The following is a 55,041-nucleotide window of genomic DNA, read 5'->3' as shown; positions in this document are numbered from 1 at the left end:
TGATCGAGGCCGCCCAGGGCGCGATGGGGCCGAAAGGGTTCGGCATGGCCTCGGTCCGGTTCATCTGCGGTACGCAGGACATTCACCGTGAGTTGGAACAGAAGCTGGCGCAGTTCCTAAACAAGGACGATGCGATCCTGTTCGCCGCCTGCTTTGACGCGAACGGAGGGCTGTTTGAGCCTTTGTTAGGGCCTGAAGACGCGATTATTTCAGACAGCCTGAACCATGCCTCGATCATCGACGGGGTGCGCCTGTGCAAGGCGAAACGCTATCGCTATCTGAACAATGACATGAACGACCTCGAAGCCTGGCTGAAACAGGCGCGCACGGACGGGGCGCGGCATATCATGATCGCTACTGACGGTGTGTTTTCGATGGATGGCTATCTGGCCAACCTGCCGAAGATCCGTGAACTGGCCGATAAATACGACGCATTTGTCATGGTCGATGACTGCCACGCCACCGGCTTCATGGGGCCGAACGGGGCCGGAACACCGGACCATTTCGGCGTCGATGTGGATATTCTGACGGGAACATTGGGCAAGGCACTTGGGGGGGCAATCGGCGGTTATATCGCTGGGCCGCAGCCGGTGATCGACCTGCTGCGGCAGCGGGCGCGGCCCTATCTGTTCTCTAACTCGCTGCCGCCTTCGATCGTCGCTGCCGGGCTTGAGGCCATCCGTCTGGTCGAACAGGGCGACATGCTGCGCAAGCAACTGTTTGGCAACGCGAAATACTGGCGCGCGGGGCTGGAGAAACTGGGTTTCGATCTGCTGCCCGGCGAACACCCGATCATCCCGGTGATGCTGGGTGAGGCAACGCTGGCGCAAGAGATGGCATCGCGCCTGTTTGACCAGGGCGTCTATGTCTCGGGCTTCTTTTTCCCCGTTGTCCCGCGTGGGCAGGCGCGGATCAGGACGCAGATGAATGCGGCTCTAACCAAGGGCGATCTGGATCGCGCCTTGGCCGCCTTCGGCAAGGTCGGCAAAGAACTGGGGGTGATTTGATGCGCCCCAACACAATGAAAGCACTGGAAAAGTCCAAACCCGGGGAAGGGTTGTGGATGGTGCAGGCCCCGGTGCCTGAGATTGGCCCCGACGAGGTTCTGATCCGCGTCAACAAGACCGGCATCTGCGGCACCGATATCCATATCTGGAACTGGGACGACTGGGCCGCCGCCACGGTGCCGATCCCGATGATCACCGGCCACGAATTTGCCGGTGAGATCGTCGAGATGGGCGGCAACGTGACCGGGCTTGAGATCGGTCAGCGCTGCTCGGGCGAAGGGCACCTGATCACCACCGACAGCCGCCAAAGCCGCGCGGGCAAGTTCCACCTCGACCCCGGCACGCGGGGCATTGGGGTGAACGAACAGGGGGCCTTTGCGCAGTACCTGAAACTGCCCGCCTTCAACGTGGTCCCCCTGCCCGACGATGTACCGGACGAGATCGGGGCGATCCTCGACCCGCTCGGCAACGCCGTACACACCGCGCTCAGCTTCGATCTGCTGGGCGAGGATGTGCTGATTACTGGCGCAGGCCCCATCGGCATCATGGCCGCCGCCGTTGCCCGCCATGCGGGCGCGCGGCACGTGGTAATTACTGACATCAACCCCGACCGCCTGAAACTGGCCGAGCATGTGGTGCCAACCGTGCGCCCCGTCGATGTTTCCAAGGAGGATCTGGAGGACGTCATCACGGAGCTTGGCATGGCGCAGGGGTTTGACGTGGGTCTTGAAATGTCCGGCTCGCAAGCCGCGCTGGACCAGATGGTCGAGGCGCTGGTGATGGGCGGCAAGATCGCCCTGCTGGGCATCCCGCCCGGCAAATCCCCCGTGGACTGGTCCCGGATCGTGTTCAAGGCCATCACCATCAAGGGCGTCTACGGGCGCGAGATGTTCGAGACCTGGTACAAGATGATCGCCATGTTGCAGAACGGTCTGGATGTCAGCCGCGTCATCACGCACCAGATGAAGGTCGATGATTTTGCCGAAGGCTTTGCCGCAATGAAATCCGGCCAATCGGGCAAGGTGGTGCTGGACTGGACCTGACGCTCTGGCCTCATGCCAATTCAGACCCTAAACATAGGGAAACGCAGGTGTTGGGAGACGCATATGAGCGACAAGGACAGGTATCTGGAACGCGGGATCGAAGAGACTCTGGTCACCGATTTCGCGCAGACCCACCGCAAGAGTTACGGTGATTTCCTGCAGCTCAAGACCCTGCTGAACCTGCAAAAGACCTTTCAGGACCCTGCGCAGCCGGATGAGATGCTGTTCATCATCATCCATCAGGTCAGCGAGTTGTGGCTGAAACTGATGCATCACCAACTGGTCGAGGTGCGCGGCTTTCTGCAACAGGACGCGTTTGGCCCGGCGATGAAGAACCTCGACCGTGTCAAGGCGATCCAACGGCAACTGATCGCCGCGTGGGAGACGCTGCTGACCATGACCCCGGCCGATTACATGACCTTTCGGCAGGCGCTTGGCAGTTCGTCAGGCTTTCAAAGCTATGGCTATCGCCAGATCGAGTTCATTCTGGGCAACAAGGATGCCTCGACCCTGAAGGTTCACGCCCATGACGAAAAGGTCATGCAGGTGCTGAATGCCGCCCTGTCCAAGCCGTCGCTGTACGATGAGGTTCTGTTCATGCTGGCCCGTCAGGGGTTCGACGTGCCGCAAGACTTGCTGGACCGCGACTTTGCGCATCCCTATTCGGGCGACAGCCGTGTGGTGAAAATCTGGGTGCAGGTGTTCCGCGACACGGACCGGTATTGGGACCTGTATGCGTTGGCCGAAAAGCTGATGGATGTGGAATCCCTGTTCCAGCGCTGGCGCTTCGATCACGTCACAGCGGTCGAGCGGGTGATCGGCAACCAGCCCGGCACCGGAGGGTCCAGCGGTGTCTCTTTCCTGCGCAAGGCCTTGGATTTGCGCTTTTTCCATGATCTCTACGATGTGCGCACCGAATTGATGTACAAGGATCAGGAGTAAGAGATGCTGTATCGGGGTTTCACTCAGACCGAGTTGGATCAGGAATATTCCCCCCGGTCGATGATCGGCGGCGACCTGACGCCCTATCTGGACAGCTACGCGGCGCTGAGCGCGCAGTATCGGGCGCAGATGGAGGTGCGGGAAAACCTCGCCTATGGCGACAGCCCCACGCAGGTTCTGGATTTCTTTCCAGCAAAGGGTGCCGGGGCACCGCTGCATGTGTTCATTCACGGCGGCTATTGGCAGGCACTCAGCCAGCGCGAGTCGGCGATAATGGCCCCGGCACTGGTCGAGGCCGAACACTCCTTTGCGACGTTGAATTACACGCTCGCCCCGGATGCTCGGATCGGCGAGATGGTTGAAGAATGCCGCGACGCGTTGCTGTGGCTGGCCGCACAGGCCGAAACACTTGGGTTTGACCCCTCGCGGATCACCTTGTCAGGGCACAGCGCCGGGGCCCAGCTGGTCAGCATGGTCATGGCGGGTTCCGCCAACGATCTGGCCCGCGCCGGGCTGCGGGTACGCGATGTGATCCTGATCAGCGGGGTCTACGATCTGGAGCCGATCAGCCTGACCCCGGTAAACGACCCGCTGCAACTGACACCGGTCGAGGTCAACGACCTGTCCCCGATCCGCCACCTGCCCCGCCCTGGCCCACGCTACCACGTGACCGTGGCCGAGCGGGATACACCCGAGTTCATCCGCCAAAGCCGCGATTACGCCGAGTTACTGCGCAAGGCCGGGCATTCGGTTGGCTTTGATTTGAAGAAGGGGATGCAGCATTTCGATATCATCATGCATCCGGGGACGTTTTTGCCCGTGTCTCGATAGTCACAGGTGTTGGACGGCAGACGGATTTGGTCCTTGCGCCACAGACCAAAGCAACCACTTTGAACCCCACATGACTTGTGAAACTGGGTATTCCCGGTTCGAACACAAAGGGCTCGCTCTGTAGTTTCAAGAACGAGTGACAGGCGGTAGTCCGTTGCCTGCATTTGTTCTCGTCGCTACATTGATCGAGTTTAGTGAGTTGAAGGGGGGTATCAAATGCAAAAATTGCTGACCATGTTGGTGTTACTACCTCTGTATTTCACGGTTCCAGTGTCAGCTGACACGCCAAAGGGATTTAAGGAAGCAACGTTTCAAGGAAGCAGCCCAAAACTGAATGGTAACGAAGTTATTTTCACGCTTTTGCCAGGTCAATGTAGCTCAAAGAACTACGGCGATGGTCGAGGAGAAAGCGATTGCAAAAATGGAAACATCCGATCGCAAATTAACGCAAAAAAGTATGCAAAACTCGGCCAAACGGTGGAATACAGTTTAGATTTTTGGATAGAGCCGGGGTTTCGATATAGCAAAGGCAACGTTCCCAGAAGCAAACTTACGCTGATGGAATGGCAGCGGATTAACACGATAAAAAACCACATCTACGTCTTGCATCTTGACTCCTCGGGTGGCGCTAAATTCGAAGACAGAACGTGTTTTCCACCGTCCCGCTTCGGACGATGGGTGTCATTTAAAATGCGTGTCAAATGGTCAAAAAATAATGACGGCTTCATGGAAGTGTTTTGTGAAGGGAAACGCATCTTTGCACTGAACGGTCAGAATGCAATTCCTCCCGCCTGTGGAACCAAAGCGAAACAACAATGCCATTTAGACAAAATGGACTTGCGTCCTCCGATACAGTGGCAAGTGGGTCCAAAGCTGAATGGTTACGGGACTGCCTATAAGCAGAGCGGAAAAAAGTCGCCTTTTCGACCCTGGCCAAAGGATGGTCTGACAATGAAGGTACGTAATCTGTACTATGGTCGCCCCAAGAAGTGAGACAGTTCGAAGGCGTTGGGACATTTAAAGTGTGATCGGCAGCTTTGTTCGCAAAGCTGGCGTGTGTTTCTTATTGGCGAATGCGGATCCTCTGCGGAAAGCCCATTCCAACATCTTTTGATACAACTACGGTCAGCTTCAAAATCCCCGCTTTTCAGGCTATGACATCAGACAACTGAAACAACTCCAACGCAACGAATTGAAACCTCACCCCCCCACCATACGGCCTGCACAAGCGAAGGATGCCAGTGGATTGGCAGCCTGCATTGACGCGGCCTATGCCAAATACGCCGACAGGATCTCCGATTTACCCAAAGTTTCCGAGGGCTGCGCCGAGGACATTGCGGATAATCAGGTTTGGGTCGCCGAGCAAGGCGATGAGATCATCGCCGGCATCGTTCTTGTTGCCAGTGACAGCTTCATCAAGCTGGCAAATCTGGCGGTCCATCCCGACCATGGTGGGCAGGGATTGGGACGGAAGCTGATCGAACTTGCGGAAGCCGAGGCCAGACGGCAGGGGTTTGATGAGATGCGTTTGAACACCCATGTCGATATGCCCGAAAACGTTGGGCTGTACGAGCATCTGGGATGGGTTGAGGTGTCCCGAAGCACCAACACCGTCTCAATGACCAAGCACCTGACGCACGATCAACGCTAAAAGCTCTCAGCGATCCACAAAAAAAGCGGCCCAAAAGGGCCGCTGTTTTTGGTTTTAAGGCAGGACCGGATCAATCCAGCGTGCGGGTGACCTCTTCGCGTTCGAAGATCTCGATCACGTCGCCTGCGCGGATGTCGTCGTAGTTCTCGAACGCCATACCGCATTCCTGACCCGACTGAACCTCGGCCACTTCGTCCTTGAAGCGCTTGAGCGTCTTCAGCGTGCCTTCGTGGATCACCACGTTGTCGCGCAGCAGGCGGACGCCTGCGGAGCGGCGGGCAACGCCTTCGGTGACCAGACAGCCGGCAACTTTGCCGACGCCTGTGACCTTGAAGACTTCGCGGATCTCGGCGTAACCGATGAACTTCTCGCGGATCTCGGCGCTCAGCAGGCCCGATGCGGCGGCTTTGACGTCGTCCACGAGGTCATAGATCACCGAGTAGTAACGGATCTCGACACCCTTCTGGTTTGCGGTGTTCCGGGCCGAAGCATTGGCACGCACGTTGAAGCCAAAGATCGGAGCGCCCGAGGCTTCGGCAAGGCCGACATCCGTTTCGGTGATCGCACCAACGCCCGAGTGCAGAACGCGCACGCGCACTTCGTCGTTGCCGATCTTTTCCATCGCCTGAACGATGGCCTCGGCAGAACCCTGCACGTCCGCTTTCATCAGAATCGGCAGTTCGGTGACGTTTTCGTCTTCCTTGGCCTTCTGCATCAGCTGCTCAAGGGTGGTCGCGGCACCAGCAGCAGCGCGTTTGTCCTTGGCGGCTTGCTCACGATAGGCGGCGATTTCACGGGCCTGCGCTTCGGTCTCGGTCACGTTCAGAACGTCGCCCGCTTCGGGTGTACCGTTCAGACCCAGAACCTCGACCGGAACCGAGGGGCCAGCTTCTTTGACGCGGTCGCCCTTGTCGTTGATCAGCGCACGGACCTTACCGTACTGCTCACCCACAACGAAGATATCGCCCTGACGCAGCGTGCCGTTCTGAACCAGAACGGTGGCGACGGGGCCGCGGCCCACATCCAGCTGCGCCTCGATCACGGCACCCTGGGCGGCGCGGTCGGGGTTGGCTTTCAGTTCCAGAATCTCGGCCTGCAGCGCGATGGCTTCCAGAAGTTCATCAAGACCCTGGCCGGTGATGGCAGAGACTTCGACGTCCTGCACTTCACCCGACATTTTCTCGACGATGACTTCGTGCTGCAGCAGATCAGTGCGCACCTTGTCCGGGTTCGCATCCGGCTTGTCGACCTTGTTGATCGCCACGATCATCGGCACTTCGGCCGCTTTGGCGTGGTTGATCGCCTCGATGGTCTGCGGCATCACAGCGTCGTCCGCAGCAACAACCAGAACCACGATATCCGTCACCTGAGCCCCGCGCGAGCGCATCGAGGTAAAGGCCGCGTGGCCCGGCGTATCCAGGAAGGTCAGCGTGGTGCCGCCATCGGTTTTCACCTGATAAGCGCCGATATGCTGGGTGATGCCCCCGGCTTCGCCTGCCACAACCCGCGCATCGCGGATCGCATCCAGCAGCGAGGTTTTGCCGTGGTCGACGTGACCCATGATAGTGATGACCGGCGGACGCGGTCTCAGATCTTCGTCGCTGTCTTCGACCTCTTTGATGACGTCTTCAACGTCCGAATCCGAGACGCGGGTGACCTTGTGGCCAAACTCTTCGATGATCAGTTCTGCGGTGTCGGCGTCGATGGTCTGGTTCTGCGTGACCATCATGCCCATCTGCATCAGCGATTTGACAACGTCAGCCACACGTTCAGCCATACGGTTGGCCAGTTCCGAGACCATGATCGCCTCGGGCAGCTGCACGTCGCGGATTACCTTTTCGCGCTCGACCGTGCCACCCATGGCTTTCTGACGCGCACGCTCCTGCTTGCGCTTCATCGCCGCCATCGAACGCTGGCGGTTGCCTTCGCCACCCGTGGCCTGACCCAGAGTCAGCTTGCCCGAACGGCGGTTGTCGTCACGGCCCTTGCCGCGACCGCGCTGTTCACGCTCGCGATCCTGCTTGCGCGGGGTCGCTGCGGGGGCCGGTTTGCTTGCCGGAGCCCGGGCCGCTTTGGGTTCTTCCGGCGCCGGGGCAGCCGCCGCTCGTTTGGCGGCCTCTTCGGCCTCTTTGCGCTTGCGGTCTTCTTCCTCGGCCTTGGCGCGGGCGCGTTCTTCGGCCTCGCGCTGTTCGCGCTCCTTGGCCTCTTGCTCGGCACGGCGGCGGGCGCGTTCTTCTTCCCGCGCCTTTTCAGCAGCCTCGCGGGCGGCAGCCTCTTCGACCTCACGCGCCTTTGCGGCTTGCAATGCCTTCATCCGGCGCGCCATTTCGGCATCCGAGATTCCTGCCGGACGACGCGACGGATCACCCGAAGGCGTTGCACCGCCACTCGGCTTGCTGGCACCCGGCTTGGGGACCACCACGCGTTTGCGTTTGGTTTCCACCACGACATTCTTGGTGCGTCCGTGGCTGAAACTCTGTTTCACATTTCCGGGGCGTGCCCCGCCACGAAGACCCAATGTCTTTTTGCCGTCATTATCGCTCATAAAGCTTCTTACCCTTCCGTGCGGCCCCTGCCGCCGTCATCCGTTTCGCGCAAGCCACGCAGGCGCTGCGCTTCCTCTACAACACGTTTGGCGAGTCCGCCAGAGGCCAAGGCCGCATGAATCACGGTTTGGCGCCCAAATGCCTGCCCTAATTCATCAGCAGTCAGCCAACCGATGTATTTTCCAAAGTGCGGCGTGCTGAGTTTCGACTTGCCGCGCCCCGATCCATCAGAGGCCTGAATCAGCACCTGGGCCTCTTCCCGGTCCAGCCACGTCTTGACCTTTTCATAGCCCGCAACCGCATCACCGGATTTGCGGGCCAGACTCAACAGCTCGATCACCCGGCGCGCAACCTGCTTTTCCACCTCGGCGGTCAGGTCGGCGGGCACAGTGACCTGCGCCTTGAACCCGCGGGAAAACAGTTTCTTGCCAACGGCCTTGTCCAAAGCGGCACGATCCGCCGCCACATAGACCCCGCGCCCCGGCAGTTTCGCCGCGACATCCGGATAGACCTGACCGTCCGGGCTAGTGACAAAGCGGATCAGCCCGAATTTTGGCTGCACCTCGCCCGTGGCAATGCACTTGCGCTCAGGCCCTTCGGACCGATCCTTATGGACGCCACCGCGACCCATGTCAGCCACCCGAGGCCCTGAGATCAGGCCTCGGCCTCCTCTTCTGCAACGTCGCCATCTTCTTCGGCCTGTTCCAGTTCAGCCGGATCAACCCAGCCCAGCATGATGCGCGCTGTCATGACCAGATCCTGAGCCTCTTCCAGTGTCACACCGAAAGGCTCCAGCACGCCATCATCCTTGACACGCTCACCATCGACGGTCGTCCAGCCACCGGCCAGTTCCCAGTCAGCGCAAGTTGCAAAGTCTTCCAGAGTCTTCACGTCGTCCCTGGCCAGCGCCTCTACCATCTGGGGTGTCAGGCCTTCGAATTCAATAAGGCTGTCCTCGGCACCCAGCGCACGCGCGGCGTCCAGAGCGGCCTTGGCCTGCGCCTCAAGAAAGTCACGCGCGCGGGCTTGCAGTTCCTGCGCGGTGCCTTCATCGACACCGTCGATCACCAACAGCTCGTCGATCTCGACATAGGCGACCTCTTCAAGGTTGGTGAACCCTTCCGAGACCAGCAGTTGCGCGAAGAATTCGTCCAGATCCAGGCTTTCCATGAACAGCTGGGTGCGGGCTTCGAACTCTTTCTGACGACGCGCCGATTCCTCGGCTTCGGTCATGATGTCGATGTCCAGATTGGTCAGCTGGCTGGCCAGACGCACGTTCTGACCACGGCGACCAATGGCGAGGGACAGCTGTTCCTCGGGGACAACAACTTCGATCTTGCCGGCTTCTTCATCCAGAACCACCTTGGAGACCTCGGCAGGCTGCAGCGCGTTCACCAGGAAGGTCGGCTGATCCTCGTTCCACGGGATGATGTCGATCTTTTCGCCCTGCAGCTCGTTCACAACGGCCTGCACACGGCTGCCGCGCATACCAACGCAGGCACCGACGGGATCGATGGACCCATCATAGGAAATCACGGCAATCTTGGCGCGCGAACCGGGGTCACGGGCCACGGCCTTGACCTCGATGATACCGTCATAGATTTCGGGCACTTCCATCTTGAACAGTTCGGCCATGAATTCCGGCGCGGTGCGCGACAGGAAGATCTGGTGGCCACGCACTTCGCGGCGCACCTCTTTGATGTAGGCGCGCACGCGGTCATTCGGGCGATAGCTTTCGCGGCCGATCTTGTCATTGCGGCGCAGAACGGCCTCGGCCCCGCCCAGATCGACGATGACATTGCCGAATTCCTCGCGCTTGACCGCACCGTTGATGATGGTGCCTGCACGATCCTTGAATTCTTCGTACTGACGGTCGCGTTCCGCTTCGCGGACCTTCTGCAGAATCACCTGCTTGGCGGACTGGGCAGCGATACGGCCCATTTCAACCGGCGGAACTTCTTCGACGAAAACGTCACCAACTTCGGGCGCTTCCATATACTGGCGCGCCTGCTCGACGGTCATCTCGGCCTGATAGTTCTCAAGCTCTTCATCCTCGACCACGGTGCGGACGCGGGTAAAGGTTGCCTTGCCGGTCTTGCGGTCGATGCTGACACGGATGTCCATCTCGGCGCCGTAACGGCTCTTGGCGGCACGGGCGAGCGATTCCTCCATCGCTTCGACAACCAGACCGGGGTCGATCATCTTTTCGCGGGCCACGGCCTCGGCGGTCTGCAGCAGCTCCAGCTGGTTGGCTGAGGTGATTGCCATCAGTTCGTCTCCTCTTCGGACCCTTCGGTCTCAATCTCGTCGAAAGCGTTTTCGTTCAGGGCACCGGCGTCCTTGCGCTGGCGCAGCATTTCCTTGATCAGGTCATCGGTCAGGACCAGCTTGGCATCGCTCAGCCAGTCGAATTGCAGACCGATGGTGATGGTCTCATCGCCCTCGGGGATGTTGATCAGAACCTCATCCCCTTCGATCCCAGCCAATTCGCCCTTGAACCGGCGGCGGCCGTCGATCAGTTCGGCGGTTTCGATCTTGGCCTCGTACCCCTCGAACGTCTCGAAATCCTTGAGGCGGGTCAGAGGGCGGTCGATGCCGGGGCTGGACACCTCAAGCGTATAGGCGTCCAGAATCGGGTCCTCGACATCCAGCGTGGCGCTGACGGCGTTCGAAATCTCGGCGCAATCGTCCACTTCGATACCACCCTCAGGCTTGTCGGCCATGATCTGCATCGTGGTGGTCTTGCCGCTCATCAGGCGGATACGGACGAGTTCGTACCCCAGATCCTCGATCACGGGGGTGATGATCTCGGCCAGTCGCCGGTCGATGGCAGCTTTGGCTATCAGGTCGTTTGTCATCAGGTTCTCTACCCTTCAATCGGGCACAAAAAAACGGGCGCGCGGCCCGTCGATCTTTTCCGGTGGAGCCCCGGACCCTAGCCCGACACGCCGCTGTTGAGTGCGATATAGCTGCCAAGATAAGAGAATGCAACCCCGGTGCACCCTCTTATCCACCGCCCATGCCTAGTCTGAAAGAATCCAGTTGCCATTGGTACAGGTATAGGGTCCAACGCGATCCCCTTCTTCATGCACAACGCCATCAAAGATGCACTGAGTTGTCTGGCCGACCGCATTGGTCACGGCCATCGCCTGAAGGGCGGCGAAAACCGCAAGTACACGCAAGAAACTGTTCATTCCCATCTCCTACTGCGTTACCCCGACAAACCGTGTCGGCTGTGTATTGCGGGGATAGATCACCACCGACAGATTGCCACCACCCAGAAACTGTTCGGGCTGCGCCAAGGGCGGCGGAAACAGCTGATCAAAGGCCGCCTTGTTGAAGCCAAGCTTCAATTTCGAGCCGGACAGAACCTCGAACGGCGACGTTGCCGTGCAAGGATGGCGGAGCGGGTCTTTTCTGACGGTGAATTGTTCCATGATGTTGGATGTATTGCCCAGCGGTCGGACCAGAACAATTGTGCCCGGCGTCAGGAAACTGTCCGGGCAGGAATAGACCTGGGGAACGCCGGTCTCATCCTCGCCGCGCATCTCGGCCGTGGCCGCCACCACATGTTTGAACGGGCTGAAAATCGTCTCTTGCTGGATAAAGTTGGTATAGAGCGTCGCAAACAACTGGCTGTCATTGCTGGGTTCAGCCGTCAGCCCGTCATACAAATCCGAGATCGCCAGCCACATCCGGGAATCAGCCCCGCGCAGCGTTCCCGGCAAGGCAAACGGACCTTCGAGGTTATACAGCACGCTGCGAAGCTCTTCTGATAAAGGGTCTTCCTTGTTCAGGTCGCGGATTGCGTCACCAAGGGACCGGTCATGGATATTATAGTACCCCCGCGTTCTGAGCGCGCCCGCCAGCTTCATCTTTTCCGATGCTTTTCGGTTCAATTCTTCGTCGGTATCGCCCTCGGCAGGTTCAACCTGATCCAGACCTTCATGCAAAAGCTCGATCAAGGACTGACCGCGATTTGCTGTGAACTCCATCTTCCCGTCTTTGCTGATCAGGACATTGACGTTGTTTCCGTTCACAATCGCATAGGCAACGACCCCCGCCAGGATCAATGCCAACGCTATTATGGTAATCGTTTTCTGACTCTCTTTGGTCATGGGAAAACTCCCAACTTAACAAATAACAAAATAAAATATGTGCAGGTTATAGCACAGTTAAGCACAAATTCAAAATGCAAGAGGTGTAGCCGGGCTAGGCCATCCACCACCTTTCGGCGATTCGCCCGTCATCCATTCCCGTCCGTTGCCCGATCTGGCGCGGCATTCCGACATGGGCCGCAACGGCCAGCGACATGTCGGTTTCACTGGGGAAGAACCGCAGGCCCCGCTTTTCGCGCAGGTGATCGCGCGCGGGGATGGCTGCGATATCGACATAGCCATCGCGCAAAGCTTCGGCGCGCACGGCAGGATCCGGGATCACGATGACCTCGACCTTGTCAGCCCAACCGGCCGAGCCCGACTTGTAGTGATCCGCTACTTTGCGCCCAAGGAAGTTCCTGTCATCCTCGGCCCGGTCAACCCGGTAGCAACCTGTGCCGTTGGCCTGTTTCAGGGGCGTCACTCCTGCGCCATTGCGGGTGATCACGAACCGGTTGTCGGCCAGCAAGAACGGCAATCCGGCATTAGGGGCGGCAAGTTCCAGACGCACAACGGTTGGCGTCAAAGCTTCGGTTTGCCCGAACTCGGCCAGCACCGGCATTATATCCGCAATATCCAGTGCGGTTCCGTCATGAAAAGTTACGCCCTCACGCAGATCAAAGGTCCAGACCTGCGCCTTTGCATCCGTCTGCCAACCGGTTGCCAGTTCGGCGCGCAGGGTCCCGTCCGGCGCGATCTCGGTCAGGGTATCGAACACGGCACCGCGTGCAACCTGTTCCAGACTGTCATCCCGCGGCACTGCCAGTCGCAATGTCCCGCCCGCTTTCGGCGTATCCGCCAGCGACGCCCCCGTCGCCGCCAACAACGCGGCAGCGGCACCCGAGGCGAACAGAGCGCGGCGGTCCATCCGGGTCATGCTACACCCTCCGCCACGCGATCCATGATGCGCACCAGCTCGGCGCTGATTCCGGGCTCGGACAAGGCATGGCCCGCATGGCGCACCATCTTCAGCTCGGCATTGGGCCAGCGCTGCGACAGTTTCCAGGCCGATTCAGGCGGGCAGATCATGTCATAGCGGCCCTGCACGATATGGCCCGGAATATGGGCGATCCGGTCCATCTGATCCAGAATCTGCCCGTCCTTCTTCAGAAAGGCGTGGTTGATGAAATAGTGATTCTCAAGCCGCGCAAACGCGCGCGCATATTCACCGGGGCTTTCCCCGGTTGATCCGTTGGAATGAATGGATGCCAGCGCGTTCTCCCACGCCGACCACGCCCGCGCATACAGAATCTCGGTCGCGCGGTCGCCCGAGAACAGGCGCTTGTTATAGGCCCGGATCGCGTCCGACAGCTCATCTTCGGCCAGCAATGAGGTGAACTTGGCCCATGGCTCGGGCCAGAACTTGCCCGCGCCGCCGCCATAGAACCAATCCAGCTCGGCCTGCGTGGCCAGAAACACCCCGCGCAGAACAAGACGGCTCACCCGATCCGGATGCGTCTGCGCATAGACCAAGGCCAACGTGGCCCCCCAGCTGCCGCCAAACACCGTCCATTCATCGATATCCAGCAATGACCGCAGCCGTTCAATATCCGCCACCAGATGCCAGGTCGTGTTGTTCTCGACCGAGGCATGGGGCCGCGACTTCCCGCATCCCCGCTGATCGAACAGAATCACCCGGTACACACGCGGATCGAAATAGCGCCGCATCGCCGGGCTACAGCCACCGCCCGGCCCGCCGTGCAGCACCACCACCGGCAGCCCGTCGGGATTGCCGCTTTGCTCCATATAAATCTGATGCCCGTCGCCCACGCTGACCAACCGCTGATCGAACGGGTCGATCGGCGGGTAAAGATATTGCACTGCGCGCTTTTGGTCCGGGTACTTATCCATTACGGCCCTATATAGTCCTTAAGCGTAAAAGAGCACACGGAGACAGGAATGCAAGCGCATCCGAACACGGTCGACCCATCCGAGATCGCAAAATTCGAGGCGATGGCGGCGGAATGGTGGGATCCGAACGGAAAATTCAAGCCGTTGCATATGCTGAACCCCTGCCGGCTGGACTATATCACCCAACAAATCGCCGGGGAATTTTACAGAGATTTGAAGTCTCCGCACCCGTTTCAGGGCCTGCGCCTGCTGGATATCGGTTGCGGCGGCGGGCTGCTGAGCGAGCCGATGGCCCGTCTGGGCGCCGAGGTCGTGGGGGCCGATGCCGCCGAGGGCAACCTGCCCGTTGCCCGTATCCATGCCGAGCAATCGGGGCTGGACATCGACTACCGCCACACCACCGCTGAGGATATGGCGGCGGCAGGCGAACAATTCGACGTGGTGCTGAATATGGAGGTGGTCGAACACGTGGCCGATCCGTTGGGTTTCCTGACCGCATCGCAACAACTTTTGAAACCGGGTGGCTTACTGATCTGCTCGACCATCAACCGCAACCCGAAAGCCTATGCCATGGCCATTTTCGGTGCCGAAGTCGTCATGCGCTGGCTGCCGCGCGGCACGCATGAGTGGAACAAGTTCATCACCCCCGATGAGCTGTTCGACCTGCTGCGTCAGGCCGGGATGGAGCCGGTGGACCGCAAGGGGTTCGTCTTCAACCCGATCCTGTGGAACTGGTCGATCTCGGACCGGGATCTGAGCGTGAATTATGTGACGGCGAGTGTGAAACCGGGGTGAGGTAGGTTTTTTGATTCGATCTTTAAGTTACGCGCCGTGGCGCGCGATATTTTTTGGTGCGGCAATTTCCGCTGCTACCTTGTTAAATAACACGCTAGCCACAGCAGAAGAGAATGCGGGCGTGTTCGTGTACGAACATGAAGGCGTTCCGCTTTTTGGCTACATTAGCGATCCCAAAGTCTCTGAGGCGACTCAGGAAATAGCAGATCGGTACTTGGGTTCGAACTCGAACGACTATGATCTGGTAAGGGCGTTGTATTTTTTTGTCTTTATTGACCCCGAGATAGTTTCGGATGGCAAGTTTGTGAAACCAGTCGAATTAGAACTGACGGAGGAGACGACAGAACCATTTGCTTCACACGAACTTTCTAACGATGGATGCAACGTTGGAAAAATAAGTTCTACTAATGAAGATGTAAAAGGTGAGTATTTGGTATGGCTTATCCATGGCGGTGAATTCGAGGGCGTGGATGGAATAGAATCCTGTCTTCTATTCGCAGCGGCGGCGGCTGGAGTTGGCTTGCAAGGCAACCCAAAAATGGAGGCCAATGATTTGCGGCGGCTTCTAGATGCGTTGATCTTAGGAGTAAGGTGAATATACAAACCGGTGCCTAAAAGCAGATCAGACTCCGAAAAATTAGATCGATTCCAAACCCAAGGGTAGAAGTTGCACAGCAACTCTTTGGGTCCCAAGAAGTCCGGAAAATATGTAAGCATCACATTTGCCTGCGCCCGACCGCACCAGTCTTCGGTCTCACAGAGGGCAACGGATTTCGCGCCTACTCCCCCTCCAACTGCAACCGCAAATCACGCAGCACGGGTAGGGTGCTGCGGACGCGCTCCAGCCCCAGTTCTCCGACCACGCGGTTGATTAACGGGGCAATCGAGGAAATCGCCTGATCGCGCGCGCGGCGACCTGCGGGGCTGATGGCGACCATTTTGCGGCGGGCGTCGTCCCAGTCGGGGCGGATGTGGATGTATCCGGCCCATTCCAGCTTGGCCAAAGTGTTGGTCATCGCCCCTCGGGTCACGTGGAACGTGTTGGCCAGCTGCGCCGGGCTGCGCTCATCCCCGACGAACACCAGATGGTTCAGCACCGAGAAATGCGAGATTTCCATGCCCTTGGGCAGCACCCGGCTCAGCCGGTTGCGCAACAGTTGGTCTGCCGTCAGAATTTCACTGAACAGCGTGACCGCAAGGGCATTATGTTCGTCCGTCATGGTCCGATCTGGGTCAGGGCCCCACGAAGGGCCGCACGTGAGTCAATGAGGGCACGCGGCGGCGCGCCTCTGTCACAGAACTATCATCCAAATCGAAAAAGTGAATGCCCGGATCGGTGCCTGCGTCGATCAGCACCTCTCCCCACGGGGCGACAACCATGCTGTGGCCGTGGGTGTAGCGGGTTTTGCCTCGGGTTTTTGGATGCGCGCCGGTCTGGGCGGGGGCAAGGACCCAACATCCGGTTTCGATCGCCCGCGCGCGCAGCAGCGATTCCCAATGCGCTGCGCCGGTGACGGGTGAAAACGCCGCCGGGACGGTCAGGATATGCGCCCCGGCCTGCGCCAACGCGGCGTGCAGGTAAGGAAAGCGGATGTCATAGCAGATGGTCAGGCCAACCTTGCCGAAATCGGTCTCGGCAATGACCGCCTGTTCTCCGGGGCGGTAGTTTTTCGATTCGCGAAAGGTCTCGGTTTCCGTGACCTGCACGTCGAACATATGGATCTTGTCATATCGCGCCACGATCTGCCCCTGAGGGTCGATCATGAAACTGCGGTTGGCAAAGCGGCCATCCGGGTCGTGGGTCTTGATCCCCAGCGACCCGATCAGCAGCCAGACGCCCAGCGCGGCGGCCTGCGCCCGCAGACCGGCCAGCGTGATGTCGTCTTCCTCATGCTGCAACACCTCGCGCTGCCGCGTGGTGCTGTTGGACACGCAATTGGTGACCTCGGGGGTCAGGATGAACTGCGCGCCCTGCGCTGCGGCCTCGGCCATCATGGCGCGAACCATCACCAGGTTCGCAGCCGGGTCGTCCGACGAGGTGATTTGCAGCAGCGCGGTTTTCATCAGGCCGCTAGCAGACGGTCCAGCTTGCCCTGACGGTCCAGCTCGTACAGGTCGTCACAGCCGCCCACATGGTCGGTGCCAATGAAGATTTGCGGCACGGTGCGCTTGCCGCCCGCGCGCTTGATCATTTCGGGCTTGCGCTTGGGGTGCAGCAGCACGTCGATTTCCTTGAACTCGACACCTTTCTGTTTCAGCAGGCGTTTGGCCGCGTGGCAGAAGCCGCATAGCGGAGAGGTGTAAATCTCAACTGGTTTCATAATTCCGTCCCTTCGGGTTTCGCACGATCTTGAGCGAATTAGGCATCCTTGGCAACGCGTGCCAGAACCAACACGAAAATATGATTTGCCCCCGCGTCGCGACAGGCCCGCGTACAGGCCGCCAAGGTCGCCCCCGATGTCATCACATCATCGACCAGCAGGATGTCGCGGCCTTTCATCTGCCGCTTTGGATGTGGGGCGATCACGTCGTCCAGCGTCTCGGCCCTTTGGGCGGCGGTTTTACCGTCCAACACCGGCGTGCGCGCAGTTCGCAGCAGCAGGTCCGGGCAGGCCTCAAGCCCCGTCTCGCGCGCCAGATGCTGCGCCAGCAAGGCGGACTGGTTATACCGCCGCTTGATCAGTCGGGACCAATGCAAGGGAACCGGCGCGATCAGCATGTCCGGTTTGAACAATTCCCGCCCCGCCTGCGCCATCCAGCGCGCAGCAGGCCGGGCCAGTTCGGACCGATCCCCATGCTTCAGCGCCAGCACCAATGCCCGCGCCCGGCCTTTATACAGCAGCGCTGCCCGTCCATCCTGCCAAGGGCGCGGGGTTTTCAGGCAGTCATCACACTCGATCCGGTGCCCGTCACCATCCCCCGGCACGGGCATGCCGCAACTGTCGCAAACGGTTCCGCCGATAAAGGGCGTCTCGCGCCAGCAGGTGCCACACAGGCCAAAGTCGGATTCGGTCAGATCCCCGCAGCTAAGGCATCTGGGTGGGTAGATCAGGTGCAACGCGGTTTGAACTCGCGGCCAAATGCGATACGTGCGGGGTATGAAATTGCCAGCTTCCAATGCGCCCTCGCTGTTTGACCGCCAGACTCTGATGCGCCGCCGCGCGCGGATGCAGGAGGACGCCTTGTTCCTGCACCACGCCGCTGTGGACGAAGTGCAGCATCGGCTGAGCATGGTTAACAGAAGCTTTACGGCCCCTGCAATTGTGACCCCTTTCTCTAGGATCTGGCAGGGCTTACTGCCCGACGCGCGCATCGTGGCAGACGAGGAAACGCTTACCCTGACCCCCGGCGCGCATGATCTGGTCATCCACGCCATGGCGTTGCACTGGGCCAATGATCCGGTGGGGCAGTTGATCCAATGCCACCGTGCCCTGCGCCCCGATGGACTGCTATTGGCCGTCTGTCTGGGCGGCGAAACGCTGCACCAGCTGCGCGCCGCCCTCGGACAGGCAGAGATTGAGGTGACCGGCGGCCTCAGCCCCCGCATCGCCCCGATGGCAGAACTGCGGGATCTGGGCGCTTTACTGCAACGGGCCGGGCTTGCTTTGCCTGTGGCGGATGCGGTTCCGCTGACGGCGGAATATCGCGATCTGACCCATTTGATGCAAGACCTGCGCGCCATGGGCGAGACCAATGTTCTGACCGACCGGCTGAAATCCCCCACGCGTCGGCAGGTCTTTGTCCGCGCGCAACAGATCTATGCCGATCACTTTGCCACGCCCGAGGGTCGCCTGCCCGCAACTTTCGATCTGATTTGCCTGACCGGCTGGTCGCCGGATGCCAGCCAACCCCAACCCCTGCGCCCGGGGTCCGCCAAGATGCGCCTTGCAGACGCCTTGGGCACTGACGAGGGCAAACTGCCCGATTGACGACCCGGCATTTCCCTTTATCTCAGGCCAGAACCGGTAAACTCAGGAAGACCCAAATGTTTGACGCAACCCGACCCGCGCACGCACCTGCCGATCACCCCAAGGTAAAGATGGGGCGCGTGGGCATCCTGCTGGCCAATCTGGGCACGCCGGATCACTACACCTACTGGCCGATGCGGCGCTATCTGAACGAGTTTCTGTCGGACCGCCGCGTGATCGACTATCCGGCGTGGAAATGGCAGCCGATTCTTCAGGCGATCATCCTGACCAAACGTCCTTTCAGTTCGGGCGAGGCCTATAAGTCGATCTGGAATCACGACAAAGGCGAAAGCCCTCTGATGACGATCACCAAGGACCAAACCGCCAAGCTGCGCGACAGCATGCAGGCTCGCTTTGGCGATCAGGTTCTGGTCGATTTCTGTATGCGATATGGCAACCCTTCGACCAAATCCAAAGTCCGGCAGATGGTTGCCGAAGGTTGCGACCGCATCCTGTTCTTCCCGCTTTATCCGCACTATGCCGGGGCCACGACCGCCACGGCGAATGACCAGTTCTTCCGCGCCCTGATGGAGGAACCCTGGCAACCGGCCAGCCGCACGGTGCCCGCATATTACGACGAACCGACCTATATCGAGGCACTGGCCCAGTCCGTCGAACGCGCCTATGCGGCGATGGAGACCAAACCCGATATTCTGGTCTGCTCGTACCACGGTATGCCCGAGCGGTATTTGCAGCAGGGGGATCCCTATCACTGCCAGTGTGTGAAAACGTCCCGACTGCTGAAAGAGCGGCTTGGCTGGTCAGACGACCAGATCGTGTCGACCTTCCAGTCGCGCTTTGGCCCCGAAGAATGGCTGAAGCCCTACACCGTGGATCACGTCGCCGATCTGGCGCGGCAGGGCAAAAAGAACATCGCTGTCATCGCGCCCGCCTTCTCGGCCGATTGCATCGAGACGCTGGAAGAGATCAACGAAGAGATCAAAGAGAGTTTCGAGGACGCGGGCGGTGAACAGTTCACCTATATCCCCTGCCTCAACGACGATGATTCGCATATCGCCGCGCTGGGCAAGATCATCGAGGATAATCTGAGCGGGTGGCTAGACTAACCGACCCTGACAGCCAGACATGAAAAAAGGCGGTGGAAAATCCACCGCCTTTTCTCTGGATAACGCTCGTCGGCTTAGCCGGCTGCGACAGCTGCGGCAACAACGACCAGCAGGATCAGCGGCAGCAGGATGCCCTGCGAAGAACCCTGAGTTTCTTCAACAACAACAGGTGCTTCAACAACCGGCTCTTCCAGGTTGCCAGCATATGCGGTCGAAGCAGCAGCGGTCAGTGCAGCGGCGAGAACGAGTTTTTTCATATTAACCTCCAGAATTTGCGCGATTCCTGTCCAGGAACCGCACACCTAAGACTTACCTCGTGGTTTTTTCTAATCAGCAATGCGGTTGGAATGCAATTGCAACTTGAGCGTTAAGCGGCTTCGTGCGCGAAAATGTCGTCAAATTAGCAACACTTGCGTGCCGACCTTCGCCATTGAAAACAGCTCGGCGATGTCTTCGTTGAACAATCCGATGCAGCCATTGGACGATTTGCGACCGATTTTGCGCGTGTCATGGGTGCCGTGGATGCGGTAATACTTCCACCCAAGGTACAAAGCGTGTGTTCCCAATGGGTTATCCGGTCCGGGTGGAATGTAATCCGGCCATTCGGGGTTGCGCTTTTTCATCGATGGGGTCGGCGCCCAGCTTGGGCCTTCGACCTTGCGAATGACGCTGGTCCGTCCACGGCGCGTCATTTCTTCGGTCAGAGGCACCGATGACGGGTAGAGTTTGTATACAGATTGATCATCTGACCAATAATGCAGCGCTCGTGAAACCGTATCGACCAGAATGGCGCCATTCCGCGTGTTCGAGAAATAAGGCTGCCAGTCCTGCGCCCGAAAGCCTGAAACATTTCGGCGGACAGGGGCTTCGGGTTCGGGCGCGGGGCGCAGCGGGTCGCCCGGAATGTATTGCGCCAGCGCCGGGCTGGCCAGCGTGGCGGTCGCACCGACAAGAAATCCTCGGCGGGTCGACGAGGGAATACGTTTTTTGACCATGACAAACGGTCCTTTGCGTGGGCGGGTTCTGAAATCCGGTGTATTCTATTGCCAGAATGCTTCAGTCGCAAATCAAACCGGCAAAATCACGCGGGGTGAGACTATTGTGCGTTTGCCCCGCACCGTCTGGCAGGTTATGCCCGTTATCGACACAATAATCAGGTCGATCATGACGCGTATCGTTTCTTTACTGTTGATGTGCCTAGTCGCGCTGGCGGCATGTACAAGCACCCAGCCCACCAGCTTTGGTGCGGATGGCCGCCCCTTGCCCACGGTCTACAAAATCCGTGGCAACCCGGAAAAGCTGCAATTCCGGATGCTGGATTCAGTCAATGCCCTGCGGCAGGCGCAAGGCTTGCAGCCCGTGCAACTGAACGCACAATTGAACGCTGCCGCTGCCACCCATTCCAAGGATATGGCCCGGCAGAACCGCCCGTGGCATTTCGGCTCTGACGGATCCTCGCCCATCGATCGGGCCGCACGGGTCGGGTATTTCGGCACATTCCTGGGCGAAGCGATTTCCGAGACCTACGAGACCGAGACCGAAACCCTGGCAGCCTGGATGCAGGAATCCGGCCCAAGATCGGTCATCATGGACCCTAAAGCGACGCAGATGGGCTTTAACTGGCATCAGGAAAGCGGCGGTAAGATCTGGTGGACGCTGGAAATGGGAACCGGCGGCTAATTTGCCGGGATCTTCAAACAAAAAAAGCCCCCGAACTTCGGGGGCTTTTTTGTGATTACAACACCTTACGCAGCTTGCATCGACTGCGCTTCGGTCAAAATGGCATAGAGCTTGACCGGATCCGGATTGGCCCGCAGCTTGGCACAGACCGAGCTGTCGCGCAGCGTCCGGGACACAAGCGCCAGCGCTTTCAGGTGTTCGACACCGGCTTCTTCCGGGGCAAACAGGGAAAAGGCAATATCGACCGGCTGACGGTCCACCGAGCCGAAATCAATCGGCTTTTCCAGCATGACAAACACCCCCGAAACCTCGGCGATGTCGGGCAGGCGCGCATGTGGCAAAGCAACACCATGGCCCACGCCAGTTGGGCCAAGGCTTTCGCGTTCCAGAAGACAATCGACAATCGACTGAGCCTCAAGGTCCAGCGTCGCGGCCGCGACGTCGCCGATTTCCTGAAACAGCCGCTTCTTGCTTGAAGCGGCGGAAAGTACACGTACTGCTTCGGGCTTCAGAATGCTCGAAAGCTCCATGATCATGCTCCACGGCGGCCCTGACCTGCGCCAAGGCCCGCCTTTCTAATCTTGCCTGTTAAGGATCGATCCAGCCGATATTACCGTCATCCCGACGATAAACGACATTCAATCCATCCTTGTTTTCGTTCCTGAACACCAGCACCGGAGCACCAGCAAGTTCCATTTGCATGACGGCTTCACCGACGCTGAGCGATGGGATCTTTGTTTCCATCTCAGCCACAATCATGGGCTGCAGCGATTCGGGTTCATCTGCCGTCCCCGATTCGTCAGAGGCGAGGATATAAGAGGACGCCCCGAAGAGTTCAACAGGTTCGGCACGATCCTTGTGATGGTCCTTCAGGCGGCGCTTGTAGCGGCGCAGTTGGGTTTCCATCTTGTCGCAGCATGCCTCGAACGCTGCGTAGATTTCAGTGGCGTGGGCCCTGGCTTGGGCGGTCAGGCCCGTCGAAAGATGCACAGTGGTTTCGCATACATATTCATGCGCTGAACGGGAAAAGACGACGTTGGCGTCTGTCGGGCGCTGGGCATATTTGCCAACGACCTCGCCCAGCTCGGTCTGCACATGGGTCTGCAGGGCCGCGCCGATGTCGATCTGTTTTCCGCTGATTTGGTAACGCATGTGATCTCCTTCACAATTCACACCCATTCTGACGTTGCGTCGCGCAACATGCTTGTTTTTATCGGGTGGGGGATATCGACATTCTGATCGGTTGCCGCTGACCCGGCCCTTCACTGAAGGGACATCGAGATCCAGCCTGGAACCGAATAAATGCCATGCCCCAATTGAGACAAGAGCCGAGGGAAGAGTCAATCAAAACAGATGTGTATATACGCGATTTCCGCCATGCAACCGGCGCAAAACCGCGCAACCCTATGAAATTTTGAAGTTTTCGCCCAGATAAACCCGACGGACGTTTTCGTTTTCGACAACCTCGTCGGGCGTGCCGGACATCAGAACCTGACCGTCGTGCAGGATATAGGCGCGATCCACAATCTCCAGCGTTTCGCGGACGTTGTGATCAGTGATCAGAACCCCGATTCCGCGCTTTTTCAGATCCGCGACCAGATGCCGAATATCCCCCACGCTGATCGGGTCAACGCCCGCAAAGGGTTCATCCAGCAGCAGATATTTCGGATCCGCCGCCAGACAGCGCGCAATCTCGACCCGGCGGCGTTCACCGCCCGACAGGGCCAGCGCGGGTGCGCGGCGCAGGTGTTCGATCGAGAAATCCGACAACAGCTCTTCCAGCCGCTCTTTGCGGCGGTGGGCATGTTTGACTGTAATGTCCAGGACCGAGGCGATGTTGTCCTCGACGCTCATGCCGCGGAAGATCGACATTTCCTGCGGCAGATAGCCGATCCCCATCCGGGCACGGCGATACATCGGCAGGGTGGTCACATTCTGCCCGTCAATCGTCACCTTTCCGGCTTCGGGAAAGACCAGACCGGCCACGGAATAAAACGTCGTCGTCTTGCCCGACCCGTTCGGACCCAGCAACGCCACAACCTCGGACCGGTCCAGCGTCATCGAAACGTCGCGAATGACCGTCTTTTTCCGGTAGGATTTCCGCAGCTTTTCGATCCGCAGGCCCAAGCTGCCCTCTGCCACGGACAATTGGGGACGCACCATCAGTTGTTCCCCTGCTGCAGGATCGTCTTGACCCGACCCGTCATGGTCGCTGTACCTGTGGTCAGGTTCGCGTTCATCTGATCGCCGCTGATCACGCTGGGCCCTTGGGTCAGCAGCACATTGCCACGCATCACGATCACACCGCTGTCGATCGTGTATTCGGCCCAATCCCCTTCGGCTGCGTCGGGCGGGCTGACCAGAACCACATTCTCGGTCGCCTCCATCCGCTCAATCGCCGAGCGTTCATCATTGTAGATGACCAGAACCCGTTCAGCCGTCAGCCGCATTTCGCCCTGAATGACGATCACGTTGCCAATGAACTCGGCCGAGCCATCCTCTTGATTCACGTTCAGCGTTTCCGAGGTTACCTCGACCGGCAGGGACGGGTCCGCGCGCGTCGCGCCAAAGGCCACCTGCGCTTCTTGCGCGGTTGCAGAAACGGCACCTGTTACCAGAGCAAAACACAAAAGGACAAAACGAAAATCGAACACAGGTTATCTTTCTGCTTTTTGAGGCTCATACACCAGCTTCACGCCATCTGTAAAAAGAATATGGACCGGGCCGTCCGTTTTTTCAGTACCGAAAGTCATACCACCCGCCGAAAAATCGCCGATGGGGCCGGTTCCGTTGACCTGCCCGGGGCTGTCGCCCCGGATTTCATCAAGTGAAGTATTGAGCAGATCGGTCGTGACCTCGATCCCGTCAGCGGTGGTGATCAGCACATCGCCGACGAAGGTGGCCGTGCCCTTGTCCGGTCGGATCAGGCCTGAATTGGAGTCCAACGTGATGACCCGCCCGCTTAACAATACATAGCGACCGCTGAATTCCGTCGCAGTTGGAACCGCGCCTTCGGTCCCCTGCGTCGCTTTCGTGGCGATGATCTGCACGTCCTCGCCCTTGGTTGTGGTGCCGCGATAGTCCGGTTGGGTCACCACCTGATCGGCAAGGCGCGCATCGATATCCTGCTGGCTGAACGGGCCTGAGACCGTGGTTTCGATACTGCGGGACAAAAGGAAGACGGTAGACAGCATGATAATGGCCGCAAGCGGCAACAGAACCTTCAGGAACTGCACCATGCGGGAATAGCGGTCCACCTCAGCCTCTCCCTTACCCAAGCCCGACGCGCAGACAGTCGTGGATGTGCAACAGGCCTTGCGCCTGACCACCTGCGTCCGGATCTGCCACAAAAAGCGAGGTGATCTTGCGGTCATTCATGATCGCCACGGCTTCTTCCGCCAGAGAGCCCGGCGCGATGGTCATCGGGTCTGCGGTCATGACCTCTTCGGTGGTCTTGTCCAGCAAGCCGTCCATGTTACGACGCAAGTCACCATCCGTGACGATGCCCAGCAAGCGGCCCGCGTCATCCGTGACACCAACGACACCAAAGCTTTTCTGGCTCATGACCAGCAATGCCTCGCCCATCGGTGTCCCGACTGAGACCACCGGCATATCCGTGTGCATAAGGTCGCGCACCTTGCTGAGTTGCGCACCCAGTTTGCCGCCCGGATGGAAATCACGGAAGTTCTCGGGTTTGAAATCGCGATATTTCATCAGCGCAATCGCCAGCGCATCGCCCATCGCCAGTGTCAGCGTGGTCGAGATCGAGGGTACCATGCCAAACCCGCAAGCCTCGCCCAGCGAGGGGATCAGAAGATGCACATCGGCCTGTTTCATCAGCGTGCTTTGGGGCTTGCTGGACAGACCGATCAGAGGGATGCCGAACCGACGTGTGTAAACAAGCAAGTTCGCCAGCTCAGGCGCCTCACCCGAATTCGAGATCGCCAGAACCACATCCCCCTTCGAGACCATGCCCAGATCGCCATGGCTCGCCTCGGCGGGATGGACGAAATGGGCGGGCGTGCCAGTGCTGGCCAGAGTTGCCGCGATCTTGTGCCCGATATGGCCGGATTTCCCGATCCCGCTGACGATCAGACGGCCCGTGGCCTGCAGGATCATCTGTACGGCTTCAGCGAAATGTTCATCAAAACTGTCGGCCAGCACGTCCAGCGCGCGGGCTTCATCGGTGACAACCTGACGGGCGGTTTTCAGAAAAGATTCAGTGTCAGTCATGAGTGTGCAAAAATATCCGTTTCGGGCCAGCCAGCGAGGTCAAGCTTCGCACGCATCGGCAGAAAATCAAAACAGGCCTGCGCCATCTCGGTGCGGCCTTCGCGGGCAAGTCGCCCATCCAGCGCCTCGCGCAACTGGTGCAGATACAGAACATCGGATGCAGCATATTCCAGCTGAGCGTCGGTCAGCGTTTCCGCCCCCCAGTCGCTCATCTGCTGTTGCTTCGAGATATCGACGCCGATCAACTCCTGACACAGGTTTTTCAGCCCATGCCGGTCGGTATAAGTGCGCACAAGGCGGCTGGCGATCTTGGTGCAATAGACCGGCGCGGCCAAAGCGCCGAACGCATGATACATCGCGGCAATGTCGAAACGCCCGAAATGAAACAGCTTCAGCACATCCGGATTTTCCAACATGGCGCACAGGTTCGGGGCCTCGGTCTGGCCTTTTTCGACCTGAACGATATGGCTGTTTCCATCCCCGCCGGACATCTGAATCACGCATAGGCGATCCCGATGCGGGTTCAGCCCCATGGTTTCACAATCAATGGCCACAATAGGCCCCAGATCCAGCCCGTCCGGCAGGTCGTTCTTATACAGGTGGTTCGCCACGGAAATGTCCTTTGTGCGGTCTCGACCCCGAGATAGGCGGTTTGGCCCACAAACTCAACGCCGTCCGTTTTCCTGGGTCTGCACGTCTTGTTATCCGCCTGAATTGCTGGATAGTCTGCCCTTATGGCAAACCAAACAAAGTGGCTGTGTTCCAAGGTCACCACGAACCGTCTCTGATCCATGTTCAGTATCCTGCAAAACCGCACCTATCGCCACCTTCTGGCGGCGCAAGTTGTTGCGCTGACGGGAACCGGGCTGGCAACGATTGCCTTGGGGTTGCTGGCTTATGATCTGGCCGGAGACGCCGCCGGGCTGGTTTTGGGTACTGCCCTGACCATCAAGATGGTGGCCTATGTTGTCGTGGCCCCGCTGGCCGCCGCCATTGCCGAACAGATCGACCGACGCAAGATGCTGGTGGTTCTGGACCTGGTCCGCGCCGCCGTTGCCCTCTGCCTGCCCTTCGTCTCCGAGATCTGGCAGGTCTATGTTCTGATTTTCGTCCTGCAATCGGCCTCTGCCGGGTTCACACCCACGTTTCAGGCCACGATCCCGGATGTTCTGACGGATGAGCGGGACTATACCTGCGCTTTGTCGCTGTCGCGGCTGGCTTACGATCTGGAAAGCCTGCTCAGCCCGATGCTGGCGGCCCTTCTGCTGCTGTTCGTCAGCTTTGACACCCTGTTTCTGGGCACCGGCCTTGGGTTTGTCGCCTCGGCCCTTCTGGTGGTGTCAGTCATATTGCCTTCGCCCAAACCGTCCGGGCGCACCGGCATCTACGACCGAACCACGCGGGGCATTCGTCTGTACCTGTCCACGACACGCTTGCGCGGCCTACTGGCGCTCAGCTGGTGCGCCGCCGCGCTCAGTTCGATGGTTATTGTGAACACCGTGGTGCTGGTGCGGTCCGATCTGGGACTGTCCGAAAGCGCAGTGGCCATTGCGCTGGCTGGCTTTGGCGGCGGGTCCATGCTGGCCGCGTTTGCCTTGCCCCCGCTGTTGGACCGGTTTCCGGATCGCCGCGTCATGCTAAGCGGCTCGACCATCGCAACATCGACCATGGCAGCGGCAGCCTTTGTTTCGATGTCAGACCTTTTGTCTTTGCCTGCCCTGACCACGCTTTGGGCCATCGCGGGCTTTGGATATTCGATGACCCTGACCCCCTCGGGCCGCTTATTGACCCGGTCTGCCGGCCCCGAGGATCGACCCGCCCTCTTTGCCGCACAATTCACCCTGTCGCACGCGTGCTGGCTGGTACTGTACCCAATGGCGGGCTGGTTGATGACCCGGTACGGCGCGACCACCGCATTGACGGGCATGACTTGCGCTGCCGTGCTGGGCCTGACGACTGCACTGATGATCTGGCCCCGGTCCGGCACCGCGCCAGCGACGCATAAACCTTGAGCGTCGCCATCGATTTGCTTTAAACCTGAGCGACCGCCTGCCGGAGACCCTATGGATCAGCTTGATCGCCATATCATCGCCGCCCTGCAACATAACGCGCGTGAATCGACCACAAATATCGCCGCCAAACTGGGCGTGGCGCGCACAACTGTGCACGAGCGGATCAAACGCATGGAAGACCGCGGCGTGATCGCAGGCTATTCGGTCATTCTGAACGCGCCCGAGGATGCGCCTCGTGTGCAGGTTGTTGTGCTGCTCGAAGTGCAGCAGAAGGAAACCACCCGCATCATCAAACGGCTGGAAACCTACCCCGAGGTCAAACGCTGCCTGTCGATCAATGGCGAGTTCGACCTGCTGCTTTCCGCCGAGGCCCCAAGGATCGAGGATCTGGATATTCTGGTCGATGATCTGGCCAAAATCCCCGGCGTGCTGCGCACCAATACCAGCGTCGTGTTCGGTCGGCGGATCGACCGAAAATGAACAGGCGATAACGCGCTGTAAACCAATGCGCGGCTAGCGTGACCGGGACAGATCAGAATCCCGGACCGGCAGAATGCCCTTTCGTATAGTCGCGTTTTTTGTTTCCCTGATGCAGGTGTGGTTGGCACAGGCGGCGTTTGCCATGTCGGACGCGCGCACCGGCGATGTCTGCGATCAGGCCGCCCGCCGTGCCGCGCAGTCCGAAGATGTGCCGCTGGATGTATTGCGCGCCATAACGCGCGTTGAAACCGGGCGCACGCAGGGCGGGCATTTCATTCCCTGGCCGTGGACCATCAATGTCGAAGGGCACGGGTTCTGGTTCAACTCGGAAATCGAGGCCAAATCTTACGTGTTCGACATTTTCAAAGCGGGCAAGCGCAGCTTTGATGTCGGATGTTTCCAGATCAACTATCGCTGGCACGGCAAGGCGTTCCGATCTATCGACGCAATGTTCGACCCGGATGAAAACGCCACCTATGCGGCCCGGTTCCTGAAGGATTTGCACGCCGAGCTCGGCTCATGGTCCGCCGCCGCCGGGGCCTATCATTCCCGCACGCCCGAGCTGGCAAACGCCTATCAGGGCCGGTTCCAGACCGTCCTGGCGCAACTTGGCACCGCGCCTGAAACACAAACAGCCTTTGTGTCGCGTGACCCGTTCACCGGTTCCGCCGCCCCGCTGATCCCGCTGCAACCGACCCAGACCCCTCGGGGGTCGCTGGGCTCTCTGGTGCCTACCGGCGGGTCCGCCACCGCCTTTATCGCCTTCAATTAGGAGCGTTTCGTGCCCAAGATCGACGTCCGATCCCTGTTCTCGCCCACCGTATTGCTGGCGCTAGCACTGATGACCATCATCGTGATGATGATCTTGCCGATGCCCGCCTGGGTGCTGGATGTGGGGCTGGCCGCGTCTTTTGCGCTGGCCATTCTGATCTTTACCCTGACCCTGTTTATCGAGCGTCCGCTGGATTTCTCGTCCTTCCCGACGATCCTGCTTGCGTCGCTGATGTTGCGCCTGTCGCTGAACGTATCCTCGACCAAGCTGATCATCGGTCAGGGCCATACCGGCCCCAATGCCGCCGGGGATGTGATCGAAGGGTTCGCCAATTTTGTCATGGGCGGCAGTATCTTTCTGGGGCTGGTGGTGTTCGGCGTGCTGCTGATCGTGAACTTCATGGTCATCACCAAAGGCGCTGCCCGCATGGCCGAGGTCGGCGCGCGCTTTGCGCTGGACGGGATGCCCGGCAAGCAGCTGGCCATCGACAGCGACATGTCCGCCGGGGCCATCGACCACCAGCAGGCCAAGGAACGGCGCGAGCGGGAACAGCAGGAAACCACCTTTTTCGGCTCGCTGGATGGCGCGTCCAAATTCGTCAAGGGTGACGCGATTGCCGGGTTGCTGATCACGCTTTTGAACCTTGTTATGGGTCTGGTGATGGGCGTGATCGTGCACGGCATGCCGGTCGCCTCGGCGTTTGAGACCTATGCCATCCTGACTGTCGGAGATGGTCTGGTTTCGCAGATTCCAGCCGTGATCATTTCGATTGCCTCGGCGTTGCTATTGGCGCGGGGCGGCACGCAAGGGGCAACCGACAACGCCATCTTCTCGCAACTGGGTAAACACCCCGCCGCGCTGGCAACCGTGGCCGTTCTGATGGTCCTGTTTGCTCTGGTGCCGGGCCTGCCGTTTTTGCCTTTCATTCTGGGGGCCGGCGTTCTGGGCTATGCCGCCTATCACGTCCACCGCACCCAAAAAGCCGCCGCGCTGGAACCCGAAACCCCATCGTCCGAGGTGGATGCACCCGTGTCTCAGGCCATCGGAGACATCCTGGATCTGGACGACGTACATCTGGAGTTTGCGCCCGATCTGGTCAGCATGGTGTTGAACCAGGGCACCGGGCTGGATGCGCGGATTGCCAATATGCGGACCTATGTCGCCTCGACCTTTGGTCTGATCCTGCCCGAGATTCGCCTGACCGACCGCGCCGACCTGCCAACCGGCACATATGTGATCAAGGTTCAGGGGGTAGAACAGGCGCGCGGGGTCCTGAACCCCGATCTGGTTCTGGCGCTGGTGCAGGACGGCTTTGACCTGCTGCCCGACGGCAACGACGTGACCGAGCCTGTTTACGGCGCGCCTGCCCGCTGGATTCTGCCCAAAGATCAGGAGGATGCAGCGCTGAGCGGGGCCACCATCGTCTCACCGCCTGAGATTCTGGCGACCCATCTGCTGGAGATCATAAAACAGAACTTCCCGCGCCTGCTGACGCTGAAATCCCTGCGCCGTCTGCTGTCCGAGATGACCCGCCTTAGCGATCCGGTCCGGGCCGAGGCCAACCGCAAGCTGCTGGACGAATTGATCCCCGACAAAGTTCCTATCGACACGCTGCACGCCGTCCTGCGCCTGCTGCTGGACGAACGCGTCTCGATCAGAAACATGGCCCTGATCCTGGAAAGCGTGGCCGAGGCGCGGATGACCACCACCCAGCCCGAAGGGATTTGCGAGATCGTCCGCCAAAGGCTTGGCTTCCAACTGGTCGCCGAGATGAAACGAGAGGACGGATCGATCCCGCTGATCCAACTTGCCCCGGAATGGGAGGATACGTTCGCCACCTACCAGATCGACGCCCCCAATGCCGGGCTGGATGTCGCGCTGCCGCCCAACCTGTTCAACAAACTGGCAGATGGCGTCGTGACCAGCGTGGCGAAATCGGCAGATAGCGGGCTGTTCCCGGCCATCGTCACCTCGACCCGCCGCCGCCGGTTGCTGCGCACGATCATGCAGGCGCGGGGCGTCGCCAACCCGGTCCTGTCGTTCGAAGAGATCGGGCTTGAGGCACGGCCGTCACTGGTCGGAACGGTTCCCGCGTGATCGCCCTGCCCCCGGAACTGCTGAACCAGATCGGCGTCAGCGTTTGGCATCTATTCGCCGTGTTTCTGCGTGTCTCGGCCTTTGTGTCGCTGCTGCCCGCGTTCGGCGAGCGCAGCATCCCGGTGCGCGTCAAACTGGGTCTTTCGATGGCCTTCACCCTGATAATCGCGCCCGCAATTGGCGCAGCTGAGCTGGCCGCCGGTTTCCCGCAGATGGTCCGGCTGGTGGGGACAGAGGTGTTGATCGGGATGGCCCTCGGCATTGGGTTACGATTGTTTGTGCTGGCCCTGCAAACCGCTGGGTCCATTGCAGCACAATCGACCTCGCTGTCGCAGCTTCTGGGCGGGGCCGCAGTCGATCCGATGCCAGCAATGGGGTATTTTCTGATGCTGGCCGGTCTGACGCTGGCCGTGATCATGGGACTGCACATCCGGGCCGCGCAATTTCTGATCCACAGCTACGCGATGTTCCCGATGGGGATGCTTCCGGCACCATCGGATCTGTCCCACTGGGGGGTGCAACAGATCGCGCACAGCTTCAGCCTGGCCTTTGCGCTGGCCACCCCGTTTGTGATCGCCTCGCTGATCTACAATCTGGCCCTTGGGGTGATCAACCGTGCCATGCCGCAGCTGATGGTGGCCTTCGTCGGCGCCCCTGCCATCACCTTTGCCGGGCTGTTCCTGCTGTTTGCCGGCGCACCGCTGATCCTGTCCGTCTGGTCAGACGCCCTGAACGCCTTCCTTCTCAACCCGACCGGGGAAAGGCCATGAGCGGACCTGACGACGACAGCGACAAATCCTTTGAACCCACCCCGCAAAAGCTGCAGAAAGCGCGCGAAAAGGGTGAGGTTGCGAAGTCCAGCGATCTGTCCGTGGTCGCGGGATATACCGGTCTGGTCATCGCGCTGCTGACGGCGGGGCAGCACACAGCCCAACATCTGGGCACGCTGTTTGTTGTGCTGATTGACCAGTCGGATGCGTTGTCTCAACTGGTCGCGACCGGGCCTGCTTCTGCGCCGGTTGCCGGGTTGCTTCGGGGCGCACTAGTGCCGGTCTCGATGCTTTTTGCACTGCCCGCCGCGGCGGTTTTGCTCAGTCTGATTGCCCAGCGCGCGCTGATCTTTGCACCCACCAAGCTGAAACCCAAGCTCTCGCGTATCTCGCTTGTGTCGAATGCAAAAAACAAATTCGGACGCGGCGGCCTGTTCGAATTTGCCAAGAGTTTTGCCAAGCTGCTGATCTATGGCACTTGCTTGGCCTTGTTCCTGAAGGCCAATCTGACCGAGATCATTTCGGCCAGCGCAGCACCTGCAAAATCGTCGATTCTGTTGATGATGAACCTGCTGTTTCGCTTTCTGTTCATCGTGATCGTCATTGCGCTGGCCATCGGTGTGATCGATTACCTTTGGCAATATGCCGAGCACATGCGCAAGAACCGCATGTCGCGCAAGGAAATCCAGGATGAGACCAAGGATGCCGAGGGCGATCCGCATGTCAAACAACAGCGCCGCCAACGTGCGCAGGACATTGCAACCAACCAGATGATGTCCGATGTGCCCAAGGCGGATGTGGTGATCGTCAACCCTACCCATTTCGCGGTCGCGCTTAAATGGTCCCGCGCCGCAGGTGCCGCCCCTGTCTGCGTTGCCAAGGGCGTGGATGAGGTGGCGGCGGCCATCCGATCCGCCGCCAGCGAGGGCGGGGTCCCGATCCACTCGGATCCGCCAACTGCACGCGCGCTGCACGCGACCGTCGAGATCGGTCAGGAAATCGCCGAAGAGCACTACCGCCCGGTCGCCGCCGCAATTCGATTTGCCGAGGCGATGCGCAAACGTGCAAAAGGTCAGATCAGATGAACCGAAAAAAAATGTCCGACCTGCAACGCGCCACTGATGCCGTGTATCAGAAAAACTATCAGACCCTGCGCCCGGTGATCGAGGCCGAAGCCCGCGTACAGCAGCAGCTTGCATCGCTGAACACACAGGTTGCAGAGGTGCGGCGCGACAGTGCCTCGGCCGAAGGGTATCAGGTCACCGGGACGGATATTCTGTGGAACGGGTGGGAATCCGCAACCCGTCGCCAGTTGAACACCGACCTCGCCCGTCTGCGGGCGCAGAAACTAGCCGCGATCGAACAACTTCGGGCGGCGTTCGGACGGCAACAGGCGATCCGTTCAATCTCCGACCAGCTTCGACAAGAACATCGGCTGGCTCAGGCCAGAAAACAGTCAAATCAACAGTAGCCCCCGGGGCCCAATCGGATCGGGCCGGAGGTTCTTGGGTTCAGGTATCTTGCCGGTTCACGCTCATGATCAGAACTTGAGATACATCCGCACCAAGGTCCTTCTGTGCCACTTCCAGCAGCGCCTTGCGCAGGACGGTCAGGGTGTCCGATTCCGTGAAGATACCGTCAAAGCCGCCAGTATTGGCGTGATCGAACAGAACCTGCAAAAACCCGTCCCTCAGTTTCGGCTCGATGGCATAGAAGGTTTCGGTGATGGCAGGGTTCGCCTCAAGGCTTAGCGACATCGTCACCATGGCCGAGATCTGATCATCTTTCACCACCGGCACGACAAATTGCTTGGTCAGTTTCAGATACTCAAAACCACCCGCCTTGTCCCCTTTGTCGGATTTCTTATCGGCCTTTTGTTCTTTGGCCTCTGTCTTCTTTTCGTCCTTCGCATCAGACGCAACCTCAGGCGGTTTTTCAGGGGTCAGGAATTTCGCAGCACCAATACCGGCACCCAGACCAACCAACAGGAAAACGACTGGCAGCAACAGCTTCATCATGTGCGCACCTCAATACGGTAGAATCGAGTCGAGGATCTGCTGGCCAAGGCGCGGCTGCTGGACATCGGTGATTTGCCCGCGCCCACCGTAAGACACCCGCGCCGAGGCGATCTTGTCATACGTAATCTCATTCTTGCGCGAGATATCCTGCGGGCGGACGTAGCCGGCAACCAAAAGCTCTCGCAATTCGAAGTTCACGCGCAGTTCTTGTGAACCCGAGATCGAAAGAACCCCGTTTGGCAACACGTCCAGCACCGTGGCCGCGACCCGCAAAGTCAGCTTTTCGTTGCGCCGCACCGACCCCCGGCCCGAGCTTGAGGAATCCGACTCGATCCCGACTGCATCGTCCAGGGTCGCCCCCTCGGGCAGATGTTCTTCGGCCCGTTGCGGCAGCCCGAACAGGTTAGGGATCTCAAGGCTTTCCGAACCGGAGCGGGACCGGCTGGTGTTGTTGGAAAACTCGGCCTCTTCGTCCAGTTCGATCACAACGGTCAGAATATCGCCTTTCTTGATCGCCCGCTGATCGCCCAGCAGGGATTGCTGCCCGCCGCTCCATAGCGAGGATCTGTCGACCACCCGTTGCGTCTGTGTGTGAAGGGGCAGGCCCGGCCAAAGCATTGCCACCTGTTCCGGTGACTCCTCGTTCGGGGTGAAGCTTGGCGGTTTGCCCAGATGATCCAATCGACCGCAGGCGGAAAGCGCAAAGATCGTCAGCAGAAGGGGTTTTGACAGTCCAGTCATTATTTCACCTCGATTTGTCCGTCGGGCCGGATCAGGCCGGTGACCGTTGTGCGGGAGGACAGGTTCATGACGCGGATACGCTCACCCACCGCGCCGCGCCCCAGCGCCCGGCCTTCGGTGGAGATCGACAGGGGTTGGCGGTTGAACACCAAAACAACCAGATCATTGCGATCCACAATGGCAGGCGGGCCGACATCCACCGCGCGTACGGGGCGACCGGGATAAAGGGCGACGCGTGCCTCTAGCCCGATCAACGCGCCCGGATCACTGATGGCGCCGGGCAAATCCGTCGCTTTCAGTTCAAGGTCCGCAGCCGAGATCACCTCTTTCGCGCGGATCGTGCGGGTCGGGACCACGATATCCGCCAATGCAGCCAGGGGCGCGACCATCAAGCATATCAGAAGCACCAACCGCATCACCGCACCTGCGTTGTCGCGCCCATCATCTGATCGACGGCGGTGATAACCTTGGCATTCATCTCATAGCCACGTTGCGCCTCGATCAACTCAGTCACTTCGCGCACGGCATCGACCGAGCTGTCTTCCAGATAGCCTTGTCGCAGCGTGCCCAACCCGTCTTCGCCGGGCAGGCCCAGGATCGGCGCGCCCGAGGCTTCGGTTTCGCGGAACAGGTTGCTGCCGATTGCCTCAAGGCCCTTGGCGTTCGAGAAGCTGGCCAGCGAGAATTCACCCAGCAATTGCCCTTCGGGCGTGTCGTCAAAATAGGCATAAACCTCGCCCGAGGCGTTGATCGAGATTGACCGGGCATCATCCGGGATTGTGATCTCTGGGGCCACGGCAAAGCCGTCCGAGGTCACGATCAGACCTTCAGCCGAGCGTTTCAGGCTGCCATCGCGCGTATAGGCGGACTGACCGTTGGGTAGCGCCACCTCCAGATAACCACGGCCTTCGATGGCCACGTCCAGATCGCTGCCGGTGGCCGACAGCGCACCCTGTGCCAGTTGCACCGTGACGGCAGCGGGCCGGACGCCAAGGCCCAGTTGGATACCGGTCGGCAACACGGTTCCGTCCGATGCGTTGACCGCACCCGCGCGGGCCATCTGCTGATAGTGCAGATCGGCAAACTCCGCACGGCGGGCGTTGTAACCGGTGGTGTTCATGTTCGCGAGGTTGTTCGAGATCGTCTCAACCCGCATCTGCTGCGCCGTCATACCTGTGGCTGCGATTTTCAAAGCACGCATTTCAAAATCTCCTTGTTCAGATCAGCGCATCAGCGCGTCGAGGGCCCCGCGCACGCGCTCATCTTCGGTTTCCAGAAAGCTTTGGCCCAACTCATAGGCGCGCTGGATTTCGACCAGACGCGTGACCTGCTGGATTGCATTGACGTTCGAGCCCTCGAGGAACCGATGCACGACAACGGGTTCATCAACGGCGTCGATCCCGCCATCAGCCCGGAACCGCGTATTGCCCTCGCGGACCAGAGTCTCGGGGTCTTCCACCCGATAGACGCCGATCTGGCCCAGAAGCTGCCCCTCGACACTCAGCGTGCCGTCTGCACCAACGTCGATCGAGGCCGCATCAGGCGGGATGAAAACAGGCGAGCCGTTGCTGTCCAGAACACGCGCGCCATCCATCGCCACCAGATCACCCTGCGCGTTTGGGGTGAAACTGCCCGCCCGCGTCAGGCGATTGCCCTCGGGGGTTTCAACCATGAAGAACCCCTCGCCTTCGATGGCAAAATCGAACTGCCCGCCAGTCTCGGTCAGAACGCCCTGTTGCAGGGACGTATTGCGCGCCTCGGCCCGGCTCATCGACAGGGACGGATTGCCCGGCATGTCGCGCACGAATTCCGAGAACACCAACCCTTGTGCGCGGTAGCCGGTGGTATTGGCATTGGCGATATTGTTCGCTACCAGCCGCATTTCGTTCATCAGCCCGGATTGACGGGACAGGGTGACATAGGCGGTATCCATCAGCGACCTCCTGCGATCAGCGGCACCAGAGTGCCTGTGAAAAACGTGACAAGCGTCTGGGTCATGAAGCCCATCGAAATCCAGAACACGACGACAATGGCGATCAGTTTGGGAACGAAGGTCAACGTCATCTCCTGCACCGAGGTCAGTGCCTGGAACAGGCCGACGATCAGACCGGACACCAGCGCCACGGCCAGAATCGGGACCGAGGTGATCACCGCGACCCACAGCGCCTGACGCACGATGTCGTAGAACAGACCTTCGCTCAGCATCGTTCAGACCGGCATCCGCAGGATTTCCTGATAGGCTTCGACCACCTTGTTGCGCACGATAACGGCGGTTTCGACGGCCAGTTCGGTCTGCGCCAGTGCCTGCACCAAGGCATGCGGATCAGCCTGTCCGGTCATCGCGGCCTGAGACATTTGCTCGCTGTGTTTCAGCGTTGCCGCAAAGTCCTGAAACGTCGCGCGCATTCCCTGCGCCATGCCGGCATGATCCGGGTCGGCCTGCGTTGCGGGGCGCGCGCCAGCATAGTTCTGTGCGGCGGTAAGTGATCGGATATCCATTCTGGCGTTCCTTTATTTCCGGAGTAATTCCATCAGCGACGACGACATTTTGCGCGTCTGGTCGAACATCTTGAGATTGGCCTCGTAACTGCGCTGCGCCTCGCGCGCGTCGGCGATCTCGATCATCAGATCGACATTCGAGCCCAGATAATGACCGCTTTCATCCGCCATCGGATGGCTGGGGTCGTGAACGCGCTGCAAATCGCGGCGATCCAGTTGCACGCGCCCGGCCTGCACCATCTCCTTGCCGTCCTTCTGCACCGTCTCGAACGGGACCGTTTTGCGCCGGTAGCCGGGCGTATCCGCGTTCGAGATATTCTCGGACACATGACGCAGCCGGGCCGCCTGCGCCCGCAGGGCACTGGCCGACGCAGTAAGAGAGTGGGAAAAATCGCTCATCTCCGATTAACCCCGACCCAAACTGGTGCGCAGAATGCCCATCGAGGACTTGTAGATCGTCAGCGCCCGATCATGCTGCCGTTTGACGTCAACCGCTTTCAGCATTTCCTCTTCCAGCGACACACCGTTGCCGTTGGGATCCCCTTTCGGCTCGGCAGTGTATTCAGCCCAGTTTTGCCCGGACATGCCGCCGTTCAGATGCCCCTGCCGGGTGGCCGTCATTTCGGCCCCGGACCCGGTGTTTTCGAATGCTGTTTGAAAGGCTTCGATATCGCGCGGCTGATAGCCCGGCGTATCTGCGTTGGCCATGTTGCGCGCGATGACGGCCTGCCGTTGCCCGGCATGGGTTGCCATTGCGTACGCTGTCTTAAAGACGTTCAGGTCATAGAACATCGGGGCTTCTCCCTCGATCAATTTCAATCAAGGCTTAACCCCGATTCCTTTAGAAACAGTTTTCAGAACTCAGTTGGAGAACCCACGATGTCAGATCTCGACCCGATGCTTCTGAAATGCGAATTCGACCGGATGGCCGCGACACGACATGTCGGGCTGGTGTCTGGGGTCGCGCAGGGCGTCATAGAAATCAGCGGTTTGACCCGACAGGCACGAATCGGGGATCTGCTGACGCTGAAACGTCGATCCGGCCCCGATCTGACGGGTGAGGTGCTGCATGTGGGCTCCGATCATATTCACATGATGCCCGGCGGCGCACCGGATGGGGTCAGCCTTGGGGACCGAGTGATTCTGAACCCCTCACCCGGATTTGCGCCGGGGATGCATTGGCTGGGGCGGGTGATCGATCCGTTTGGTGCCCCGCTTGATGGCAAACCGCTGCTGGGCGGACCGCAGGAGAGGGACATCGTGCAAGCCCCGCCCCCGGCCGTAAATCGCAAGCCACTTGGCGCACGGATGGCGACCGGTCTGGCGGCGCTCAATACCATGCTGCCGATTGTGCGTGGGCAGCGGGTCGGATTGTTTGCGGGTTCGGGTGTCGGGAAATCCACCCTGTTGGCAACGATGGCGCGGTCGATGCAGGCTGACGTGGTCGTCGTGGCACTGGTGGGCGAGCGCGGGCGCGAAGTGAATGAGTTTGTCACCCATGCCCTAGGGCCCGAGGCCATGAAACGTGCAGTCGTTGTGGCGGCCACTTCGGACCAATCCGCATTGGCGCGACGGCGTTGCGCGTGGTCTGCCATGTCCGTGGCCGAATACATGCGCGATCAGGGTCTGAACGTCCTGTTTCTGGCCGATTCCGTCACCCGCTTTGCCGAGGCGCATCGGGAAATTGCCGTTGCGATGGGTGAGGCCCCCTCGCTGCGCGGCTTCCCACCATCGGTCACGCCGCTGATTTCAAAGCTGTGCGAACGCGCCGGGCCGGGCACGCATGAACAGGGCGACATTACTGCGGTGTTCAGCGTTCTGGTCGCCGGATCGGATATGGACGAACCCATCGCCGACATCCTGCGCGGCGTGCTGGACGGCCATATCGTGCTGAGCCGCGAGATCGCCGAACGCGGCCGCTTTCCGGCGATTGACCTCAGCCGGTCGGTTTCGCGCAGTCTGCCGGGGGCGGCGACCGAGGCCGAGAATCAGATGATCGCCGAGGCCCGGAAACTGGTCGGCAGCTATGAGCAATCCGAGGTGATGATCAAAGCCGGGCTTTATACCGAAGGCTCTGATCCCCTGCTGGATCAGGCGGTCCGGGTACATGACGATCTGGATGGTTTCTTTGGTAAAACCGACCCGGAAGGGATTGAAAACAGCTTCAACCGCCTGTCCCTGATCCTGCGTCGGGCGTCTGCTGGGCTGCCAAGGTAAGGTGAACTCTGTACAGTTTTAAGTGTTAAGCCCACCTTAAGACCTGCGCTGCTACCCCTGAGCTTGGGTGATAAAAAGGTGGTGGAGATGGGTGCGCAGAGCAATGCGGCGCCAATCATCATCAAGAAGAAGCGTGTGTCAGGTGGCGATGGCCATCACGGTGGCGCGTGGAAGGTCGCGTATGCGGACTTTGTCACGGCCATGATGGCCTTCTTCATGTTGATGTGGCTGCTGAACGCAACGACCGAAACGCAACGCAAGGGGCTGGCGGATTACTTCTCGCCGACGATCCCGATCAGCCCCGATTCCGGCGGCGGTGACGGGGCCTTTGGCGGCGACAGCATGTTTTCGGAAAACACTCTGGTCTCGGACGGCAAGGGTGCGACCAACCGCTTTCCGACCGAAGCGCACAAGGCGCGCGGGACAACCGGCCTGGACGCGGATGGCGGCGGCAAAGGGGCGCAGCAGGATTTCTCGACGCTCGAGGCGCAGTTGCTGGGGCGTACCGGAGAAAGCGCGGTGTCGGACAAGCTGCTCAAGCACATTGTCACCCGCGTCACCGACGAAGGCCTGATTGTCGAGTTGTTCGATACCGAGGATCAGCCGCTGTTCGAATCGGGCTCGGATACACCGACGCCGATCCTGCGGGCTTTGAGTTTGCTCATCGCACGCGCCTCGGATCTGGTTACGAATTCCGTTGCCGTGGAGGGTCATGTCGGCGCTTCGCCCGTCGTGCTGGCGCGTAATCCTGCCTGGGATCTGTCGACCTCGCGCGCGCAGGCGGTGCGTCAGATGCTGCAGGACAAAGGCGTTGTGGCACAGCGACTTGATCGGGTCACGGGACATGCCGATCGCAAGCTGCACAGTGACAACCCGATGGCCCCGCGCAACAACCGGATCGAGGTGATCTTTCTGCGCGCCCCCTAAAGGTAGGGCGCATTTTACCTGTTAGCGCGCTGTTAAGGGGCAGTGCGTTAGCTGTTGCATCAACGATTGACGCAACAGAAGGGCGTGCCGATGACAATTTCCTCTTCGCTGAATGCCGGTGTGGCGGCGCTGAGGGCCAATGCCAACAGGCTGGCCACCATATCCGACAATATCGCGAACTCTTCGACCTTCGGCTACAAACGGGTCGAGACGGATTTTCATTCGATGGTTACGTCCGGTCAGGGCGGCAGCTATTCCGCCGGCGGCGTCAGGACCACCAGCCAACGGCTGATCGATCAGCGTGGCTCGCTGGTGACGACCAACAATTCGACCGATCTGGCGGTGCGGGGGCGGGGAATGATCCCTGTGCGCCCAAGTTCGCAGATCGCGGGCGGATCGAACGAGATGCTGCTGACCACAACCGGGTCGTTCCGCACTAATGACGAAGGGTATCTTGTGACCGAAAGCGGCCTGGTGCTGCTGGGCTGGCGCGCGAATCCCGATGGGTCGATCCCAGCCGTGCCGCGCGACACCCCCGCCGCGCTTGAGCCCGTGCAGCTGAGCGTCAATCAGCTGTCCGGCGCACCAACGACGCAGATGAACCTGCGCATGAACCTGCCTGCAACAGCGACCGATGCGGGTGCGCCCGGTGACGTGCAGCCCTTGTCGGTCGAATATTTCGACAATCTGGGCAAATCCGAAAGCGTCGATATTGAGCTGGTGCCGACGGTACCGGCCACCGGGTCCAGCAATGAATGGACGATGGTCCTGCGCGATTCGGCCTCGGGTGGCGCGGTGATCGGAGAGTACACGCTGACCTTCACCGACAGCCGCACCGCCGGGGGAACCCTCGCCAGCGTGACGACCGTTTCGGGCGGGGCCTATGATCCGACTACGGGCAGCGTTGTCGTCAACGTCGCAGGTGGCCCGATGGAGGTGAATATCGGCCAGATCGGCGACGCCGATGGTATTACGCAGCTGTCCGATACCTTTGCACCGGTTTCGATCACGCGCGATGGCTCGGCTGTGGGCACCATGACCAGCGTCGAAGTGGATGAAAACGGCTATGTCTTTGCGTTCTACGATACAGGTGTCAGCCGCCGGATGTTCCAGATCCCGCTGGCGGACGTTCCAAATCCCAACGGCCTGACCGCGCTGGACAGCCAGACCTATGCCCCATCGCGCGACAGCGGCACGTTCTTCCTTTGGAATGCAGGCGAAGGCCCGACCGGCAACCTGATTTCCTTCGCGCGCGAGGAATCCACCACCGACGTCGCGACCGAGCTGACCTCACTGATCCAGACGCAGCGCGCCTATTCCTCGGGCGCGACCGTGATCCAGACGGTGGATGAGATGTTGCAGGAAACCACGAATATCAAACGGTAATCCGGGTTTCGGTCACGGGAAAGGTATGGCCTCATGAATATGTCGACAGCTTTGAACAATGCCTTGGGCGGGCTGACCGCAGCCAGTCGAGGGGCTGCCGTTGTGTCCGGCAATATCGCCAATGCCCTGACGCCCGGTTACGCGCGCCGGTCTCTGGAACTGACAACCAGTCCGATCTCGGGCCATGGCGTGCGCGCCGCCGGTGTGATCCGTCACGAGAACCCCGTTCTGACCGCCAACCGACGCGCCACGGACGCCGATCTGTCGCAGCAAACGGCGCTTGCGGCGTTCCATACTCAGTTCGAACGCCTTGTGGGAACACCGGATGAGGCAACATCGCTGGCCGCCCGTTTGTCTGCCTTTGACAGCAGCCTGATAACGGCGGCCAGCCTGCCGGACTCGGCGCAGCGTCTGGATCAGGCCGCCCGTGCCGGGGATGATCTGGCGCGCGAGCTCAACAGGGCCTCGGAAGGGGTGCGTCAGGCGCGATCGGATGCGGATCGCAGGATTGGCGCTCAGATCGACAGCCTGAATCAGACACTGCAGGACATCGAAGAGCTGAACGCCAAGATCCCCGCCATTCGCTATTCGGGTGGCGACATTGGCGCGTTGCTGGACCAGCGACAGGTGCTGATTGATCAGGTCAACGATCTGATCCCGGTGAACGTGATCCCGCGCGACAACGATCAGGTCTCGCTCTATTCCGATGGCGGGCTGATCCTGCTGGAAGGCAAGGCGGCAGAGTTCGCCTTTACCACCACGGGCGAGACAAAACCGCATATGACCGTGGCAAACGGGCTGCTCTCGGGGCTGGAAATGAACGGCAACCCGGTGCGCACCGGCGGTGACGCGGCGCAGATACGGGGCGGGGCCCTGGCGGCACAGTTTGCCATTCGGGATAATCTGGCCGTTGAGGCGCAGCTACATCTGGACACCGTCGCGCGCGACCTGATCGAACGGTATGAAACGCCGGGGCTGGACCCGACCGTAGCCGCATCCGATCCGGGCCTGTTCACCGATGATGGAAACCGGTTCGATGCAACGATGGTGACAGGGCTGGCCTCTCGCATATCATTGAACGCAATCGTGGACCCGGATGCAGGCGGCGACAGTTGGAGGCTGCACGCGGGTCTGGGGGCGGCAACACCGGGAAGCCCGGGCGATTCATCGCAATTGCAGGCCTTTGGCACCGTGCTGAATGACGCCCGGCCTGTTCCCGGCGCGTTGTTCGGAACCGGCAATATGCGTGCCGCCGAAGTGACCCAAGCACTGCTGTCCGAAGCTGGCGCAAACGCCCATCGCGCCGATCAGCGCCGCGCTTTCGCCAATGGCGCGCAGCAACAGATGGCGCAGATCGAGGCTGAACAAGGCGTTGATACCGATCAGGAACTGCAACGCCTGATGCAGATCGAACAGATCTATTCCGCAAATGCTCGGGTCATCACCGTCGTTGATGAGCTTATGGAAACACTGCTGAGGTTGTGAAAATGAACTTGACCGCTATCGGCGATCTGGCGCGCGGCATGACCCTGCGCACCCGCGCCACCGAAATCAAAACCCAGATCGAAACCCTGTCTTATGAGATGTCGACCGGCAAGGTGCAGGATACCTCGGGGCATCTGGGGGGCGATTATTCCCATCTTCTGGATCTGGATCGCAGCCTGGCCCGGCTGGACGCCTTCAAGATCGCCACGACCGAGGCCGGGCTATTCACGGATGTCATGCAGCAAAGCCTGAACACGTTTGATACGTCCTTGGCCGAGGTATCCGCCACGTTGCTGGCCTTTGGTACGGCCAATCAGACGGTCACGCACGAACAGGCCTCGGTTCAGGCCCGGAATGAGCTGGACACGATGATGTCGGCCTTGAACACACGGGTTGCCGGTCGCAGCCTGTACGCGGGCAATGCAACCGACGTCTCACCTTTGGCATCCGCCGAAACATTGCTGGCCGCGCTGGAAACCGAGCTTTCAGGGCTCACCACCATGACCGATATCCGCACCGCAGCCGAGGATTGGTTCAACGACCCCGCAGGGTTCGATGCCGTGATCTACCAAGGGTCGGACACGCCCCTTGCCGCCATGCAGATCTCCGAGAATGAACGGATCAATGTCCCAATCACCGCCACCGATCCAACGTTCAAGGCCGCGCTGCGGGATACGGCCCTGGCCGCACTGGCGTCCGAGGATGCGCTGGCCTGGTCGCCGACCCTGCGCACCAGCATGTTCACGCAGCTGGGTGTCGATCTGGCCAACGCCAAGGACGAAACGGTGAAACTCCGGGCCGAAGTGGGCGCGGCCGAGGCACGGGTGGAGCAGGCGGCCACGCGCAACGCCTCGGCGCGCGTCAGTCTGGAATACAGCCGCAACGCGTTGATCGAGGCAGACCCGTATGAAACGGCAGCGCAGTTGCAAACCGTGCAGTTCCAACTGGAAAGCCTCTATTCGGTCACTGTGCGCAACGCCAACCTGTCGCTGGTAAACTTCCTGAGATGAGAGTTCTTGTTTTCCTTCTGATACTGCTTCTGCCCGGTTTCGCCTCTGCCGGGGCAATCCGCCTGAAGGACCTGGTGGATTTCGACGGTGTGCGCGGCAACGATCTGGTTGGCTACGGTCTGGTTGTTGGTCTGAATGGCACCGGGGACGGTCTGCGCAACTCGCCCTTCACCGAAGAGATCATGTCGAACATCCTTGAACGGCTGGGCGTGAATGTCACGGGTGAGGATTTTCGGCCCAAGAATGTGGCCGCCGTGCTGGTGACCGCCAGCCTACCGCCCTTTGCCCGCGTCGGGGGGCAGATTGACGTCACCGTTTCTGCGATTGGCGATTCCAACAGTCTTTTGGGCGGCACCCTGATCATGACCCCTCTGAACGCGGCGGATGGTCAGATTTACGCCGTAGCGCAGGGCACGGTTCTGGCAGGCGGCGCCGTGGCGGAAGGCGATGCGGCATCTGTCGTGCAAGGGGTTCCAACCTCCGGCGTGATCCCATCGGGCGCACGGGTCGAGCGTGAGATTGACTTCGACCTTTCAACCCTGACCCAGATGCGCCTTGCCCTGCGTGAGCCGGATTTCACCACCGCCGGACGGATCGAGGCCGCCATCAACACGGAATTCAATCGCGCCGTGGCAATCATGCGCGACTCGGGGACGGTCGAGTTGAACATTGCGGCGACGCAATCTGTCTCAACCGCGCATGCCCTTGGTCGGATCGAAAACATCCTTGTCGAACCGGAAACCAAGGCGCGGGTTGTTGTCGATCAACGGTCCGGCACGATTGTCATGGGGCAGGAGGTTCGCATTTCGCGCGTGGCGGTGTCGCAGGGTAACCTGACCCTGACGGTCGAAGAGGCACCGATTGCCGTGCAACCCAACCCCTTCGCCCGAGGTGAAACTGTCGTGGTCCCGCGTACCGTTGCTGGCATCGAAGAAGAAGAGGGCACCGGTCTGGCCGAGATACCCGAAGCCACCACATTGTCCGAGGTCGTGGCCGGGCTGAACGCCCTTGGCGTCTCGCCCCGCGACATGATCGACATTCTGAAAACGATCAAGGCCGCCGGGGCGCTTCATGCCGAATTCATAGTACGCTGAGGTGGCCTATTTCGATTTCCAGCTGTCCAGCCAGCGGCGGAAGCCGTTGCGCCTTTCTTCGATCGCATCACCAGCGGCGTATAGGCTGTCCTCGACATTTTCCATCATCGGGTCGATGCGACGCTGGCGGAACCTGCGCCAGCGTACCCAGATCGCCCAGAGGAGGGCGAAGAAGACGGTCAGGAAAATGATGTTGAACCATGGGATCAGGCGCACATCCGGCCCGTCCACATGCTTGATGGAGACCGCATTGGGAAAGATCGACATGAACTCGTTCCGCCAACCGTAATGCGTGACCGCCACCCAATCCGGGTCCGCTTTATCAGATATCGCGTCATTCGCCTCGGTATACAGGTTTGCCGTGTCGAACTTGAAATAGGGCGGCCAGCCCCAGCTGGTATCCTCGTTCCGGTAGACAATCGGCTTGCCATTGGCGCGCACGGCCTGAATGAACTGCACATCGCGGTTCGACAGGCTGGTCGATTGATCATCCGGTTCGGACCAGAAGATACGGGTCCAGTCGTTCAGGTCCTGCCGCTCTTCGTATGTGTTCACAATCCGCACGATATCGCGCTGCGGCAGAGAGTATTGCAGGACCACCGCAATCGTGCCCCAGAAGATGATGATCAATGCCCATTTCAAATAGGCCATGCCCTAACCCTCACATATAATTCACAATATAGATCAGCGCGCCGATCGCCACCCATGGCACGATATATACGCCCAGGATCAGTTTGCGCCGGAACGAATTGTCGTAGACGTGCAGACCGCGTTCCACAAAGGCCTGTTTGTTACCGCGCTTGCCCTTTTCGTCCCACCAGCTTTCCAGCTTGCGGCGGCGTGCGTTGCGCGAATAGAGCGACAGCACAACATAGGCAACCGTCTGGATCACCAGCAGGATCAGAAACAGGCGCATCGCTCCGAACATCTCAGCCCTTCCTTACCGAACCCCAGGGCCCGACCCGCGCGATCACTGCCTCGCTGATCCGATCTTCGCCGGACATATCCGGCTCATGCCCGAACAGGGCCGCGCGGGCCCCGACCTTGTCCACCTGATACTCGCGCGCGAGGAAGTCGGCAACATAGGCTTTCTTGGCCTCGGGCCAGGTTTTGTAGGTGCTGTAGAACAGCTCTTTATGGCAAATGAACATCTGGCGCGGGTCTAGTGGGGCCAGTTCCGACAACAGCATATTCACAAGGTCCCGGTTTGGCGTATCGGCGGCCCGCAGTGTGTAGAAATAGGCCGGATGGTCCGAGGTGATGCGCGGCCACGGCCCGCCATCGGTCGCCCAGCGCAGCAGTTGCGCCAGACCGTGATACGCCTCGGGCAGGCGATCCGAATGATTGCGCGCCAGACGTCGCATGTCGCTGCGATCCAGCCCGGTCAGATCGACATCGGCATCTGCGGCGGCGGCGATGGTCAGGAAATCCATCTTCTGTTGCAGGATCGCGGCGGCATCTACACTGCGCGCCTTGACGATGGGTTCAACCAGATCGTTATAGTCCAGGAACTTGGCAATCTGGTTTCGTTGCGAAGGGCCAAAGACATATTTGATCGGCAGGTCGTCTGGTTTTTCGCCCATGCAAATCGCCGCCGGGTGGTCCAGATCGGGGAACAGATAGAGCCCACCGAAATGCGCCGTCCAGAAGTTGCGTTGCTCGAACGCAGTATGGCGCAGGTGGACCGGGTTGCGAGTGACGTCGCCGGTTTCCTTGGCCGTTTCGATCATTTTTGCGATCAATACGTCGTCGAACCACGCATCCTCTTCGGTCTTGAACCGTTCGACCATCCCCGCCAGTTGCTGTGCCTTGCGCAAGGTGCCGCCGGCGGTGTCAGCCTCAATCTCGATCTTGCGCAGGTTCAGCAGATCGCGGGGCGTGGTGAGTTTGATGACCGAGTTCACCAGTTCTCCGGCCACCGCATCGGTGGCGGTCAGGGCGAACAACTGCGCCTCGTTCATCTCGATAAACTCGCGCAGGATATCGCGCGAGGTCGAGAATTTGACGTTCAGCAGCGGCGCACGTTTCTGCTCGGTCGTCAGCAGGATGAACTGCCGGTTGACCCCATTGGGGTTGAGATAAAGCTCATCCTCCAGCTCAATCCCAACCTCTGGCGAATAGCCCGAGATATCCACATGGAAATCCGTCAGCGCCGTGGTCTTGCCCGCCAGATGCTGCAACGCTCGGTTATACCGCTCGACCAGAGCCGGGCTGGAGATGTGGACGAGGTTGCCGAACATCAGGCCTTTTTCGATGAGGCGGATCATGTTTCATTCTCAGCAAGAACTTGAGCGTCTAGTATATCCTGTTTAAGTCTTCGCCACTCGCCTCTCAAAAATTCATTGCTAACTCTAGAGAGTCGTATTTGCGTTTTCATTAGCGTCTCAGTGTCCGCTTCATTAAAGTCCGCTGTATACGCTTCATCCATAGCTTGAACGACGGCTAGCGCTTTTTTCTCTTCCAAGTTCAAACGCATGTAAATTTTCGTTCTAATCGCAAAGAGTTGGCTAATGTCGTCTATTCCGTCACGATGAAAAACTAGACGCGAAAACTCGGTTAAGTCGGAACGCATTTCGTCGATCCACTGTCTTCTGAATTCCGCGATTTTCAACTCAGATTGAACTTTTCTGTTGGCTTTTTCCCTTCTTTCAGCTGACTGGTTCGTTAACCTCGCCGTCAAAACAGCCAGCATAGAAACCAAGCTGAGAGTGCCTATTGAGATCAGTATGCCATCGAATTCCGATACAAAAAGCTCAATCTTATCAATCAATCCACCCGGGTACTTTGAAAGGGCTGCAAGGACGACTGGGGTAATCGCCAAAAAAGTTAAAACGGCAAGAACTACAACTAGCGCTATCACCCCTTCCCCTCCAGATACCGCCGCTTGGCCTCTTCCATCCGGCCCATGTCGCGGACGGCGTTTTCGATGGCGACCTCGTCGCTCTTGTCGGCATAGCGGAACTCGCTGTCAGCGTAGCGGTTGATCTCTTGCATCACCATCTCGACCGTGATCGGCTGGCGCAGGTCCTCGATCATGGCCTTCTTGGTGTCGTAGTCCCGGAACAGGAACAGGTCGGGGTTTTCCATCCACTCGTCGGGCAGTTCGAAATCCATCGCGCGGACCTTGACCGCGTCGGTGATGTTCTTGATCGCGCGGCCGGTGAACCGCTCATCCGCCTGTTGGATCGCCTTGAGGTAGGTGCCCAGCTTGGCGATCGTGTCCATCTGGCCGATCTCGCCAGAGACCCGGTCATAGACTTGCAACAAGGCGTCTTCGTGCGGGCGGGAGTGGCTTTCGAAACTGGCGGCGACGGCCTTTTTGATCTCCTGCGCGGCATAGGCGTCGTGTTCGCCCAGCGGGATGTCGTGGTTGCGGCCCATCAGCAGGTGCAGAATGTCGATGTAATCCTCGCGCGTTTGCGGCCCGTCCACCAGAAACCGCGCGCCTGCCCGCTGGCGCAGGGCGTCGTCCACATTCTCGGGGTAGTTCGAGAACATGCCAAAGGTGCAATTGCCGCGCACGACAGTGTTGGCGCCCGCAAAGCTCTCCATCAGAACGGCGGTGATTTCCAGTTGCCCGGCTGAGGACTGCCGGTCGCCGCGTTTGCCCGCTAACTGGTCGATATCGTCGATGGTGCCGAAACCGATGACCGAGGGGTCTTGAACCGTGTTGATAAAGGCCTTGGCGTTCTGGCCGGACTTGCCCTGATAGCTGTCAATATTGTCGGTGCTCAGGTTCTGGTAGCGGAACGGATAGCCTGCGTTCTGGCAATAGTCGTTGATCAGCCCGGCCATCATCTGGATCAGGGTGGTCTTGCCGGTGCCCGGTTTGCCGTCGCCCATGAAGGTAAAGATGAACCCGCCGAGTTCCGCGAACGGGTTCAGGCGACGGTCGAAATCATAGGCCATCAGCATTTTGGCCAGCTTCATCGCCTGATACTTGGCGATATGGTTGCCGACCACCTCGTTCGGTTTCTTGAACGTCATGGTCAGGGTGGTGGATTTGGCCTTTGAGGCGGGTTCAAAGCCCCGGATCGTCAGATCATCAGCCTCAATATGCCAGGCGGCGTTCTGGAACGGGGCCAGATGACCTGCGGTCTGGGCACGCAGGGCGGCCTTATCCATCAATTGCTCGGCATAGGCACTGGTTGCGGCGATCAGGTGGGTATCGTCGGGGGCGTGTTTGGCAAGGGTCTGGTCCAGCTCCCACAAAGCGCCATGCAGGGCGAGCTGGCCATTGTCGGTCAGAACCTCTTCGACCTCACCAATATCGACGGTGGTTTCGCCCAGATGCGAGGACATCAGATAAGCCAGCGCATTGCCGAACACGTGCGACGTAATCAGAGCCTCGGCCGTCAGCAATTCCGAGAATTCCGTCTTGCGGGCGGCATGCAAATCCCCGGCCAAATTCGCCCGCTTCAGATCAGCCAGCGGGGTCTGTTCCGCATAGGCCTCGGCCACGGCCAAAGCGATGGCAATGGCGCGTCGGATCGCCTGCTGAGTGGTCGCCTGCGGCGGAGAGACCAGCGTATCGCCATCATCCGAGGCCTCAATCCGTTCGACCAGATGCACGCCATCGGCCCGCACGGTGCGCCGCGTCACCAGTCCCGGCGTCGTGGAGCGAAACCGCCGCCCCGTTGACACGCCCGGAGACCGCTCAACGGCGGCCTCAACCGCCTTGGCAATCCGCGGCGCATGTTCGAACCCGTTCAGCAAGGCAGTCGCTGCCGGATAGTGCTTGCGAATATCCGCCTCGCGTAATTCCATCTGATCTGACGTCAAACTCATTTCATAACAGCCCTTGCTTCATCTTTTCTAAAATACTCCCGCCGGAGGCAAAAATTCTAATACCGCAACACCTGCCCCGACTTGCTGACCACAAACTTGCGCACATCGGCAAAACCCGGCGGGTTGCGCTCGGCCAGCACCTGAAAGGGTCGCTGAGGCAGGATGATCGAGCGTTGCGTGCGCGTCGCCCCGGTCTCGGCCCCCTGACCGCCGAACGGGTCCAGCGCAAAGACCTCGCGCTCGACGGTGGAAAACCACCCGGCGCGCTCCTCGATCACGTCCTCGCTCTCCAACTCTTCCATGGTCCAGGCCAGCGCCCAATCCTGCCCCTGCGGAGATTGCGCGCCCTCCAGCACCTGCCGCAGCGGGCCGGATTGCTCGGTATAGGCCGAGGAATACATCGGCCCCACATGAATGCGGCGCATGTGTTTGGGGTGCAGGTCGTCGAAATCCTGATCAAAGCCCTTGGCGATGGTCACCAGTTTCAGCCCGCCTAAGGATTGCGCCATCAGATGCGCCTGCACCTCGGGCCAGCGGCGCTGGTCTTTGGGCAGGGCCGTCTTGCCGCTGTCCTCCAACTGCATCAGGTAAATGACCGGCAGGTTGATCTGGCTGTCATAGACCGCCCAGTGGATCAGGAATTTGCGCCGCTCGCCCTCGGTCCCGATCCAGTGACATTCGGGATCGTTGCGCGCCCAGAACAGCTCTCCCTTCAACAATTCCTCGTAATAGAGCCTTTGCGATAGCGCGAATTGCAGCTTGGTGGGGATATCCCGGTCGCCAATGATCGTCCGCACCATGTCGGTTTTCAGGTCGTCCTCCGAGGGCATATTCGCCAGATGCACCTGCGCCTGCTGCGCGTCGTTGGCCATGGTCAGCAACTCGGCCGCCACCGGAAAGCCGCTGTCGCGCTTGTCCATGGCGAGGCTGCCAAAGAACCGCCCGGTATCGCGCCCGACCAGCAGGTATTTCATGGAAAGCGCACGGAAGGTGTACAGCAGCCCCGAGAGGTAACGCGACACGATCCGCACCTCTTGCTTGCTGATCGCGCCTTCGGCCTCCATCGTCGCGGCCACGCGCAGGAGGTGGACGGTGATCACCTCGAATTTGCGGAAATAGCGGCGCGAGGCGAAGGTGTCGGTCAGGCCGACATGGTCTTGGGTGGGGTTAGTCATTTGCGTCTCTTAGCAGGATCTCAAATTCTGAAATCACTGCCCTTTACCCTTGGCGGAACGCACTCTTCCGAATGCATCAAGTTCAAAGAAGCTAAAGAGCATATTGGCCTCCGATTGGCGCACATTGAAGAATTGTGGATCGCGGCTCCGAATAATGTGAGCAGCCATGGAGAAAAGCGCGCGGGCAAGAATCCCGAAACAACCGACCAAAACAAACAGAAAAACAAGAAAGAGTGCCGCGAACATAATCCCGTTCATGTCATCTTGAAGCGTGAAGCGAAATGGCGCGTCTGTACCAATGTCCGCCAACGAAACACTTCGTCCAGAGAAAAACGAGACCAGTCTTCCTGCAACCGCGATCAAGATGCCCAAGAAACCAAATCTGCGAAAAACTCTCCAACTCCACATAAGGGCCTAACCCCCATACAAATTCTTATCATGCTTCTCGACAATCGAAGCAAACCGACGGGCAAAGCGTTCGTCGGCCTTGGCCTTTTTCTCCAGCACATCGCGGGCAAAGACCATGTGGTCCTCATGCGCCTCAAGCATGTCGGCCATTTTCTGGTTGGTCGCGGTGCCGATGGCGGCCATCGCCGTCTGTGCCTCTTGGTCGGTCTGCACGCCGATCTCGTTGATACGGTGGGCCACGTCCTGCTGCTGCGCGGTTTTCAGCGATTTGGTCAGGGCGTCATACAGGACCACGCGCTGTTGCGTGTCTGTCTGCAGCTTGTTGATCAGCACCATCTGCGTCGCCGCCTGGTTTTGCAGTGAATCGACCCAGGTTTTGCCCTTTTCGATATAGCGTTCCAGCGTTTGCGACTTGGCCAGCTTGACCTGTTCTTCCTGAACCTTGGCGTTGTATTGCTTGTTCAGCTCGGCCAGTTCGGTTTCCAGCTGGGTCCGCGCGGCGGCGTCCTGTTCGACGCTGATCTTGTTTTCCAAAGTGATAATCGTCGGGTCCATGCCCTGAATCTCGGTGCGCAAAGCCTCCAGTTCGGCCACGGTGGCCTCACGGTCGTCCAGCGTGACGGTCAAGTTGTCCTCGACCTTCACACGCTGTTCTTCCAGTACGGCCAGCTGACCCTCCAGCAGCTTCACGATCACATCCGATTTGGCGATCAGATCCTGCAGCTTGTCGTCGATATTGGCGGTGCGCATCCGTTCCTGCCGCATCGACTCGGATTTGCCTTTGGAGAAGACGCCGACAAACGACTCCCACCCGGTTTTCGAGCGCATCTCGTCGAAATCCTTGGAAAACGCGCTGGTCACGTCGTCCAGACCCATGATCAGCTCGGCGATATTGGCGTTCATCACTTCTGTATGAGCGTGAACATCTTCAAGCGTGGCGTTTTCGATGTCGATATCCGCCTCGGCGGTGCCAATCTTGGCACGGGCGGCCTCAATGCGCGAGGTCAGGCCTTCGATCTGCGATTGCGACTCGCGCACCTTGGTCTGAGTTTCCTGAATCAACGCCTCAAACTGCTGGTTCGACATCTTGCTATCCCTTTTTCCTTATTTACCCAATAAGATAGGGAATGTTACGGTCATTTACATCCCCTTGACGTCCAAAATCCCGGAAACTTTGGCAAACTCGCACCCGAATTGAAAGGCAAGCAGGCGCAACCAGACGGTGAACCCGGCACTGCGGCGCAGCTGCAACGCTATCCCCGACCGAAAGGAACGCCAACTGGGATGATCCGCCCGCCACAGTGGCCATAGACAAAGCCCGCAACACCTGTTTGGGTGCGCGCAAACCACATCTGCCGGAGGCTAACCTATGCTGGACGCAACAACCGATCTGAAATCCCTGCTCAAGAACCCCGATCTTCTGGCGACCAAGGCCTATATCGGCGGTCAGTGGGTGGATGGCGACAATGGCACCTTCACCGTGACCAACCCTGCGCGGGGCGATGTGGTCGCCGAGGTGGCCGATGTCAGCCGCGCGCAGGTGGCGGGTGCAATTGCGCAGGCCGAGGCGGCACAAAAGGAATGGGCCAAGCTGACCGGTAAGGAACGCGCGGCAATCTTGCGGCGCTGGTACGATCTGATGATGGAAAACGCCGAGGATCTGGGCAAGATCCTGACCGCCGAACAGGGCAAACCACTGGCCGAGGCCGTGGGTGAGATCGGCTATGGCGCGTCTTTCATCGAGTTCTTCGGGGAAGAAGCCAAGCGTATTTATGGCGAGACAATCCCGGGCCACCAGCGCGACAAGCGGATCATGGTGATGAAGCAGCCCATCGGCGTGGCGGCCTCGATCACCCCGTGGAACTTCCCCAACGCGATGATCACCCGCAAAGCCGGGCCTGCGCTGGCTGCGGGCTGTGCCTTCGTGGCGCGCCCGGCCAAAGAAACGCCTCTGTCCGCGATCGTTCTGGCGGTTCTGGCGGAACAGGCGGGCATCCCGGCTGGCGTGTTCAACGTGGTGCCATCGTCGCGCGCCAGTGAGATTGGCAAAGAGTTCTGCGAAAACCCCGGTGTGCGCAAACTGACCTTTACCGGCTCGACCGAGGTGGGGCGCATCCTGCTGAAACAGGCCGCCGATCAGGTGATGAAATGCTCGATGGAGCTGGGCGGCAACGCGCCGTTCATCGTGTTCGACGACGCGGATCTGGATGCGGCTGTCGAAGGCGCGATGCTGTGCAAGTTCCGCAACAACGGCCAGACCTGCGTTTGTGCCAACCGTATCTACGTTCAGGCCGGTGTGTATGACGCATTCGCAGCCAAGCTGAAGGCCGCAGTCGAAGCGCTGAAGATTGGCGATGGCCTGACCGAGGGCACCACAACCGGCCCGCTGATCAACGCCGAAGCTGTCGAGAAGGTCAAAGAGCATATCGAGGACGTCACATCCAAAGGCGGTGCGGTGCTGACCGGCGGTCTGCCCCATGATCTGGGCGGCACCTTCTTCCAGCCGACCATCGTGACCGGCGTAACGCAGGACATGATGGTGGCGCAGGACGAAACCTTTGGCCCGCTGGCCCCGCTGTTCAAGTTCGAAGACGAAGATGACGTGATCGCAATGGCCAATGACACAATCTTCGGTCTGGCCTCGTATTTCTACGCCAAGGACCTGAGCCGCGTCTACAAAGTGGCCGAGGCGCTGGAATATGGCATCGTCGGCGTGAACACCGGCATCATCTCGACCGAGCTTGGCCCGTTCGGCGGCGTCAAACAATCCGGTCTGGGCCGCGAAGGCAGCCATCACGGCATGGAAGACTATCTGGAAATGAAATACGTCTGCCTGTCGGTCTGATCCAATCCGGCCATCGCCTTCGGGCGGTGGCCGACCCTGATGCGCTTGTCATCAAACTGAATCGAAACCGTCACAATACCGCAATGAACCGGGGTCATCCCTCTGGCGACCAACCCAGAGAGGATCCCAACCGATGTCATTGCGCTATGTCTGCCTGACATCTGCCCTTGCCCTGACTGCCGGTCAGGCCATGGCGGAGATGAATTTCAACCGAATTGCGTCTTTCCCCGTCGTCAAGAACATGGCCGAAGGGGCCGATACCACTCGCGAAACCTCACCCGAGATCATCGCGGCCACTGCGGATGGTATGACGCTGGTCTATACCGACAGCCCGTTGGGCGTGATCGGCATGATCGACATCAGCGACCCCGCGAACCCTGCGCCGTTGGGTGCGATGGAAGTGGGGGGTGAGCCAACCTCGGTTGGGATCGTTGGCGACACGGCTTTTGTGGGCGTGAACACGTCGGAAAGCTACACTGCGCCTTCGGGCAAGCTGATCTCGGTCGATATCGCGGGTAAGGCCGAAACCGGTGCTTGTGATCTCGG

64 protein-coding genes (2 of these 64 cut by a window edge) are annotated in these 55,041 nt (G+C 59.7%); 26 read left to right on the top strand and 38 right to left on the bottom strand.

The window, feature by feature from the left end; translation table 11 throughout:
• The 6 genes from ACR0MO_RS18760 to ACR0MO_RS18735 all read left to right on the top strand — a co-directional run.
• Positions 1–1,007, top strand: partial view of a glycine C-acetyltransferase gene (locus ACR0MO_RS18760; RefSeq protein WP_480892733.1) — the 3' portion only. Its footprint begins 178 nt before the window's first position; 1,007 of the gene's 1,185 nt are visible here — the last part of the coding sequence; its start codon lies beyond the left edge, outside the window; the stop codon is at positions 1,005–1,007.
• Between the two features lie 14 nt (positions 1,008–1,021).
• Positions 1,022–2,050, top strand: coding sequence for an L-threonine 3-dehydrogenase (gene tdh / locus ACR0MO_RS18755; RefSeq protein ID WP_480586118.1), 1,029 nt, complete (start codon positions 1,022–1,024; stop codon positions 2,048–2,050).
• Positions 2,051–2,113: 63 nt separating this feature from the next.
• Positions 2,114–2,992, top strand: coding sequence for a tryptophan 2,3-dioxygenase (locus ACR0MO_RS18750; protein WP_170455747.1), 879 nt, complete (start codon positions 2,114–2,116; stop codon positions 2,990–2,992).
• 3 nt (positions 2,993–2,995) lie between these two features.
• On the top strand, positions 2,996–3,823 hold the full coding sequence (locus ACR0MO_RS18745) for an alpha/beta hydrolase (RefSeq protein ID WP_170455749.1): 828 nt from the start codon (positions 2,996–2,998) through the stop codon (positions 3,821–3,823).
• A 216-nt stretch (positions 3,824–4,039) separates the two neighbouring features.
• Complete coding sequence (locus ACR0MO_RS18740; protein ID WP_170524342.1) at positions 4,040–4,816, top strand: polysaccharide lyase family protein; 777 nt, start codon at positions 4,040–4,042, stop codon at positions 4,814–4,816.
• A gap of 253 nt (positions 4,817–5,069) precedes the next feature.
• A complete protein-coding gene (locus ACR0MO_RS18735) occupies positions 5,070–5,474 on the top strand; it encodes a GNAT family N-acetyltransferase (RefSeq protein WP_480586006.1) in 405 nt (134 codons plus the stop codon).
• 70 nt (positions 5,475–5,544) lie between these two features.
• Here ACR0MO_RS18735 and infB read toward each other — a convergent pair whose 3' ends face one another.
• The 8 genes from infB to pip form a co-directional block, all read right to left on the bottom strand.
• Positions 5,545–8,019: a translation initiation factor IF-2 gene (gene infB / locus ACR0MO_RS18730; protein WP_480892728.1), complete on the bottom strand. Its 2,475-nt coding sequence runs from the start codon at positions 8,017–8,019 to the stop codon at positions 5,545–5,547.
• An 8-nt stretch (positions 8,020–8,027) separates the two neighbouring features.
• A complete protein-coding gene (locus tag ACR0MO_RS18725) occupies positions 8,028–8,651 on the bottom strand; it encodes an RNA-binding protein (protein ID WP_480892725.1) in 624 nt (207 codons plus the stop codon).
• A 23-nt stretch (positions 8,652–8,674) separates the two neighbouring features.
• Positions 8,675–10,288, bottom strand: a complete 1,614-nt coding sequence (nusA, locus tag ACR0MO_RS18720; RefSeq protein ID WP_480892722.1) for a transcription termination factor NusA — start codon at positions 10,286–10,288, stop codon at positions 8,675–8,677.
• Positions 10,288–10,878 (bottom strand): ribosome maturation factor RimP, encoded by a 591-nt coding sequence (gene rimP / locus ACR0MO_RS18715; protein ID WP_170455762.1) that lies wholly within the window; start codon positions 10,876–10,878, stop codon positions 10,288–10,290. The genes nusA and rimP overlap by 1 nt, the downstream gene beginning before the upstream one ends.
• A 165-nt stretch (positions 10,879–11,043) precedes the next feature.
• Complete coding sequence (locus ACR0MO_RS18710; protein WP_170455764.1) at positions 11,044–11,214, bottom strand: hypothetical protein; 171 nt, start codon at positions 11,212–11,214, stop codon at positions 11,044–11,046.
• Between the two features lie 9 nt (positions 11,215–11,223).
• The gene (locus ACR0MO_RS18705) at positions 11,224–12,138 is read right to left on the bottom strand and encodes a hypothetical protein (RefSeq protein WP_170455766.1); all 915 of its coding nucleotides are present in this window, start codon (positions 12,136–12,138) and stop codon (positions 11,224–11,226) included.
• 94 nt (positions 12,139–12,232) lie between these two features.
• Positions 12,233–13,054, bottom strand: a complete 822-nt coding sequence (locus ACR0MO_RS18700) for an ABC transporter substrate-binding protein (RefSeq protein WP_170624749.1) — start codon at positions 13,052–13,054, stop codon at positions 12,233–12,235.
• Complete coding sequence (gene pip / locus ACR0MO_RS18695; protein ID WP_170738096.1) at positions 13,051–14,028, bottom strand: prolyl aminopeptidase; 978 nt, start codon at positions 14,026–14,028, stop codon at positions 13,051–13,053. Before pip ends, ACR0MO_RS18700 begins: the two co-directional genes overlap by 4 nt.
• Positions 14,029–14,076: 48 nt before the next feature.
• Between pip and ubiG the strand changes: the two genes are divergently transcribed.
• Together ubiG and ACR0MO_RS18685 are read left to right on the top strand one after the other, a co-directional pair.
• On the top strand, positions 14,077–14,823 hold the full coding sequence (gene ubiG, locus ACR0MO_RS18690) for a bifunctional 2-polyprenyl-6-hydroxyphenol methylase/3-demethylubiquinol 3-O-methyltransferase UbiG (protein WP_480892718.1): 747 nt from the start codon (positions 14,077–14,079) through the stop codon (positions 14,821–14,823).
• Between the two features lie 10 nt (positions 14,824–14,833).
• Complete coding sequence (locus ACR0MO_RS18685; protein WP_480892715.1) at positions 14,834–15,418, top strand: hypothetical protein; 585 nt, start codon at positions 14,834–14,836, stop codon at positions 15,416–15,418.
• A 184-nt stretch (positions 15,419–15,602) separates the two neighbouring features.
• Here ACR0MO_RS18685 and ACR0MO_RS18680 read toward each other — a convergent pair whose 3' ends face one another.
• Genes ACR0MO_RS18680 through ACR0MO_RS18665 form a run of 4 tightly spaced genes read right to left on the bottom strand, consistent with a single transcriptional unit; the run spans position 15,603 to position 17,881 of the window.
• On the bottom strand, positions 15,603–16,043 hold the full coding sequence (locus tag ACR0MO_RS18680; protein ID WP_037313149.1) for a MarR family winged helix-turn-helix transcriptional regulator: 441 nt from the start codon (positions 16,041–16,043) through the stop codon (positions 15,603–15,605).
• 13 nt (positions 16,044–16,056) lie between these two features.
• Entirely contained in the window at positions 16,057–16,887 is an 831-nt protein-coding gene (locus tag ACR0MO_RS18675) for a carbon-nitrogen hydrolase family protein (RefSeq protein ID WP_480892712.1), read from the bottom strand.
• Positions 16,887–17,144 carry a glutaredoxin 3 gene (gene grxC / locus ACR0MO_RS18670; protein ID WP_170524318.1) on the bottom strand — a complete coding sequence of 86 codons (258 nt, stop codon included), beginning with the start codon at positions 17,142–17,144 and terminating at the stop codon, positions 16,887–16,889. Before grxC ends, ACR0MO_RS18675 begins: the two co-directional genes overlap by 1 nt.
• A gap of 38 nt (positions 17,145–17,182) precedes the next feature.
• Positions 17,183–17,881, bottom strand: coding sequence for a double zinc ribbon domain-containing protein (locus ACR0MO_RS18665; RefSeq protein ID WP_480627193.1), 699 nt, complete (start codon positions 17,879–17,881; stop codon positions 17,183–17,185).
• Between the two features lie 40 nt (positions 17,882–17,921).
• Between ACR0MO_RS18665 and ACR0MO_RS18660 the strand changes: the two genes are divergently transcribed.
• Positions 17,922–18,752 (top strand): class I SAM-dependent methyltransferase, encoded by an 831-nt coding sequence (locus ACR0MO_RS18660; protein ID WP_480892708.1) that lies wholly within the window; start codon positions 17,922–17,924, stop codon positions 18,750–18,752.
• A 56-nt stretch (positions 18,753–18,808) separates the two neighbouring features.
• On the top strand, positions 18,809–19,858 hold the full coding sequence (hemH, locus tag ACR0MO_RS18655) for a ferrochelatase (protein ID WP_480892706.1): 1,050 nt from the start codon (positions 18,809–18,811) through the stop codon (positions 19,856–19,858).
• Between the two features lie 74 nt (positions 19,859–19,932).
• Here hemH and ACR0MO_RS18650 read toward each other — a convergent pair whose 3' ends face one another.
• Complete coding sequence (locus ACR0MO_RS18650) at positions 19,933–20,115, bottom strand: hypothetical protein (RefSeq protein WP_170455786.1); 183 nt, start codon at positions 20,113–20,115, stop codon at positions 19,933–19,935.
• Positions 20,116–20,253: 138 nt separating this feature from the next.
• Entirely contained in the window at positions 20,254–20,853 is a 600-nt protein-coding gene (locus tag ACR0MO_RS18645; protein WP_170455788.1) for a L,D-transpeptidase, read from the bottom strand.
• A 169-nt stretch (positions 20,854–21,022) separates the two neighbouring features.
• Between ACR0MO_RS18645 and dalA the strand changes: the two genes are divergently transcribed.
• On the top strand, positions 21,023–21,538 hold the full coding sequence (dalA, locus tag ACR0MO_RS18640) for a divisome-associated lipoprotein DalA (RefSeq protein ID WP_170455790.1): 516 nt from the start codon (positions 21,023–21,025) through the stop codon (positions 21,536–21,538).
• 65 nt (positions 21,539–21,603) lie between these two features.
• On the opposite strand, the gene ACR0MO_RS18635 is transcribed toward dalA, so the two are convergent.
• From ACR0MO_RS18635 to ACR0MO_RS18605, 7 genes are all read right to left on the bottom strand, one after another.
• Positions 21,604–22,068 carry a PTS sugar transporter subunit IIA gene (locus tag ACR0MO_RS18635; protein WP_170455792.1) on the bottom strand — a complete coding sequence of 155 codons (465 nt, stop codon included), beginning with the start codon at positions 22,066–22,068 and terminating at the stop codon, positions 21,604–21,606.
• A gap of 58 nt (positions 22,069–22,126) precedes the next feature.
• Positions 22,127–22,690 carry a ribosome hibernation-promoting factor, HPF/YfiA family gene (gene hpf, locus ACR0MO_RS18630; RefSeq protein ID WP_170455794.1) on the bottom strand — a complete coding sequence of 188 codons (564 nt, stop codon included), beginning with the start codon at positions 22,688–22,690 and terminating at the stop codon, positions 22,127–22,129.
• Between the two features lie 252 nt (positions 22,691–22,942).
• Positions 22,943–23,701, bottom strand: a complete 759-nt coding sequence (gene lptB, locus ACR0MO_RS18625; RefSeq protein ID WP_170455796.1) for an LPS export ABC transporter ATP-binding protein — start codon at positions 23,699–23,701, stop codon at positions 22,943–22,945.
• Positions 23,701–24,192 (bottom strand): LptA/OstA family protein, encoded by a 492-nt coding sequence (locus tag ACR0MO_RS18620; protein WP_170455798.1) that lies wholly within the window; start codon positions 24,190–24,192, stop codon positions 23,701–23,703. Before ACR0MO_RS18620 ends, lptB begins: the two co-directional genes overlap by 1 nt.
• A 3-nt stretch (positions 24,193–24,195) precedes the next feature.
• On the bottom strand, positions 24,196–24,795 hold the full coding sequence (locus ACR0MO_RS18615) for an LPS export ABC transporter periplasmic protein LptC (protein ID WP_480627188.1): 600 nt from the start codon (positions 24,793–24,795) through the stop codon (positions 24,196–24,198).
• Between the two features lie 13 nt (positions 24,796–24,808).
• On the bottom strand, positions 24,809–25,771 hold the full coding sequence (locus ACR0MO_RS18610) for a KpsF/GutQ family sugar-phosphate isomerase (RefSeq protein ID WP_170455802.1): 963 nt from the start codon (positions 25,769–25,771) through the stop codon (positions 24,809–24,811).
• Positions 25,768–26,382: a ribonuclease D gene (locus ACR0MO_RS18605; protein ID WP_170455804.1), complete on the bottom strand. Its 615-nt coding sequence runs from the start codon at positions 26,380–26,382 to the stop codon at positions 25,768–25,770. The genes ACR0MO_RS18610 and ACR0MO_RS18605 overlap by 4 nt, the downstream gene beginning before the upstream one ends.
• Before the next feature lie 180 nt (positions 26,383–26,562).
• On the opposite strand from ACR0MO_RS18605, the gene ACR0MO_RS18600 reads away from it, so the two are divergent.
• The 7 genes from ACR0MO_RS18600 to ACR0MO_RS18570 all read left to right on the top strand — a co-directional run bounded on the left by ACR0MO_RS18600 (position 26,563) and on the right by ACR0MO_RS18570 (position 33,373).
• Complete coding sequence (locus ACR0MO_RS18600; RefSeq protein ID WP_480892703.1) at positions 26,563–27,783, top strand: MFS transporter; 1,221 nt, start codon at positions 26,563–26,565, stop codon at positions 27,781–27,783.
• Positions 27,784–27,834: 51 nt separating this feature from the next.
• On the top strand, positions 27,835–28,263 hold the full coding sequence (locus tag ACR0MO_RS18595) for an Lrp/AsnC family transcriptional regulator (protein WP_170455808.1): 429 nt from the start codon (positions 27,835–27,837) through the stop codon (positions 28,261–28,263).
• Positions 28,264–28,336: 73 nt separating this feature from the next.
• Positions 28,337–29,035 (top strand): transglycosylase SLT domain-containing protein, encoded by a 699-nt coding sequence (locus ACR0MO_RS18590; protein WP_480585964.1) that lies wholly within the window; start codon positions 28,337–28,339, stop codon positions 29,033–29,035.
• A 9-nt stretch (positions 29,036–29,044) separates the two neighbouring features.
• Positions 29,045–31,132 carry a flagellar biosynthesis protein FlhA gene (gene flhA, locus ACR0MO_RS18585; RefSeq protein ID WP_170455810.1) on the top strand — a complete coding sequence of 696 codons (2,088 nt, stop codon included), beginning with the start codon at positions 29,045–29,047 and terminating at the stop codon, positions 31,130–31,132.
• Positions 31,129–31,902: a flagellar biosynthetic protein FliR gene (locus ACR0MO_RS18580; protein WP_170455812.1), complete on the top strand. Its 774-nt coding sequence runs from the start codon at positions 31,129–31,131 to the stop codon at positions 31,900–31,902. The genes flhA and ACR0MO_RS18580 overlap by 4 nt, the downstream gene beginning before the upstream one ends.
• Positions 31,899–32,987, top strand: a complete 1,089-nt coding sequence (gene flhB, locus ACR0MO_RS18575; RefSeq protein ID WP_170455814.1) for a flagellar type III secretion system protein FlhB — start codon at positions 31,899–31,901, stop codon at positions 32,985–32,987. Before ACR0MO_RS18580 ends, flhB begins: the two co-directional genes overlap by 4 nt.
• The gene (locus ACR0MO_RS18570) at positions 32,984–33,373 is read left to right on the top strand and encodes a hypothetical protein (RefSeq protein ID WP_480781876.1); all 390 of its coding nucleotides are present in this window, start codon (positions 32,984–32,986) and stop codon (positions 33,371–33,373) included. The genes flhB and ACR0MO_RS18570 overlap by 4 nt, the downstream gene beginning before the upstream one ends.
• Positions 33,374–33,413: 40 nt before the next feature.
• On the opposite strand, the gene ACR0MO_RS18565 is transcribed toward ACR0MO_RS18570, so the two are convergent.
• The 9 genes from ACR0MO_RS18565 to ACR0MO_RS18525 are packed head-to-tail and all read right to left on the bottom strand — an operon-like array spanning position 33,414 to position 37,952.
• Positions 33,414–33,920 carry a flagellar basal body-associated FliL family protein gene (locus ACR0MO_RS18565; RefSeq protein ID WP_170455818.1) on the bottom strand — a complete coding sequence of 169 codons (507 nt, stop codon included), beginning with the start codon at positions 33,918–33,920 and terminating at the stop codon, positions 33,414–33,416.
• A 9-nt stretch (positions 33,921–33,929) separates the two neighbouring features.
• Entirely contained in the window at positions 33,930–34,661 is a 732-nt protein-coding gene (gene flgH / locus ACR0MO_RS18560) for a flagellar basal body L-ring protein FlgH (RefSeq protein WP_170455820.1), read from the bottom strand.
• A complete protein-coding gene (gene flgA, locus ACR0MO_RS18555; protein WP_480627183.1) occupies positions 34,661–35,077 on the bottom strand; it encodes a flagellar basal body P-ring formation chaperone FlgA in 417 nt (138 codons plus the stop codon). Before flgA ends, flgH begins: the two co-directional genes overlap by 1 nt.
• Entirely contained in the window at positions 35,077–35,862 is a 786-nt protein-coding gene (gene flgG / locus ACR0MO_RS18550) for a flagellar basal-body rod protein FlgG (protein ID WP_170455824.1), read from the bottom strand. The genes flgA and flgG overlap by 1 nt, the downstream gene beginning before the upstream one ends.
• 21 nt (positions 35,863–35,883) lie before the next feature.
• On the bottom strand, positions 35,884–36,594 hold the full coding sequence (locus ACR0MO_RS18545) for a flagellar hook-basal body complex protein (RefSeq protein WP_480627182.1): 711 nt from the start codon (positions 36,592–36,594) through the stop codon (positions 35,884–35,886).
• Positions 36,594–36,866 (bottom strand): flagellar biosynthetic protein FliQ, encoded by a 273-nt coding sequence (locus ACR0MO_RS18540; protein WP_170455828.1) that lies wholly within the window; start codon positions 36,864–36,866, stop codon positions 36,594–36,596. Before ACR0MO_RS18540 ends, ACR0MO_RS18545 begins: the two co-directional genes overlap by 1 nt.
• A gap of 3 nt (positions 36,867–36,869) precedes the next feature.
• Positions 36,870–37,160 carry a flagellar hook-basal body complex protein FliE gene (gene fliE, locus ACR0MO_RS18535; RefSeq protein ID WP_170455830.1) on the bottom strand — a complete coding sequence of 97 codons (291 nt, stop codon included), beginning with the start codon at positions 37,158–37,160 and terminating at the stop codon, positions 36,870–36,872.
• Between the two features lie 12 nt (positions 37,161–37,172).
• Positions 37,173–37,559, bottom strand: a complete 387-nt coding sequence (gene flgC, locus ACR0MO_RS18530) for a flagellar basal body rod protein FlgC (RefSeq protein WP_170455832.1) — start codon at positions 37,557–37,559, stop codon at positions 37,173–37,175.
• Between the two features lie 6 nt (positions 37,560–37,565).
• Positions 37,566–37,952, bottom strand: a complete 387-nt coding sequence (locus ACR0MO_RS18525; protein ID WP_170455834.1) for a FlgB family protein — start codon at positions 37,950–37,952, stop codon at positions 37,566–37,568.
• Between the two features lie 87 nt (positions 37,953–38,039).
• On the opposite strand from ACR0MO_RS18525, the gene ACR0MO_RS18520 reads away from it, so the two are divergent.
• The 6 genes from ACR0MO_RS18520 to ACR0MO_RS18495 all read left to right on the top strand — a co-directional run bounded on the left by ACR0MO_RS18520 (position 38,040) and on the right by ACR0MO_RS18495 (position 45,279).
• Positions 38,040–39,377, top strand: coding sequence for a FliI/YscN family ATPase (locus ACR0MO_RS18520; protein WP_480627181.1), 1,338 nt, complete (start codon positions 38,040–38,042; stop codon positions 39,375–39,377).
• 87 nt (positions 39,378–39,464) lie between these two features.
• Positions 39,465–40,304 (top strand): flagellar motor protein MotB, encoded by an 840-nt coding sequence (locus tag ACR0MO_RS18515; RefSeq protein WP_170455838.1) that lies wholly within the window; start codon positions 39,465–39,467, stop codon positions 40,302–40,304.
• A 90-nt stretch (positions 40,305–40,394) separates the two neighbouring features.
• Positions 40,395–41,690 (top strand): flagellar hook-basal body complex protein, encoded by a 1,296-nt coding sequence (locus ACR0MO_RS18510; RefSeq protein WP_170455840.1) that lies wholly within the window; start codon positions 40,395–40,397, stop codon positions 41,688–41,690.
• Positions 41,691–41,723: 33 nt separating this feature from the next.
• Entirely contained in the window at positions 41,724–43,175 is a 1,452-nt protein-coding gene (gene flgK / locus ACR0MO_RS18505; protein ID WP_170738063.1) for a flagellar hook-associated protein FlgK, read from the top strand.
• 2 nt (positions 43,176–43,177) lie between these two features.
• Positions 43,178–44,185 (top strand): flagellin, encoded by a 1,008-nt coding sequence (locus ACR0MO_RS18500; RefSeq protein WP_170738062.1) that lies wholly within the window; start codon positions 43,178–43,180, stop codon positions 44,183–44,185.
• Entirely contained in the window at positions 44,182–45,279 is a 1,098-nt protein-coding gene (locus tag ACR0MO_RS18495; protein WP_170634505.1) for a flagellar basal body P-ring protein FlgI, read from the top strand. Before ACR0MO_RS18500 ends, ACR0MO_RS18495 begins: the two co-directional genes overlap by 4 nt.
• Positions 45,280–45,285: 6 nt before the next feature.
• On the opposite strand, the gene ACR0MO_RS18490 is transcribed toward ACR0MO_RS18495, so the two are convergent.
• Genes ACR0MO_RS18490 through ACR0MO_RS18455 form a run of 8 tightly spaced genes read right to left on the bottom strand, consistent with a single transcriptional unit; the run spans position 45,286 to position 52,736 of the window.
• Positions 45,286–45,930 (bottom strand): DUF1523 family protein, encoded by a 645-nt coding sequence (locus tag ACR0MO_RS18490; RefSeq protein WP_170524247.1) that lies wholly within the window; start codon positions 45,928–45,930, stop codon positions 45,286–45,288.
• A gap of 10 nt (positions 45,931–45,940) precedes the next feature.
• Positions 45,941–46,207, bottom strand: a complete 267-nt coding sequence (locus ACR0MO_RS18485; RefSeq protein WP_170524243.1) for a hypothetical protein — start codon at positions 46,205–46,207, stop codon at positions 45,941–45,943.
• A gap of 1 nt (position 46,208) precedes the next feature.
• Positions 46,209–47,546 (bottom strand): DUF6638 family protein, encoded by a 1,338-nt coding sequence (locus tag ACR0MO_RS18480; RefSeq protein WP_480892695.1) that lies wholly within the window; start codon positions 47,544–47,546, stop codon positions 46,209–46,211.
• Entirely contained in the window at positions 47,543–48,139 is a 597-nt protein-coding gene (locus ACR0MO_RS18475; protein WP_480585918.1) for a hypothetical protein, read from the bottom strand. The genes ACR0MO_RS18480 and ACR0MO_RS18475 overlap by 4 nt, the downstream gene beginning before the upstream one ends.
• A complete protein-coding gene (locus ACR0MO_RS18470) occupies positions 48,136–50,067 on the bottom strand; it encodes an AAA family ATPase (protein ID WP_480892692.1) in 1,932 nt (643 codons plus the stop codon). The genes ACR0MO_RS18475 and ACR0MO_RS18470 overlap by 4 nt, the downstream gene beginning before the upstream one ends.
• A 56-nt stretch (positions 50,068–50,123) precedes the next feature.
• Complete coding sequence (locus ACR0MO_RS18465; protein ID WP_480892689.1) at positions 50,124–51,242, bottom strand: hypothetical protein; 1,119 nt, start codon at positions 51,240–51,242, stop codon at positions 50,124–50,126.
• 33 nt (positions 51,243–51,275) lie between these two features.
• Complete coding sequence (locus ACR0MO_RS18460; RefSeq protein WP_480892686.1) at positions 51,276–51,614, bottom strand: hypothetical protein; 339 nt, start codon at positions 51,612–51,614, stop codon at positions 51,276–51,278.
• A 42-nt stretch (positions 51,615–51,656) separates the two neighbouring features.
• A complete protein-coding gene (locus ACR0MO_RS18455; RefSeq protein ID WP_170524229.1) occupies positions 51,657–52,736 on the bottom strand; it encodes a coiled-coil domain-containing protein in 1,080 nt (359 codons plus the stop codon).
• Between the two features lie 283 nt (positions 52,737–53,019).
• Here ACR0MO_RS18455 and ACR0MO_RS18450 point away from each other — a divergent pair, with 283 nt between their 5' ends.
• Complete coding sequence (locus tag ACR0MO_RS18450) at positions 53,020–54,495, top strand: NAD-dependent succinate-semialdehyde dehydrogenase (RefSeq protein WP_170524226.1); 1,476 nt, start codon at positions 53,020–53,022, stop codon at positions 54,493–54,495.
• A gap of 133 nt (positions 54,496–54,628) precedes the next feature.
• Positions 54,629–55,041: the 5' end (the start) of an esterase-like activity of phytase family protein gene (locus ACR0MO_RS18445; RefSeq protein ID WP_480892683.1), read on the top strand. 1,771 nt of this gene lie beyond the right edge of the window; 413 of the gene's 2,184 nt are visible here — the first part of the coding sequence; the start codon lies at positions 54,629–54,631; the stop codon falls past the right edge of the window.

The organism is Ruegeria sp. K5 (assembly GCF_056531805.1).
The sequence above is the reverse complement of the archived record's forward strand: the minus strand, read 5'-3'. Positions and strand labels throughout refer to the sequence as shown.

Coding starts and splice junctions, on each gene's coding strand:
- ACR0MO_RS18745 (WP_170455749.1), top strand. CDS start 2,996: ATGCTGTATCGGGGTTTCACTCAGACCGAGTTGGATCAGGAATATTCC.
- dalA (WP_170455790.1), top strand. CDS start 21,023: ATGACGCGTATCGTTTCTTTACTGTTGATGTGCCTAGTCGCGCTGGCG.
- ACR0MO_RS18565 (WP_170455818.1), bottom strand. CDS start 33,920: ATGATGAAGCTGTTGCTGCCAGTCGTTTTCCTGTTGGTTGGTCTGGGT.
- ACR0MO_RS18455 (WP_170524229.1), bottom strand. CDS start 52,736: ATGTCGAACCAGCAGTTTGAGGCGTTGATTCAGGAAACTCAGACCAAG.
- ACR0MO_RS18595 (WP_170455808.1), top strand. CDS start 27,835: ATGGATCAGCTTGATCGCCATATCATCGCCGCCCTGCAACATAACGCG.
- grxC (WP_170524318.1), bottom strand. CDS start 17,144: ATGAAACCAGTTGAGATTTACACCTCTCCGCTATGCGGCTTCTGCCAC.
- ACR0MO_RS18520 (WP_480627181.1), top strand. CDS start 38,040: ATGTCAGATCTCGACCCGATGCTTCTGAAATGCGAATTCGACCGGATG.
- ACR0MO_RS18465 (WP_480892689.1), bottom strand. CDS start 51,242: ATGACTAACCCCACCCAAGACCATGTCGGCCTGACCGACACCTTCGCC.
- ACR0MO_RS18515 (WP_170455838.1), top strand. CDS start 39,465: ATGGGTGCGCAGAGCAATGCGGCGCCAATCATCATCAAGAAGAAGCGT.
- ACR0MO_RS18500 (WP_170738062.1), top strand. CDS start 43,178: ATGAACTTGACCGCTATCGGCGATCTGGCGCGCGGCATGACCCTGCGC.
- ACR0MO_RS18510 (WP_170455840.1), top strand. CDS start 40,395: ATGACAATTTCCTCTTCGCTGAATGCCGGTGTGGCGGCGCTGAGGGCC.
- ACR0MO_RS18740 (WP_170524342.1), top strand. CDS start 4,040: ATGCAAAAATTGCTGACCATGTTGGTGTTACTACCTCTGTATTTCACG.
- ACR0MO_RS18590 (WP_480585964.1), top strand. CDS start 28,337: ATGCCCTTTCGTATAGTCGCGTTTTTTGTTTCCCTGATGCAGGTGTGG.
- pip (WP_170738096.1), bottom strand. CDS start 14,028: ATGGATAAGTACCCGGACCAAAAGCGCGCAGTGCAATATCTTTACCCG.
- ACR0MO_RS18710 (WP_170455764.1), bottom strand. CDS start 11,214: ATGAACAGTTTCTTGCGTGTACTTGCGGTTTTCGCCGCCCTTCAGGCG.
- ACR0MO_RS18490 (WP_170524247.1), bottom strand. CDS start 45,930: ATGGCCTATTTGAAATGGGCATTGATCATCATCTTCTGGGGCACGATT.
- ACR0MO_RS18725 (WP_480892725.1), bottom strand. CDS start 8,651: ATGGGTCGCGGTGGCGTCCATAAGGATCGGTCCGAAGGGCCTGAGCGC.
- tdh (WP_480586118.1), top strand. CDS start 1,022: ATGAAAGCACTGGAAAAGTCCAAACCCGGGGAAGGGTTGTGGATGGTG.
- ACR0MO_RS18750 (WP_170455747.1), top strand. CDS start 2,114: ATGAGCGACAAGGACAGGTATCTGGAACGCGGGATCGAAGAGACTCTG.
- infB (WP_480892728.1), bottom strand. CDS start 8,019: ATGAGCGATAATGACGGCAAAAAGACATTGGGTCTTCGTGGCGGGGCA.
- flgK (WP_170738063.1), top strand. CDS start 41,724: ATGAATATGTCGACAGCTTTGAACAATGCCTTGGGCGGGCTGACCGCA.
- rimP (WP_170455762.1), bottom strand. CDS start 10,878: ATGACAAACGACCTGATAGCCAAAGCTGCCATCGACCGGCGACTGGCC.
- flgA (WP_480627183.1), bottom strand. CDS start 35,077: ATGCGGTTGGTGCTTCTGATATGCTTGATGGTCGCGCCCCTGGCTGCA.
- lptB (WP_170455796.1), bottom strand. CDS start 23,701: ATGGTGCGTCCCCAATTGTCCGTGGCAGAGGGCAGCTTGGGCCTGCGG.
- ACR0MO_RS18470 (WP_480892692.1), bottom strand. CDS start 50,067: ATGAGTTTGACGTCAGATCAGATGGAATTACGCGAGGCGGATATTCGC.
- ACR0MO_RS18540 (WP_170455828.1), bottom strand. CDS start 36,866: ATGCTGAGCGAAGGTCTGTTCTACGACATCGTGCGTCAGGCGCTGTGG.
- ACR0MO_RS18675 (WP_480892712.1), bottom strand. CDS start 16,887: ATGAAAACCGCGCTGCTGCAAATCACCTCGTCGGACGACCCGGCTGCG.
- ACR0MO_RS18480 (WP_480892695.1), bottom strand. CDS start 47,546: ATGATCCGCCTCATCGAAAAAGGCCTGATGTTCGGCAACCTCGTCCAC.
- ACR0MO_RS18650 (WP_170455786.1), bottom strand. CDS start 20,115: ATGAAAAAACTCGTTCTCGCCGCTGCACTGACCGCTGCTGCTTCGACC.
- ACR0MO_RS18450 (WP_170524226.1), top strand. CDS start 53,020: ATGCTGGACGCAACAACCGATCTGAAATCCCTGCTCAAGAACCCCGAT.
- ACR0MO_RS18635 (WP_170455792.1), bottom strand. CDS start 22,068: ATGGAGCTTTCGAGCATTCTGAAGCCCGAAGCAGTACGTGTACTTTCC.
- ACR0MO_RS18525 (WP_170455834.1), bottom strand. CDS start 37,952: ATGTTCTATGACCTGAACGTCTTTAAGACAGCGTACGCAATGGCAACC.
- ACR0MO_RS18600 (WP_480892703.1), top strand. CDS start 26,563: ATGTTCAGTATCCTGCAAAACCGCACCTATCGCCACCTTCTGGCGGCG.
- ACR0MO_RS18680 (WP_037313149.1), bottom strand. CDS start 16,043: ATGACGGACGAACATAATGCCCTTGCGGTCACGCTGTTCAGTGAAATT.
- ACR0MO_RS18485 (WP_170524243.1), bottom strand. CDS start 46,207: ATGTTCGGAGCGATGCGCCTGTTTCTGATCCTGCTGGTGATCCAGACG.
- ACR0MO_RS18570 (WP_480781876.1), top strand. CDS start 32,984: ATGAACCGAAAAAAAATGTCCGACCTGCAACGCGCCACTGATGCCGTG.
- fliE (WP_170455830.1), bottom strand. CDS start 37,160: ATGGATATCCGATCACTTACCGCCGCACAGAACTATGCTGGCGCGCGC.
- ACR0MO_RS18545 (WP_480627182.1), bottom strand. CDS start 36,594: ATGGATACCGCCTATGTCACCCTGTCCCGTCAATCCGGGCTGATGAAC.
- hemH (WP_480892706.1), top strand. CDS start 18,809: ATGTTTGACGCAACCCGACCCGCGCACGCACCTGCCGATCACCCCAAG.
- flhB (WP_170455814.1), top strand. CDS start 31,899: ATGAGCGGACCTGACGACGACAGCGACAAATCCTTTGAACCCACCCCG.
- hpf (WP_170455794.1), bottom strand. CDS start 22,690: ATGCGTTACCAAATCAGCGGAAAACAGATCGACATCGGCGCGGCCCTG.
- flgG (WP_170455824.1), bottom strand. CDS start 35,862: ATGCGTGCTTTGAAAATCGCAGCCACAGGTATGACGGCGCAGCAGATG.
- ACR0MO_RS18660 (WP_480892708.1), top strand. CDS start 17,922: ATGAAATTGCCAGCTTCCAATGCGCCCTCGCTGTTTGACCGCCAGACT.
- nusA (WP_480892722.1), bottom strand. CDS start 10,288: ATGGCAATCACCTCAGCCAACCAGCTGGAGCTGCTGCAGACCGCCGAG.
- ACR0MO_RS18705 (WP_170455766.1), bottom strand. CDS start 12,138: ATGACCAAAGAGAGTCAGAAAACGATTACCATAATAGCGTTGGCATTG.
- ACR0MO_RS18700 (WP_170624749.1), bottom strand. CDS start 13,054: ATGACCCGGATGGACCGCCGCGCTCTGTTCGCCTCGGGTGCCGCTGCC.
- flgH (WP_170455820.1), bottom strand. CDS start 34,661: ATGACTGGACTGTCAAAACCCCTTCTGCTGACGATCTTTGCGCTTTCC.
- flgC (WP_170455832.1), bottom strand. CDS start 37,559: ATGAGCGATTTTTCCCACTCTCTTACTGCGTCGGCCAGTGCCCTGCGG.
- ACR0MO_RS18645 (WP_170455788.1), bottom strand. CDS start 20,853: ATGGTCAAAAAACGTATTCCCTCGTCGACCCGCCGAGGATTTCTTGTC.
- ubiG (WP_480892718.1), top strand. CDS start 14,077: ATGCAAGCGCATCCGAACACGGTCGACCCATCCGAGATCGCAAAATTC.
- ACR0MO_RS18495 (WP_170634505.1), top strand. CDS start 44,182: ATGAGAGTTCTTGTTTTCCTTCTGATACTGCTTCTGCCCGGTTTCGCC.
- ACR0MO_RS18610 (WP_170455802.1), bottom strand. CDS start 25,771: ATGACTGACACTGAATCTTTTCTGAAAACCGCCCGTCAGGTTGTCACC.